The organism is Mesonia mobilis DSM 19841 (assembly GCF_000423405.1).
In the GTDB taxonomy this organism is placed as follows: domain Bacteria; phylum Bacteroidota; class Bacteroidia; order Flavobacteriales; family Flavobacteriaceae; genus Mesonia; species Mesonia mobilis.
Genome location: NZ_AUHX01000005.1, coordinates 288,357 through 338,206, shown reverse-complemented (window position 1 = coordinate 338,206; position 49,850 = coordinate 288,357). Strand labels below are relative to the sequence as shown.

At 35.4% G+C, this 49,850-nt stretch carries 42 protein-coding genes (1 of these 42 only partly in view); 25 read left to right on the top strand and 17 right to left on the bottom strand.

The genetic code is table 11. The features are described from left to right. The 13 genes from G551_RS0105925 to G551_RS15505 all read left to right on the top strand — a co-directional run. Positions 1-5,376, top strand: a 5,376-nt coding sequence (locus tag G551_RS0105925) for a T9SS type B sorting domain-containing protein (protein ID WP_027884415.1), incomplete at its 5' end; no start/stop codon positions are given. A 98-nt stretch (positions 5,377-5,474) separates the two neighbouring features. Beyond that, positions 5,475-6,092, top strand: coding sequence for a recombination mediator RecR (gene recR / locus G551_RS0105920; protein WP_027884685.1), 618 nt, complete (start codon positions 5,475-5,477; stop codon positions 6,090-6,092). 3 nt (positions 6,093-6,095) lie between these two features. Continuing rightward, positions 6,096-7,208 carry a glycosyltransferase family 2 protein gene (locus G551_RS0105915; RefSeq protein WP_229797316.1) on the top strand — a complete coding sequence of 371 codons (1,113 nt, stop codon included), beginning with the start codon at positions 6,096-6,098 and terminating at the stop codon, positions 7,206-7,208. Between the two features lie 82 nt (positions 7,209-7,290). Continuing rightward, positions 7,291-8,607: a dihydrolipoamide acetyltransferase family protein gene (locus tag G551_RS0105910; protein WP_027884683.1), complete on the top strand. Its 1,317-nt coding sequence runs from the start codon at positions 7,291-7,293 to the stop codon at positions 8,605-8,607. A gap of 133 nt (positions 8,608-8,740) precedes the next feature. Further along, complete coding sequence (locus G551_RS0105905) at positions 8,741-9,517, top strand: 3'-5' exonuclease (protein ID WP_027884682.1); 777 nt, start codon at positions 8,741-8,743, stop codon at positions 9,515-9,517. Next, complete coding sequence (locus tag G551_RS0105900) at positions 9,518-10,132, top strand: fumarylacetoacetate hydrolase family protein (protein WP_027884681.1); 615 nt, start codon at positions 9,518-9,520, stop codon at positions 10,130-10,132. After that, complete coding sequence (locus tag G551_RS0105895; protein ID WP_027884680.1) at positions 10,132-10,470, top strand: Hpt domain-containing protein; 339 nt, start codon at positions 10,132-10,134, stop codon at positions 10,468-10,470. The genes G551_RS0105900 and G551_RS0105895 overlap by 1 nt, the downstream gene beginning before the upstream one ends. Beyond that, on the top strand, positions 10,470-11,714 hold the full coding sequence (locus G551_RS0105890) for a competence/damage-inducible protein A (RefSeq protein WP_027884679.1): 1,245 nt from the start codon (positions 10,470-10,472) through the stop codon (positions 11,712-11,714). The genes G551_RS0105895 and G551_RS0105890 overlap by 1 nt, the downstream gene beginning before the upstream one ends. Positions 11,715-11,801: 87 nt before the next feature. Further along, on the top strand, positions 11,802-12,041 hold the full coding sequence (gene rpmB, locus G551_RS0105885) for a 50S ribosomal protein L28 (RefSeq protein ID WP_027884678.1): 240 nt from the start codon (positions 11,802-11,804) through the stop codon (positions 12,039-12,041). Positions 12,042-12,066: 25 nt separating this feature from the next. Continuing rightward, complete coding sequence (rpmG, locus tag G551_RS0105880) at positions 12,067-12,249, top strand: 50S ribosomal protein L33 (RefSeq protein WP_027884677.1); 183 nt, start codon at positions 12,067-12,069, stop codon at positions 12,247-12,249. 6 nt (positions 12,250-12,255) lie between these two features. Next, complete coding sequence (locus tag G551_RS16405) at positions 12,256-12,408, top strand: DUF4295 domain-containing protein (protein ID WP_084626386.1); 153 nt, start codon at positions 12,256-12,258, stop codon at positions 12,406-12,408. 209 nt (positions 12,409-12,617) lie between these two features. After that, positions 12,618-13,577, top strand: a complete 960-nt coding sequence (gene ftsY, locus G551_RS0105860) for a signal recognition particle-docking protein FtsY (RefSeq protein ID WP_027884676.1) — start codon at positions 12,618-12,620, stop codon at positions 13,575-13,577. Continuing rightward, positions 13,577-13,882 (top strand): hypothetical protein, encoded by a 306-nt coding sequence (locus G551_RS15505; RefSeq protein WP_051191297.1) that lies wholly within the window; start codon positions 13,577-13,579, stop codon positions 13,880-13,882. The genes ftsY and G551_RS15505 overlap by 1 nt, the downstream gene beginning before the upstream one ends. Here the strand turns inward: G551_RS15505 and G551_RS15500 are convergent. From G551_RS15500 to G551_RS0105830, 5 genes are read right to left on the bottom strand one after another with little or no spacing between them, the layout of a single operon-like run. After that, the gene (locus tag G551_RS15500) at positions 13,872-14,393 is read right to left on the bottom strand and encodes a DUF1573 domain-containing protein (protein ID WP_084626384.1); all 522 of its coding nucleotides are present in this window, start codon (positions 14,391-14,393) and stop codon (positions 13,872-13,874) included. The genes G551_RS15505 and G551_RS15500 overlap by 11 nt on opposite strands. A gap of 31 nt (positions 14,394-14,424) precedes the next feature. Then, complete coding sequence (locus G551_RS0105845) at positions 14,425-16,188, bottom strand: DUF4838 domain-containing protein (protein WP_027884675.1); 1,764 nt, start codon at positions 16,186-16,188, stop codon at positions 14,425-14,427. 5 nt (positions 16,189-16,193) lie between these two features. Beyond that, positions 16,194-19,046 (bottom strand): tetratricopeptide repeat protein, encoded by a 2,853-nt coding sequence (locus tag G551_RS0105840; RefSeq protein ID WP_027884674.1) that lies wholly within the window; start codon positions 19,044-19,046, stop codon positions 16,194-16,196. 21 nt (positions 19,047-19,067) lie between these two features. Beyond that, positions 19,068-20,477, bottom strand: a complete 1,410-nt coding sequence (locus G551_RS0105835) for a glycosyltransferase family 2 protein (RefSeq protein ID WP_027884673.1) — start codon at positions 20,475-20,477, stop codon at positions 19,068-19,070. Continuing rightward, complete coding sequence (locus tag G551_RS0105830) at positions 20,477-21,604, bottom strand: HEAT repeat domain-containing protein (RefSeq protein ID WP_027884672.1); 1,128 nt, start codon at positions 21,602-21,604, stop codon at positions 20,477-20,479. Before G551_RS0105830 ends, G551_RS0105835 begins: the two co-directional genes overlap by 1 nt. A 488-nt stretch (positions 21,605-22,092) precedes the next feature. On the opposite strand from G551_RS0105830, the gene rimO reads away from it, so the two are divergent. The 9 genes from rimO (at position 22,093) to G551_RS0105785 (ending at position 32,713) form a co-directional block, all read left to right on the top strand. Continuing rightward, on the top strand, positions 22,093-23,397 hold the full coding sequence (gene rimO / locus G551_RS0105825; protein ID WP_027884671.1) for a 30S ribosomal protein S12 methylthiotransferase RimO: 1,305 nt from the start codon (positions 22,093-22,095) through the stop codon (positions 23,395-23,397). A gap of 68 nt (positions 23,398-23,465) precedes the next feature. Beyond that, positions 23,466-24,764, top strand: a complete 1,299-nt coding sequence (locus G551_RS0105820; RefSeq protein WP_027884670.1) for a T9SS type A sorting domain-containing protein — start codon at positions 23,466-23,468, stop codon at positions 24,762-24,764. 81 nt (positions 24,765-24,845) lie between these two features. Then, positions 24,846-26,438 (top strand): bacillithiol biosynthesis cysteine-adding enzyme BshC, encoded by a 1,593-nt coding sequence (bshC, locus tag G551_RS0105815; RefSeq protein ID WP_027884669.1) that lies wholly within the window; start codon positions 24,846-24,848, stop codon positions 26,436-26,438. A 58-nt stretch (positions 26,439-26,496) separates the two neighbouring features. Then, positions 26,497-27,885: a pyridoxal phosphate-dependent decarboxylase family protein gene (locus G551_RS0105810; RefSeq protein ID WP_036243384.1), complete on the top strand. Its 1,389-nt coding sequence runs from the start codon at positions 26,497-26,499 to the stop codon at positions 27,883-27,885. 76 nt (positions 27,886-27,961) lie between these two features. Further along, on the top strand, positions 27,962-29,491 hold the full coding sequence (gene guaA, locus G551_RS0105805; RefSeq protein ID WP_027884667.1) for a glutamine-hydrolyzing GMP synthase: 1,530 nt from the start codon (positions 27,962-27,964) through the stop codon (positions 29,489-29,491). Positions 29,492-29,502: 11 nt separating this feature from the next. Beyond that, on the top strand, positions 29,503-31,422 hold the full coding sequence (locus tag G551_RS0105800) for a LysM peptidoglycan-binding domain-containing protein (RefSeq protein ID WP_027884666.1): 1,920 nt from the start codon (positions 29,503-29,505) through the stop codon (positions 31,420-31,422). A 1-nt stretch (position 31,423) separates the two neighbouring features. Next, entirely contained in the window at positions 31,424-31,831 is a 408-nt protein-coding gene (locus tag G551_RS0105795) for an OsmC family protein (RefSeq protein WP_027884665.1), read from the top strand. Further along, positions 31,824-32,366, top strand: a complete 543-nt coding sequence (locus G551_RS15495) for a DUF922 domain-containing protein (protein WP_051191293.1) — start codon at positions 31,824-31,826, stop codon at positions 32,364-32,366. The genes G551_RS0105795 and G551_RS15495 overlap by 8 nt, the downstream gene beginning before the upstream one ends. An 80-nt stretch (positions 32,367-32,446) precedes the next feature. Then, positions 32,447-32,713 (top strand): hypothetical protein, encoded by a 267-nt coding sequence (locus G551_RS0105785; RefSeq protein ID WP_027884664.1) that lies wholly within the window; start codon positions 32,447-32,449, stop codon positions 32,711-32,713. Positions 32,714-32,772: 59 nt separating this feature from the next. Here the strand turns inward: G551_RS0105785 and G551_RS0105780 are convergent, their stop codons facing one another. From G551_RS0105780 to G551_RS15490, 4 genes are read right to left on the bottom strand one after another with little or no spacing between them, the layout of a single operon-like run. After that, positions 32,773-33,717, bottom strand: coding sequence for an NAD(P)H-dependent flavin oxidoreductase (locus tag G551_RS0105780; protein ID WP_036243381.1), 945 nt, complete (start codon positions 33,715-33,717; stop codon positions 32,773-32,775). After that, complete coding sequence (locus G551_RS0105775) at positions 33,717-35,327, bottom strand: S8 family serine peptidase (protein WP_027884662.1); 1,611 nt, start codon at positions 35,325-35,327, stop codon at positions 33,717-33,719. The genes G551_RS0105780 and G551_RS0105775 overlap by 1 nt, the downstream gene beginning before the upstream one ends. Positions 35,328-35,349: 22 nt before the next feature. Continuing rightward, on the bottom strand, positions 35,350-36,543 hold the full coding sequence (gene mnmA, locus G551_RS0105770; protein ID WP_027884661.1) for a tRNA 2-thiouridine(34) synthase MnmA: 1,194 nt from the start codon (positions 36,541-36,543) through the stop codon (positions 35,350-35,352). Positions 36,544-36,587: 44 nt separating this feature from the next. Next, positions 36,588-37,301: a toxin-antitoxin system YwqK family antitoxin gene (locus tag G551_RS15490; protein ID WP_051191290.1), complete on the bottom strand. Its 714-nt coding sequence runs from the start codon at positions 37,299-37,301 to the stop codon at positions 36,588-36,590. Positions 37,302-37,358: 57 nt separating this feature from the next. Between G551_RS15490 and G551_RS0105760 the strand changes: the two genes are divergently transcribed. After that, entirely contained in the window at positions 37,359-38,771 is a 1,413-nt protein-coding gene (locus G551_RS0105760; protein ID WP_027884660.1) for a fasciclin domain-containing protein, read from the top strand. Between the two features lie 3 nt (positions 38,772-38,774). Here the strand turns inward: G551_RS0105760 and G551_RS0105755 are convergent, their stop codons facing one another. The 4 genes from G551_RS0105755 to G551_RS0105740 all read right to left on the bottom strand — a co-directional run bounded on the left by G551_RS0105755 (position 38,775) and on the right by G551_RS0105740 (position 43,851). Further along, on the bottom strand, positions 38,775-39,848 hold the full coding sequence (locus G551_RS0105755) for a glycoside hydrolase family 53 protein (RefSeq protein ID WP_027884659.1): 1,074 nt from the start codon (positions 39,846-39,848) through the stop codon (positions 38,775-38,777). A 59-nt stretch (positions 39,849-39,907) separates the two neighbouring features. Next, a complete protein-coding gene (yidC, locus tag G551_RS0105750; RefSeq protein ID WP_027884658.1) occupies positions 39,908-41,770 on the bottom strand; it encodes a membrane protein insertase YidC in 1,863 nt (620 codons plus the stop codon). Between the two features lie 139 nt (positions 41,771-41,909). Then, on the bottom strand, positions 41,910-43,529 hold the full coding sequence (locus G551_RS0105745; RefSeq protein WP_027884657.1) for a CTP synthase: 1,620 nt from the start codon (positions 43,527-43,529) through the stop codon (positions 41,910-41,912). Positions 43,530-43,614: 85 nt separating this feature from the next. Next, positions 43,615-43,851, bottom strand: coding sequence for a DUF3820 family protein (locus G551_RS0105740; protein WP_027884656.1), 237 nt, complete (start codon positions 43,849-43,851; stop codon positions 43,615-43,617). Between the two features lie 141 nt (positions 43,852-43,992). Between G551_RS0105740 and sucC the strand changes: the two genes are divergently transcribed. Further along, positions 43,993-45,186 carry an ADP-forming succinate--CoA ligase subunit beta gene (gene sucC / locus G551_RS0105735; protein WP_027884655.1) on the top strand — a complete coding sequence of 398 codons (1,194 nt, stop codon included), beginning with the start codon at positions 43,993-43,995 and terminating at the stop codon, positions 45,184-45,186. An 80-nt stretch (positions 45,187-45,266) separates the two neighbouring features. Here the strand turns inward: sucC and G551_RS0105730 are convergent, their stop codons facing one another. The 3 genes from G551_RS0105730 to G551_RS0105720 all read right to left on the bottom strand — a co-directional run bounded on the left by G551_RS0105730 (position 45,267) and on the right by G551_RS0105720 (position 47,613). Next, a complete protein-coding gene (locus tag G551_RS0105730) occupies positions 45,267-45,959 on the bottom strand; it encodes a phosphoadenylyl-sulfate reductase (RefSeq protein WP_027884654.1) in 693 nt (230 codons plus the stop codon). Positions 45,960-46,036: 77 nt separating this feature from the next. Further along, on the bottom strand, positions 46,037-46,279 hold the full coding sequence (locus tag G551_RS0105725; protein WP_027884653.1) for a DUF1456 family protein: 243 nt from the start codon (positions 46,277-46,279) through the stop codon (positions 46,037-46,039). Between the two features lie 44 nt (positions 46,280-46,323). After that, a complete protein-coding gene (locus G551_RS0105720) occupies positions 46,324-47,613 on the bottom strand; it encodes a DUF2254 domain-containing protein (protein WP_027884652.1) in 1,290 nt (429 codons plus the stop codon). A gap of 198 nt (positions 47,614-47,811) precedes the next feature. Between G551_RS0105720 and G551_RS0105710 the strand changes: the two genes are divergently transcribed. Next, positions 47,812-48,255, top strand: coding sequence for an Hsp20/alpha crystallin family protein (locus G551_RS0105710; RefSeq protein WP_027884651.1), 444 nt, complete (start codon positions 47,812-47,814; stop codon positions 48,253-48,255). A gap of 73 nt (positions 48,256-48,328) precedes the next feature. Here G551_RS0105710 and G551_RS0105705 read toward each other — a convergent pair whose 3' ends face one another. After that, positions 48,329-49,850 carry the 3' portion of a hypothetical protein gene (locus G551_RS0105705; RefSeq protein WP_027884650.1) on the bottom strand. 14 nt of this gene lie beyond the right edge of the window, so 1,522 of the gene's 1,536 nt are visible here — the last part of the coding sequence; its start codon lies beyond the right edge, outside the window; the stop codon is at positions 48,329-48,331.

The following is a 49,850-nucleotide window of genomic DNA, read 5'->3' as shown; positions in this document are numbered from 1 at the left end:
CAGGATGCTACCGCTTATACGGTAAGCTATTACGAAAGTCAGGCCGATGCCGATACCGGAATGGCAGCAGCGATTACAAATCCTAACGCTTATGTGAACCAATCAGCTAACCCACAAACGATCTTTGTACGTGTAGAAAACAATAACGACCCTTCTTGTTATGAGACGAGCAGCTTTTTAATTCAAAGCTTCCTAAGTGGAATCGCTAATACGCCAAACCCCCTTTACATCTGTGATAATGGTCAAAGCACCAATGTGATCGATCTAACCCAAAACACCCCGATCGTATTGGGAGCACAGTCCTTAGCTGATTTTAATATCACCTATTACGAAACCCAAGCAGCAGCCGATGCTAATGAAGTAGGTATTACAGACCCTTCCAACTATACCTATTTAGAAGAAGACCAGGAGATCTTCGTACGTATCGAAAATATAGAACGAGAAGAATGCTACAACCTAACAAGCTTTGAGTTGAATGTAACTACGGTGGTGATCGGAGCTGTTGATCTTCAACAAGAATGTGATAACGGAACCCCGGGTACGGCCTTTTTCGATCTAACGGAGAACAACATAGCCGCTTTAGCGGGTCAGAGTCCTTCTAATTATACGGTAGATTACTATGCGAGTCAGGATGATCTGGATAATGATGTGGTTATTGCTGATTATACGAACTATGAAAATACCAGTAATCCACAAACGGTTTATGTTAAGGTAAGCTCATACAATCCACAAGATTGCTTTTTAACCACGAGTTTTGATATCGAAGCGACCCCATCGGCAGCGATCTTCGATCCAAGTCCTTTAATGGCTTGTGATAGTGATAACGATGGCTTTTATACCTTGTTCGATCTAAGTTCAAAAGATCAAGAGATTACGGGAGGTAATGATGATGTAAGTGTGAGCTATCACTTAACCTTAAGTGATGCCGAAAATAATGTAGATGCACTCAATAGTCCTTATTCAAACATTTCTGCCTTTAACCAAACGGTTTATGTGCGCGCTTTAGATGAGCTTAACGGCTGTGTGCAGACCACTACTTTAGAACTTCAGGTATACGATCGTCCGATGATCGAGACCCCTGCCGATCTAGAGGCTTGTGATGATGCAACCGCTGATGGTCAGACGTATTTTGATCTTACTTCTGTTGAAGAAGAAGTTTTAGACGGCTTGAACCCTGCTGATTATGAGATCACTTACCATAACAATGAAGCCGATGCTATTGCAGGAGGAAATGCTATTAGCGGTCCGGGAGGTTACTTCAGCCAAGCGCCAACTCAACAAGTATGGATCCGAGTAGAAGACATCGTAACTCCGGCAGGATGTTATAGTGTAGAGCCGTTAACCTTGATCGTTCACCCATTACCGGAGCCGGTACAACCTACAGCGCTTGAGTCTTGCGATGATCTAACAAGTGGTAGTGATACCGACGAACTAGTGGTTTTTGATCTGACCGAGAAAGAAGGAGAGATCACCGGTGGAGATACTTCTCTTAGTGTTATTTGGTATGCTACTCCGGCAGATTTTAGTAATGGTGTATCTATAGCCGATCCTCAAAACTATACCAATGACCTAGATAATGCACAAACCATTATCGCCGAGGTTACCGATGAGCAAGGTTGTAGTGCAACGACGACCTTAACCTTGATCGTGAACCCATTACCATCACCAACTCCAACCGACGAGTTGGAGGCTTATGTGATCTGTGATGATGATAACGATGGTTTTGCAGAATTCGATCTAAGCACCTACGAGGAGGAGATCGCCAATGGCGAGGCCGATGTAGAGATCACGTTCTATGCCACGCAGGCTAATGCAGAAGGAGGAGATCCTGATGATGAGCTTCCTAACCTTTACACCAATATCCAGGTGAACACGCAAGTGATCTATGCGCGTTCGACCAATATCAATACCGGTTGTTACCGTTATGTAGAGCTCACCTTAAGTGTTACTGCTTTACCGGATTTTGTCGAGACCGAAGACGGAGCATTAGATCTGTTTATCTGTGATGGGGAAGATGGGAATAACACAGGGATATTTGACCTGACCCAAAACACTCCGTTGATCTATGGAACTCAATCAGCAGAAGACTTTAGCGTGAGCTATTACGAGAGTGAAGCCGATGCAGCCAATGCAGAAGATCCTATCGGCAACCCAAGTGCTTATTCCAATGCAGGAGTAAGTCCGCTTAGCGTATGGTTCCGTATCGAAGATGAAGATACCGGTTGTTACCGTATCGGTTCGTTTGGCTTGAACGTAGGTAGTGATCCTTCTATTAGTAATCCGAGTAAATTGAGCGTTTGTGATGATAGTGCATTGGCCGCTGATGATGAGATCGGGCTTTTCGATCTTACAGCAGCGATCCCGGAGATCACCAACAACGATACATCATTAAGCGTTTACTTCTATGAAAATGCAGCAGCTTTAGCCGCTGATAACCCGATCGCAGATCCGGAGAATTATCAGAATATTGCTAATGCACAGACTTTAGAAGTTCGTGTGATCGGCGAGAATACGTGTCCGGCTCATACCACCTTAACTTTAGAGGTCACTCCTAATCCGAGTTTAGCTTTAGAATTAGAAGCTATCGAAGAATGTGATGGTGATAATGATGGGTTTACCGAATTTGACTTAGAGGCAGAGATCGATAATATTTTAAATGGAGAGCCTAATGTGACCATTACGTTCCATATTAGTGAGAATGCCGCAAATTTAGGTACTAATCCGATCACCAATACAGATGTCTATAGTACCACCAATATCTATCAAACCATTTATGTACGTGCTGAGAATACCGGTCCTAATGGCAATGATGGTACCGGGTGTTATACGGTGCGTCCTTTAGAGTTGATTCAGATAGCTTCACCGGAGATCCAATTAGAGCTAGAAGATCTCTATGTATGTGATGATGAAAGCCCGAATGGATTTACCTCTTTCGACCTTACTCAGAATGAAGACAATATTTTAGGCGATGTAGACGCGAGTGATCTAGAGATCACTTACCACACTAATGAGCAGGAAGCCATTGATGGAGTCAACGCTATTGCGGTACCAACCAACTATACCAATACGAGCAATGGTCAAACTATTTATGTTCGTTTAGAGAACACCACTACCGGTTGTATCGATACCTTTGGTTTTGATGGGGACAATAGCTTTACCTTAAATGTAAATGAATTACCACCGTTAAGCTACCCAACCGATCTCAATGTCTGTGATGATGATTATGACAATGATCCTTATAGCAGCACCCTTTTTGATCTTACTGTAAAAGAAACCGAGATCTTTGGAGGAGTGCCGGCAGTACCATCTCAATACGAGTTTACCTATTATGCCAATGCAGAAGACCTTAATAACGGAATTGCGATCGATACTCCGGAAGGATATGAAAATATAGCCAACCCACAAACCATTTATGTGGTGGTTGAAGATACTTCGGGAACCACAGTACAATGTAGTGCAGAGGTTAGTTTCGATCTTCAGGTTTTACCATTACCAAGTCCATCGACAACCGATCCTGATGTATTACGTCAAACCGCTTGTGATGATGATAACGACGGAGTCGCTTTAGACCCTTTCGATCTTAGCTTAAGTGGTCAATTGATCAGTCAGGGAGAAAATGTAACGATCAGTTATTACAAAACACTTGAAGCGGCAGAAGATGAAGATGCAGCCGAACTTATTGGTACGCCAACCGCTTATCTCAATGAGCCGAGTTACAATGAAGTCGATCAAACCGGCGCACCTACCAATGTACAGGTGATCTATGCCCGTGTCGATAGCAATGCCACCGGGAACTTCTGTTATGTGGTGGTTCCTTTTGAATTGGTAGTGCAACCGGTACCGGTCTTGAATGAAGCTATCGACGACCTAGCCTTTGGATATACCGTATGTTCAGACGATGCCGGCGGACTTACCGGAGCTTTCTATCCGGAAGATGTAGCCGGGCAAGTGTACGATTATAACGGTGGGGACTTTGATACTTCACTTATCGTTCCATTATTAGATCAAAACACCCCTACTAACGGAGTGATCGAGGATTATACCTTAAGCTTCCACTTTAGCGTAGCAGATGCATTAGCCGGAGAGAATGCTGTACCTTTTGGCTATCAGGCCTCTAATGGCGAGCAGTTCTATATCCAGTTAACCCATACCTTAACCGGTTGTATGCTTACTGAAGAAAGTGACTTGGGTATTTTACATATCAATGTAGCGCCAAGACCAACTATCGCCGATGTAGACCTATCGAGAATGCTATGTTCTAATAATGAAGGAGAAGATACCGCTACGATCAACTTGCAAGATTTCGATACTAATATCGATAATAATGCCACTCCGCCTACCACCGAGGTGTATTATTACGCTAGTGAAGTAGATTATGACAACGGGGACCGAATCCCGGAAACAGCAGAATCAACTTACCTAGCGAGTGATGGCGATGTGATCTATGCTGAAGTGATCAATACCGATACCTTCTGTACCAGCACCAATGTAGTGATGATCCCGATCACGGTAGATGCACGTCCAAGTGTAGATATCAGTGATTATGATCAGTTGTATATCTGTGTAGACAGCGATCCAAGCACACCGGTAACCGATGGTGATTATAGTGCTATTATTATTGACACCGGACTTGATGCCACTGCTTATAGCTTTGAATGGACCTATGGCGGTACTGTACTTGCCGGAGAGACCGGCCCTAGCATCACCGTAGGAGGCGGAAGCAGCAATCCACTACAAGCAGGAGACTATAGTGTGCAGGTATTCGATCTAAATACCTTAGATGAGAACAACAATAACTGTGGAAGTGATATTGATACGGTCACGATCTTAGAGAGCAACCCACCGGAGTTTGAAGTAGCACCAACTTCTTTAGGCTTTGAAGGAGAGCATAGCTTACAGGTATTTAATGTAAGCGGAATCGGAGAGTATGAATTCAGTATCGATAATGGACCTTGGGTAGATCTTTCAGGTGTAACGATCGACTTTGACGGGCTATCAGCAGGAACGCATATTGTTTACGGAAGAGATAAAAACGGATGTGGGGTGACCGCCTCAGAGGTGATCTCGTTTATCGACTTCCCACCATTCTTTACCCCGAATGATGACGGGTATAATGATTACTGGAACATCATTGGTCTCGATACTCCGCTCAACCGAGGGGCTAAGATCTTTATCTTCGATCGCTACGGGAAACTCTTAAAACAGTTAAGCCCAAGCTCAAGAGGATGGGATGGCACCTATAACGGTAACCCATTACCTTCAGGAGATTACTGGTTCAGTGTAGAATACCAAGACCCGGGAATCCCTCAAGAAGACGGTAGCCTGGCAGAGCCTACCCCGAACACTTTTAAAAACCATTTTACTCTGAAAAGATAAAAGACGTTCAAGTTTGAATAAATAAAAAAGGAGGCAATTTGCCTCCTTTTTTGATTCTATATATTAATAAGTTTCAATAAAAACTTTAAATTCGTGCTATGGATTTTTCTTCTAAATTGTTGGAAAATGCCGTATTCGAAATGGCACAACTTCCCGGCGTAGGAAAACGTACGGCCTTACGATTGGTTTTACATTTATTAAAACAGCCCGAAGAGCAAACAACGCATTTGGCGAAAGCTTTGGTCGATTTAAAAACCGAAGTGAAGTTTTGTAAAAACTGTCATAATATTAGCGATCAAGAATTGTGTGAAATTTGCGCAAATCCTAATCGTGAAAAAAGTATTGTTTGTGTAGTTGAAGATATTCGCGACGTGATGGCTATCGAAAATACAAGTCAGTATAAAGGTTTGTATCATGTGTTGGGTGGTAAAATAAGTCCGATGGATGGTGTAGGACCAAACCAATTGAATATTTCAACTTTGATTGATAAAGTGAAAAGCGGAGAAGTTACCGAGATTATCTTTGCCTTAAGTAGCACGATGGAAGGTGATACCACCAATTTTTATATCTATAAACAACTAGAGAATTTCGAAGTAACAACATCGACTATAGCACGAGGTATTGGCGTTGGTGATGAACTTGAATATGCAGATGAAGTTACCTTAGGTAGAAGTATTCTGCATCGCGTACCTTTTGAAAATTCACTTAAAGGCTAACTTGTGATTCAACTTTCTGTCATTATTCTCAATTACAAAGTTCCTTTTTATTTGATGCAATGCCTTTCGAGTGTCGAGAAAGCATTGCAAAGTATTTCTTCAGAGATTATTGTGGTCGATAATCATTCACAAGATCAAAGTTGTGATTGGGTAAAACAATATTTTCCTAAAGTAAGACTACTTCAACAACAAGAAAATGGAGGTTTTAGCAAAGGAAACAATGCCGGAGTTAAAATCGCTAACGGAAAATACATTTGCTTACTCAATCCCGATACGGTAGTGAGTGAAACGGTATTTGAAAAGCTATTGAATTTTGCTGAAAGTAAAAGTGATCTGGGAGCTGTTGGACCTCAATTAATCGATGGTATCGGGAATTTTTTACCGGAATCTAAACGAAATTTACCGACACCAAAAGTAGCTTTACAGAAACTCATGAAACTTGAAAAAAACTATTATTCGAGTTTAAAACAAGAACAGACAGGTAAAGTAGCTGTTTTAGTTGGCGCTTTTATGCTGATGCAAAAAGACAGGTATGAAGCTATCGGCGGTTTAGATGAAGATTATTTTATGTATGGGGAAGATATCGACCTTTCGTATAAATTTTTAAAAGCCGGTTATCAAAATTACTATGTTGGTTCAGAAAAAGTATTGCATTATAAGGGTGAAAGTACTTTAAAAGATGAGAAATATAGGAAGCGTTTTTATGGGGCGATGAAGATTTTCTACAAAAAGCATTTCCAAAAAACTAATTTGTTAAACCCTGCGATCACGATGGCTCTTAATTTGGCTAAGTTTTTTCATCGCGTTAAGTCAGAACCAAGATCACTTCCAAAATATCAAAAAGTATACTGGGTAAGTGAGCTAGAAATTCCTAAAACGCTTCAGCAAAAAATTAATTCAGAAATCATTAAAATTTCGTCCGCAGAAATGAAGAATAAAATAGTAGAAAATTCAAAACTAATTTTAGATGCAGAAACTGTGGATTATCAAGATATTTTTAGTATCATGGAAAATCTTAAAATCAAGCAAAATTACTTTCGCATCAAAGCATTAAATTTTAATTTTATCGTCGGAAGTGATCAAAGTACAAGTCAAGGATCGATTCTTGAATTTTGATTATTGAAAAATAATTACTTTTTGATTGATTTTTTATTAAATTCGCAATCTTAACTAAAATTTACACCTTCGGGTTTAAGATATGGCAAAATTTGAACTGAAATTACCCAAAATGGGAGAAAGTGTTGCAGAAGCAACGATTACTAATTGGTTAAAAGAAGTTGGTGATACCATCGAAGAAGATGAAGCGGTATTAGAAATCGCAACCGATAAGGTTGATAGCGAAGTGCCGAGTGAAGTTGATGGTGTTTTGGTTGAAAAACTTTTTGGTCCCGATGATGTGGTTCAAGTAGGGCAAACCATTGCTATTATAGAAACAGAAGGCGAAATAGAAAATACTTCAGGAGCAACTTCAGCTTCAGAACAAACTACAGAAACTTCCGCAAACGTAGCTGCAGTTGAAGAAACCGTGAGTCAAGCAAAAGCAACAGCAAGTAACGAAGATTATAACGATAGTGATCGTTTTTATTCTCCGTTAGTTAAAAATATTGCTAAAGAAGAAAATATAAGTTTTGAAGAACTAGAAAGCGTTAAAGGAACCGGTAAAGATGGCCGTGTCACTAAAGACGATATTTTAGCTTACGTTAAAAATAGAGGAGAGCAGCAAGCAAAACCTGCAACTCAGTCACCAGCAAGCGCTTCACAAAAAGCTGCTCCAAAGCCGGCAGCAACTCCAATTAGTGTGAATGGTGAAGATGAAATTATTGAGATGTCTCGTATGGGCAAAATGATTTCTCATCATATGGTGAATAGTGTTCAAACTTCTGCACACGTACAATCTTTTATTGAGGTTGATGTTACCAAGATCTGGAATTGGAGGAATAAAGTGAAAAATGAATTTGCAAAGCGCGAAGGAGAAAAACTTACGTTTACACCAATTTTTATGGAAGCGGTTGCAAAAGCGATCAAAGACTTTCCGCTAATTAATATCTCTGTAGATGGCGATAAAATTATCAAACGTAAGAACATTAATTTAGGAATGGCAGCCGCGCTTCCTGATGGAAATTTAATCGTGCCGGTCATTAAAAATGCAGATCAATTAAATCTGGTTGGCTTAGCTAAAAAAGTAAACGATCTGGCAACTCGTGCAAGAGCGGGTAAATTAAAGCCAGACGATACGCAAGGCGGCACCTATACAGTAACCAATGTAGGGACATTTGGTAGCATTATGGGAACGCCAATTATCAACCAACCACAAGTAGGTATTTTAGCGTTAGGAGCCATTCGTAAAGTTCCTGCGGTAATAGAAACTCCAGACGGAGACTTTATTGGTATTCGTTATAAAATGTTCTTATCACATAGCTACGATCATCGTGTGGTAAACGGAGCTTTAGGAGGTCAATTTGTACAGCGCGTGGCTCAATATTTAGAAAGTTTTGATGTTGATCAGACGGTCTAAAATTTTATACAAAACAAAAAAAAGCCACGAATTAATTTCGTGGCTTTTTTTGTTTTCTTCAAATAGAAGCAACTTCCTAAGGTTTTATTTTTTTAAGAAAGCGCTCACTGTTATCTTTGCAACAAAAAATTTCATGAAACTCAATCTTACCAAGCCAATTTGTTTTTTTGATCTAGAAACAACAGGAACCAATATTGCCAAAGATAGAATTGTAGAAATTGCGATTTTAAAAGTATTTCCTAACGGAAATAAAGAAAGCGTGACTTGGCGAGTAAATCCTGAAATGAAAATTCCGGCAGAGACTACCAAGATTCATGGAATTTCAGATGAAGATGTAGCTAATGAGCCTACATTTAAGGAGTTGAGTAAGAAGATTTATGCGATGATCAAAGGTTGCGATCTAGGGGGTTATAATAGTAATCGCTTTGATATTCCGCTGTTGGCTGAAGAATTTTTAAGAGCAGAAGTAGATTTCGATATAAAAAATTCGGTAGCGGTCGATGTGCAAACCATTTTTCATAAAAAAGAAAAAAGAACCTTAGAGGCCGCTTATAAATTTTATTGTGATAAAGATTTAGAAAATGCACATAGTGCAGAAGCAGATACCTTGGCTACTTTCGAAGTGTTAGAGTCTCAATTAGATCGTTATCCAGATCTTGAGAATGATACCAAGTGGTTGGCAGAATTTAGTGCACATAAAAAACACGCCGATTTTGCCGGTTTTATCGCTTACAATAAAGATGGTAAAGAAGTATTTTCTTTCGGAAAAAATCGTGGCAAATTAGTAGAGAAAGTCTTAGAAGATGAGCCGGGATATTTCAATTGGATCCAGAATGCAGACTTTCCTTTATATACTAAAAAAGTATTAACTTCAATTAAAATGAGAATGTTAACCCAAAAACTCAATTAAATGAAGATTATTTGTATTGGGCGAAACTATACCAAACATATTGAAGAATTAGCGAGTGAAAAACCCGAAGAACCGGTTATTTTTCTAAAACCTGATACTTCAGTTTTACTAAAAAAGCAACCCTTTTTTATTCCGGATTTTTCTGATGATGTTCATTATGAAGTAGAAGTTCTGGTAAAAATTAAAAAAGTAGGAAAGTATATTCAGCAAAAATTTGCGCATAAATATTACGATGAAATTGGGTTGGGCATCGATTTTACCGCAAGAGACCTTCAGAATAAATTAAAAGATAAAGGTTTGCCTTGGGAAAAATCGAAGTGTTTTGACGGATCTGCTGTGATCGGTGAAAAATGGATTCCGAAGAAAGAATTAAATGATGTAAATACTATCGATTTCAGTTTATCACAAAACGGAAACATAGTTCAGCAAAGCAATACGCAATACATGCTTTGGAAAATAGATGAATTAATTGCTTATATTTCTCAGTTCTTCACCTTAAAAATTGGAGATGTGATTTTTACGGGAACACCAGAAGGAGTAGGCAAAGTAGCGATCAACGATAACTTAGTGGGTAAAATAGGAGATACTCAAATTTTTGATATAAATGTAAAGTGATGAAGTCTTATAATTTAGATGAACTTAAGATAATGGCCGATGGTGATGAGGAGTTTTTACAAGAAATGCTAAAAACTTTTATTCAAGAACTTCCTGAAGATATAAAAGCGATGAACGATGCTATCGAAAATGGTAACGCAACGCTTACGTATCAAATTGCGCATAAAATGAAGCCGAACTTACAGATCTTTGGTTTAAATCTAAGTGATCAGGTAAAAATGTTAGAACAATGGTCTAAATCTAATTTAAGCCAAGCAGAAATTTTACCTTATGCTAATCAAATTACCGAAACGGTAAATGTAGTCTGCCAAGAAATAAAGCAAGATTATAATTTATAATGAAAGCAGAAATTATAACCATTGGCGATGAAATTTTAATTGGCCAAATCGTAGATAGTAACTCTGCATTTATAGGTAAAGAACTTAATAAAATAGGAGTCGATGTTCTTCAGATCACCTCAATTCAAGATGATGAAGAGCATATTCTTACCAGTTTAAAAGAAGCTTCACAGCGTGCGCAAATTATAATCGTAACCGGAGGTTTAGGACCTACCAAAGACGATATTACCAAGAAAACATTTTGTAAATATTTTAATGATGAATTGGTGCTGAACGAGCAAGTGCTTCAAAATGTAGAAGAACTTTTTCGAAAATATGTGAAAGACCCAATTTCAGATTTAAATAGAGGTCAGGCATATATTCCTTCAAAAGCGCAGGCATTATTCAATCAATTTGGTACAGCTCCCGGAATGTGGATCGAGCAAGACGATGTCGTTTATATTTCTTTGCCCGGCGTTCCTTTCGAGATGAAAGCATTAATGCAAAATCAGGTACTCGGTAAGCTGCAAGAGCGTTTTAAAAGACCTTACATTATTCACAAAACCGTATTAACTTACGGCATGGGCGAAAGTACGATTGCAGAAAAAATTGAAGATTGGGAAGATCAACTCCCATCGTTTATCAAGTTGGCGTATTTACCTAGTTTAGGTCGTGTACGCTTACGATTATCAGCGCGAGGTGAAAATGAGCAGTTATTGTTAGATGAGCTCGAAAATCAGCTTGAAAAATTACACCAACTCATAGGTGATATTATAAAAGGTTACGAAGGCGAAGGAAGTTTAGAAGAGCAAATTGCCCAAAAATTTATCGAGAAAGGCTTAAGTTTAACCACGGCAGAAAGTTGTACGGGCGGCAGAATTGCTAGTCAATTAACAGCAGTTTCCGGAGCTTCAAAATTTTTTAAAGGCGGTTTAGTAACTTACGAAACGGCCACAAAAAATTATGTATTAGGTATTTCTCAAGAAATTATCGACACCTATTCTGTGGTGAGTGCAGAGATCACTAAAGAAATGGCGGTTAAGGCAAAAGCTTTATTTAGAACCGATTATGCAATTGCAACTACCGGTAACGCGGGACCAACAAAAGGCGATAGTGATGCCGAGATCGGAACGGTGTTTATTGCCATTGCCACACCTAGCGGAGTAGAAGTTTTTGAAAATCACTTAGGCAAGCAACGAGAAAAAGTTACCGAGAAAGCAGTTTATAAGGCTTTAGGCTTAATTTTAGATGAAGTAAATAAATAAATATTTTTTCTTTATTCACTTGTTTATAAGATAAAATTATTGTTAATTTGCAGCCTGTTTTGAAATAACGCGAAAAGATTAGAAAAAATGTCAAGAGTTTGTGAACTTACGGGAAAAAAAGCAATGGTAGGGAACAATGTTTCTCACGCAATGAATAAGACTAAGCGTAAATTTAACGCTAACTTAGTGAAAAAGCGTTTCTACATTCCTGAAGAAGATAAATGGATCACTTTAAAAGTATCTACTTCTGCTTTAAAAAATATTAACAAACGAGGAATCTCTGCTGTGATCAAAGAAGCTAGAGAAAAAGGTTTCTTAAACAAGTAATCTTTAACCTTTAATACGAAGAACAATGGCAAAGAAAGGAAATAGAGTACAAGTAATTTTAGAATGTACAGAGCACAAAACTTCTGGTAAACCAGGAACCTCAAGATACATTACTACAAAAAATAAAAAGAATACACCGGATAGAATGGAGTTAAAGAAATTTAACCCGATTCTTAATAAAATGACGGTTCACAAAGAAATAAAGTAATAAGTTATGGCAAAGAAATCAGTAGCATCGTTACAAACAGGATCTAAAAGGCTTACAAAAGCAATCAAGATGGTTAAATCTCCAAAATCTGGAGCTTACACTTTTGTAGAGCAGATTATGGCGCCAGATGAAGTAAACGATTATTTTAAAGAAAAATAAATCGAACTTAAAAATATATAAGCCGCTTTGATTTTTTTCAAGGCGGCTTTTTGTTTTTTGTATATTTGCATCAAAATTAATCTGGGCGTTCCCACCAAAAAAGGTGGTCGGGCTTTCGGCAGTCGCTTTTTAAAATTTTCAGCAAAAGCTTCAATTTTAAAAGAGCTTCAACAAATGCCTCAATCCCTAACGCAAACCAAAGTGAAACTATGAGTTTTTTTAAAAAGATTTTTTCAAAAGAAAAAAAAGAAACTTTAGATAAAGGATTAGAAAAGTCTAAAGAAAATTTCTTTGGTAAATTAAGTAAAGCCGTTGCCGGTAAATCTAAAGTAGACGACGAAGTTTTAGATAACTTAGAAGAAGTATTGGTAGCGAGTGATGTTGGGGTAAAAACTACGATTAAGATCATCGATCGTATAGAAGAACGCGTAGCTAAAGATAAATACTTAGGCACTTCAGAATTAGATCAAATCTTACGAGAAGAAATTGCCGGTCTTCTTAGTGAAACCGGTTCTGGTGAAGCAACCGAATTTGTCGTTCCAGAGAAGAAACCTTATGTAATTATGGTGGTAGGTGTTAACGGTGTTGGTAAAACCACCACTATTGGTAAACTTGCACATCAATTTAAACAACAAGGGAAGAAAGTAGTTTTAGGAGCTGCCGATACATTTAGAGCTGCAGCGATCGATCAATTACAAATTTGGGCAGATCGAGTAGATGTGCCGATCGTTAAGCAAAGTATGGGAAGTGATCCTGCTTCTGTAGCTTTCGACACCATACAAAGCGCTGTAAAGCAAGATGCCGATGTGGTTATTATCGATACTGCGGGACGTTTGCACAACAAAGTAAACTTAATGAACGAGCTTACCAAAGTGAAGCGCGTGATGAAAAAGGTAGTTGATAACGTACCAGATGAAGTTTTACTAGTATTAGATGGTTCTACCGGTCAAAATGCTTTTGAGCAAGCTAAACAATTCACTGCTGCCACAGAAGTAACTTCTCTAGCAGTTACTAAATTAGATGGTACAGCAAAAGGCGGAGTTGTAATTGGCATTAGCGATCAATTTCAAATACCTGTAAAATATATTGGAGTAGGAGAAGGGATTAATGATCTTCAAATCTTCAACAAAATGGAATTTGTAGATTCTTTCTTCAAAAAAACAATTTAATGTCAGATTTAGAAAATAGACCAAAACCTTTTTCTAAAGACCGTTTTAAAAACACCGTAAATAAGTTGATCTTTTTTTACAGTGTTTTTTTTGTGGTTATGAAAATTATGGCCGTCTTTAATGGTTATCCTGCAAAAGCCTCGTTAATTTTGAGTTTCCCTTTTGTATTGCTTTCCCTTTGGGGTTTACGCAATGTCAGAAAAGACAGCTATTCTTGGATTTACGCCGTTGTAGGCGTTTTGGTGGTTTCTTTAGTTCGTTATTACGAATTAAGATTGTTTGAATATATTCAGCTTAATTTTTAGGAATATAATATTTTAGTTTAGCATCACCTTCAACTAATCCTTCAGCAGCATTGGTATTTTGCTGTTCTTGATAGATTTGTTCGTAGTCTTTAATGTATAGCGGATCTGAAACTACATTTGTAGCAAACTTAACCTCGTTGCTAAAAGTATCTTCAATGTTAGCGACAATAAGTACATAATGTTCTACATAACCTATATTCTTGGTGCTATCATATTCAAATTCTAGGTAACCAAAATTGCCCGGTGCTATACTCCGCTTAAAATTATTAGTCGTTATACAGCCACAAGAAGCTTGCACATCTTCGATGAGTAAAGTATGTTCTCCGGCATTTTTAAACTTATAAGTTACTTTGAGTTTGTCACCACGTACCACCGGATAATAATGCCGAATAGGATCTTCAATTTCCATCGTGGTATTGGGTACTCGATCTTTTATATTATCGAAAAAGCCTTCACAAGATGTACATAGAAAGGCATAAACGAGTATGATAGATAACCTGATGATTTGCATTGAAGTGTTTTAATTTCTTTTACGAATGTATCTAATTTATTGAAATTTCGTCTGTTGCTATCTGACTTTTTACTGAAGAATTTTTTCGGCGTAAAATTTTAATAATTAGTTTTTTACCCGGTTTAAAATCTACAGGAAAGTCAACAGTCTTCTTTTCTTTGAGCGTTGATGATTTCAGCTTTAGTTTTTTGCGATGTTCATCACTAGAAATTATAATTTCTTCCGGTAAATATATGTGATGAGCGGGATCGTTTAAAAAGCCGAATTTAATGGTATTTATCTCTTCTAAATCTTCAGTATTAATTTCTATTTCTAGATCGTCTATAGAGTTAATTAACCAATTGGTATTGTAATCTAAAAAACCGATGCTTCCGTCGTTTAATACTTTAATAGCGGAATAACCTTCATCTAAATTTGAAAGTACGTTAATTTTTTTATTTAAGAAATAATTAGTCGATTGCGTTAGAATATCGCTTCTCCAAAACTTTATGTAATCACTTATTTTTGCGTTTTGCTCGTTATAAGTTGTAATCTTAGTAGATTTTGATGTTTGTTCAATAACTTTTAAAAGTTCGTGAACTTCTGGTTTTATAGTAATTTTATTAGCGTTTAAATTACCATAACCAAACTCATTTACTCCAAAATATCGCATTAATTCTAGTCGTAAAAAAGCCACAGAAAGCAACAAAGATTGTGTATTGAAATCTTGAGGTTCGCTCGCTAAAGGTTTTAATTTCTGATAAAAACTTTCTAAAGCTTCCGGATGTAAATACTTGCGATAAGCATCATTAATCCCAGAATAAATTCCCATTTTTTTAGTTGAGTTGCTAAATTCTTCAGTAATATTTCTGTAAAATTCTGAAGTAATTTTGGCAACTTCTTTTGGATAATGAGCGTTAAATTCTTCCGTTAGAACTTCATTCAGCTTTAGATCTGACTCCTTGAGTAAACGAGCAGTAGTAGCGCATTTAATATCTTGTAGTGCCGAATAACTTTCACTTCCGTTAATAAAAACGCCATCAACTCCGTAATCTTTAAGGAATTTTAAATTTTGCTGAAAGTCTTTTAGGTTGGGGTAAAAATCGAAGTAATTATCGTAATTGAGCGCATATTCCCAAACGAAAATATGTTCCAATTTATCTTTCCAAGCAGTTAATTCATCACTTAATTCTTGTTTGTTTTTTAATTCTTGATAAGCCTTACCTTCTTGAAATTGTATCGTGCTATAAAATACGCCTATGTTTTCCAGCTGTTTTTCTTTTGGTGGGTTTTTTACCGATAGGTAAGCGGTGGTAAAAAATTGCAAGTCTTGATGTTCTTCCGCTAAATATCGAAGTAAATTAAAAACTGCCGGAGCAGCATTAGTTACCGTATTTCCTGCTTCGATACATTTTTCGCACTGGCAAACCAACGTATTATCTTGCGGACTTACCATATAATAAGTGTAAGCGCTTTTGGTCTTTCTTATATTTTTCTGAATGATTTTTTTTAAAGCTGAACTTGAGAAACAAAATTGATCGCATTCTCTTTCATTATCAATAAAAGCATAAATTTCTTCATTTTCTGAATCTTCATCTTCTTCAACCCATTTGTAAAGATTATGTCCCCATAAACCCCAATAACGATCGAGTGGCATCGTATCGTATTTTAATTGAAATGCTTTTGAAGCGCTCACCAAAGGAAAATAACTTTCTCGGTAAGAAAAACTTTCTTTTTGAGCAAAAGAATTAAAAAACAAGCTCAAGAATACCATTAGCGTGAAAATTTGTTTTCGATGAAGTAAATGATCTTTCATATCTTTTAAAATCTAATTTCACAGAGTAAAGTAAGCTCGTACTGGTTTTGAAATTGCCCATCATCAAGTTTGTAATTATACCAATTACCATAAATGCCGAAACCTAAATGTTTACTAATTGGGTATTGATAACCTGCGCCAACCATTGTATGCACATAATCGAAAAAAGTATCGTTTTGGAACGATAACCGCTCATCGTAAGGAGCTGTACCAATTGATGCTATAAACTGAATAAATTTGCGATGATCTAAAATGTATTTTGACCTGACGGATAAGTTGCTGTAGTTGACGTCAAAATCGGTGAGGTAATTAAATTTAGCATTAAACCAAAACTGATTGTACACTTTAGAAACGCCAACAATACCGGTAATTAATTCTTGATCTGTATGTAAAATATCGTATCTCGCGCCCAATTCTAACTCCCAATCATTGCGATAAGATTTAAAGATATTTGCAGCTAATCGATGATTAGGAAAGTAATTATTACTAATGTAATAATTTGCGGTTCCATAAAGGGTTGGACTAAAAATATGTTGCCATTCTAAGTTTAATTGAACTCCGGCACCATTACCTCTTCCGGCATAATTAAAGCCAATTCCGTAGGCATTATTAGTTCTAAATTTAGTGTATTTAATACGAGCTAAACGATTTACAAATAAACTAGAGTCAGAATCAAATCTGCTATAACTTGCGTCCAACTGATTTTTATAAGAACGATTGGTTAGGTAGTCGATATGTCGATTCCATTCATCTGCTTCTTCAGGACCGGGTTTGTAAAATTTTTGATAATATAAAGCAGAGTCGAAGCCTTTCATATTTTCATAAACTTCACCTTTAGCTACTTTTAGATTATCTAACCAAGGATATTCTCTTATTTTCTTATTTAAATAATTAAGCGCTCGTAAATTTTCGTCTGCCTTATCGTAAGCTTCCACCAACTCATTAACGGCTCGGTTATCTTTTGGCATTAAATCTACAGAACTCACAAATTCACCGTAAGCATCACGGTATCTTTCCATGCTTTTACGGTACAAACCTTTTTTATAATACGCAATAGCTATACGCTGCTTGAGTTCTTGGTTATGCGGATATTTTTCAAGCATTGGTGTTAATGCTTCTATTGTCCAATCTGTTTTGTAGTCTAGCAAATAAGCATCGGCAAGCTTTAATGCAATATCAATATCGTTAGGATACGCTTGATATGCTTCTTCAGCAATTTGAATAGCTTTCTTTTTGTGCTGAATCGCTAAAGCAGCGTTAATACTATATAAATATAACTGCTTGGTAGGATTTTGCGCTAAAAGTTGATCTAAAGTTTCTGAAGCTTCTCGATATTCTTCATTTTTCATAAGTACACTTATGTACAATGAAAGCTGATTTTGGTAAATGTCTTTATATTTTTCAGATTCAGGATAAGTTTCATTTAAATTTCTAGAAATAGAAATCGCATCTTTATATTGCTGTGTTTTAAAAAATAGATCACTTTTTTGAAGCTTATACTCAGCATTATCCGGATAGTTGTCAATAAGATAATTAGTGTAGGTGAGTGCTTCATCATATTTTTGTTGTTGCATAGCAATATTGTAAAGCTGCTCGTTGGCTAAAACCTCCCATTCTGGCTTAGTTCGTAAAAGTAGGAATACAGATTTTGCTTCGTACAATTGACCTTGTTGAAGGTAATCTTTTCCTTTTTCAAATTGCTGAAGTTGATACGTATATTCAATATCTTCATCTTCAGGATAAAAAGCATATAAATGTTCTAAAGTTTTGTTGTATTTATTTTTGTCATCAATTTTTTTATAAACCGAAAGCTTTTTAAGCAACAACTCTTTGTTGTTTGGATCTCTTTCTAGGGCTTTGTTTAGAAAATATTCAGCATCGGTATAAAAACCTTTAGCAAGCGCGTTTCTTAAAATGTAATTAAGCGCTTGCTGGTTTGAAGGATCTTGTGCGTATATTTTTTTATTGATCACATACGGATCGGTATTTTCGTAATAATTTGCCGCTTGATTTTTTAAGTAAAGACTTAGCTGGTTGTATTCTTTTTTGTCTAAGAATTCTTTTTTGTCTTCCAATAAAATGCTTGCTTCTTGATATCTGTCAGACTCTTCTAAAAGTCCGATTTTCTTCCGGATGAGTTGTTTGTCTTCCGGAAGGGTTTTTAATGCTCTTGATGAATAATTTATCGCAGCTTCAATGTTTCCGCTGTTTTCTAATTCATTTTTAATCAGCATCAAATAAGCTTCTTTATTTTTAGGATCTTCTTGAATGATAGCCGTGTAGGTAGACTCAATTTCAGAATAATTTTCAAGTTCTCTACCTTTTTCTGTAAGCATATAAATGTAATTCTCCTGAATGTGCTCATCGTCGGGGAAGATCTGATGAATACGCTTCAACTCACGCATAGCTTCTACATCGTTGCCCATTTCTCGGTAAAGATTCATTTTCTTGATCCATAAACCCTTCTCGTAAGGAGTTTGTTCAAGCATTTCATTTACATAGCAAATAGCAGAAGAATACCTTTTGGTTTGGTGCTCTACATTTAATAGATAAATAAGCGCCGTATAGTTTTGTAGCCTGGCGTCTTTAGCTTTACGAAGCACGTATCTTGCTTTATCGTATTGTTTTAATTCTAATAAACATTTACCGTAATACTCTTGAATATCTACATTTTCCGGAGAAATTTCTAAAGCATGTTCGGTATACTCTAGTGCTTTTCTGTAATTACCTTTTTGTTGGCCCCATTCTTTGGCAATGGCATATAAGCTGTCTGAAGATTTACGTTGTGCCTTTACTTGTTGAGAACAACATAATATCGTAAAAACTACTCCAATAAGAGTGTAAATTAATTTCTTCATCTGTAATCGCTAATAAGATTATTAACTTGTTTCAACCCCTTTTCTTGTCATAGTTCCCCAAGCTAATTCTTTTGATGATAAGAATTTAAAATAACCTCGAATACCAAAGAACACGATTAAAGGGTGATAGATAAATGGTTCTAAAAAAGCGACCATTATTAGTTTTAATACTTCACTAAATTTTTGGTAATATTTAAAGGTGATATTATCCCAAATAACTACCAAAATAGAGATCATAACAGCAAAACAATAGGAGTATAAAAAGACTAGTATTGCTAAGTCCCAGTTAATTTTTCCGAAGAAAATAAGATAGAGAATAGAGAGTAAACCTATAAGTTCTATCATTGGAGCTAAAAATTCGAACAAAAAAGCATATGGGAAAACGATGAGTCCCATTTTCTTATACTTTGGGTTGAATAAAACCTTACGGTGAACTACAAATAACTGTAATAAACCTGCTGCCCAACGGGTGCGTTGTCTCGATAAAATATTAACATCGGGAGGTCCTTCTGTCCAACAACAAGAAAGCGGTATGTATTCAATTTTATATTTTCGTCTGTGATTGATCATGTAAGAAACCATCCGGGTAATCAAATCCATATCTTCGGCGTGAGATTTACCATCGTAACCGCCGGCTCTTACAGCAATATCTTTATCGAAAAGACCAAGCCCTCCAGAAACATTAGGTACACAATTAATAAGCGACCAGCCCATCTTACTCAATAAATAAGCTCGAATATATTCTAATTCTTGAAATCTAGGAATAAAATCTTTTGGTGGTTTTACTTTTACAATTTCACCATCTTTTACTTCGCAACTATTTACCATACGTAATGTAGCACCAACCGCAATAACCTTTTTCTTATTAATAAGAATAGGCTTGATCATTTTTAATAAGGTATTTCTTGCTAAAATACAATCTACGTCTGTGCATAAAAAATACGGGAAAACCGATGCGTTAATCCCCGCGTTGGAGGCATCTGCTTTAGTACCACCATTCTCTTTGTCTACAACGGTAAGCTTATCGTATAACGGATTGGTAGATTTTAAAATCTTTTTTACCGGTTGTGTTTTAATACGTTCAATATAGGCGTAAGGCACTTCAACCAGATCAAACTCATTGATGAGTTTTTCTAAAGTACTGTCTTTACTACCATCATTTACAATAACTACTTCGAATAAAGGATATTCGAGAGTAAGTAATGAGTGAACATTGGTAATAATGGTTTTCTCTTCATTATAGGCGGGAGCAACAACAGATATCCCCGGAGCGATATCTGAATTATATAAAGTCTCGTCGTCTAAATTTGAGTTGTAGTTTTTATATCTAATGATAGTAATCATAGAAAAGATTGCTAGCATAAGATAGCTGGCAATCAATGATGTACTGTAAAAAAAAATAAAGTATTCGAAAAAATCTTCTCCAAACATTATTTAAATTTGATCAACTGAGTCTCGATATGGTTAAAAATTGTTCTATCGAAACCGTTTTGCGTAGCCTTTAAATCTTCAAACAAATTGTAATTAGATTTATAGGTGAAAGATACTAAAGCAATTTCTTTCTTTAAAGAGATTGATTTAGCTTCTAAGTAAGCTTTCTTTAGAAAAGAAACAGCATTACCGGTATTCATTAAACCTATACTATTAACAATAGCAAGTTGGCATTCTTCTTTTTCTGAAAAAAATCTTTCGATTAACTTCGGTTCAAATTCAGAGGCTTTTAATTTTCCTAAGGTTTTATAAGCTTCAGTTCTAACGGCTATATTTTTACTTTTTGTCTTTTTGTTGATGATTTCTTTTGTGTCTATTTGCTCGAAAAGTCCTGCAGCTTTGATTAAAAAAACAGTTAATGAGTCGTTTTCAGAATAGTTAATCCACTTTCCTAAGTTACTTAATTCATTTTTTTCGTTATGAATTTTAAGGAACTTTAAAAGGTTAATTTCATCCCAATAGGTTAACTCCCCTTTAATTTCATCTAAAAAACGGTAAGGATCGTTTTCGCTCAGTTGCAAGTGAGAATAACGAGCTTCTCTTCTTAATTCTTTATTCTTGCTGTAAGCATAATTTAAAACTTTAGAGTCTAAACTTTTTAAGTCTAATTGCTGAAGTTTTTGAAGCGTTTTCATTTTTGTAGATCCTCTAGAGAAATCTAATTTCTTTTCTAAATAAGTTTCAAATCTTAAAGCATCTACGATCGATTGATATCTTCTAGACTTTTCTGGGGAATTAAACTTAAGTTCTAAAAGTACATCGATCGCTAATTTAATTTTACGAGCAGATAACTTACCTACAATTTTAGTGTATTCGGTATAAATCTCATCTTCGTGATAAATTGTGTCGCCGAATAAAATATCTTTAAAAAGCTTCTCGATTTGAGGTCTGATCTGGTTTTTCTTATTGATATTTTTTTGATGTTTATATCTGATAACAGACAAATAAATAAACATCGATATGGTAATAATCACACTGAAAATAATAGAAGCTACCGCAACTTGGATAATTGGTGCATAAGTTCCTATTTCGTAATAAATTTCAATCAAAAAATCTAAAATCCCCATTTTTAATATTTTAATGTTAAAATTCTGTCAGTTAATGTTTTAAGTTGGCTTTATCTGATTGTTTTATCAGTATTTCGTCAACTGCGCTGCAAATATGTGTAAAGAAAGAGTTAACCTAAAATAAATTCGATGATAGAATTTAATATTCGATAAAGTGCAAAAATTAATAAATGAAAGGTGTTTGTAATTCTTAATTAAGGTATATTTCATCAAAATGTCAAATTTAAGTAATTGTCTTTAAGATTTTTGAGGTGTTATTTAGTATGATTGTAAATTTGAAATTCTAGAAGAATTAATCGTGATGAATTTTCGCGAAATATGATTATTATTAATTTTTATGTTAATTAATGCTTAAATTTTAAAATTAAAGCATTTTGGTTGTAACTGTTTTGTATAAAAATTAATTTTAAGGTGATAAATCTAATTAAAAGATAAAGTTTCTATTTCTTTACAACTTCTTATCTTTGCGCACATTTTTAAATGGAAATATGAGAACAAAGTCGTTAAAGAAGAACAAGATCAATGTAGTTACTTTAGGTTGTAGTAAGAATATTTATGATTCTGAAGTCTTGATGGGTCAACTTAAAGCAAACAACAAAGAAGTTGTTCATGAGCAAGAAGGTAATGTCGTGGTGATTAACACTTGTGGTTTTATCGATAACGCTAAAGAGCAATCGGTAAATACCATTTTAGATTTTGTTCAGAGAAAGCAAGAAGGTTTGGTAGATAAGGTTTTTGTGACCGGTTGTTTATCTGAGCGTTACAAACCCGATTTGCAGACAGAAATTCCAGATGTAGATCAATATTTTGGTACAACAGAGCTTCCGTCTTTATTAAAAGCTTTGGGTGCCGATTATAAACACGAGTTAATAGGAGAGCGTTTAACGACAACTCCAAAAAACTATGTTTTTTTAAAAATTGCTGAAGGTTGCGATCGTCCGTGTTCTTTTTGTGCGATCCCGTTAATGCGTGGTGGTCATAAATCTACACCGATCGAAAACCTGAAAACTGAAGCTGAAAATTTAGCGAAAGAAGGCGTTAAAGAACTTATTCTGATCGCGCAAGATCTAACCTATTACGGTCTCGATCTTTATAAAAAACGTGCTTTAGCAGATTTGCTGAAAGAATTAGTGAAAGTAGAAGGTATCGAATGGATTCGTCTTCATTATGCATTTCCAACAGGATTTCCGTTAGATGTTCTAGAAGTGATTAAAAACGAACCAAAGGTTTGTAATTATTTAGACATTCCTTTGCAACATATTTCAGACGATTTATTAAAATCGATGCGTCGCGGTACGACTCATAAAAAGACGACCGATCTTATTTATAAGTTTAGAGAAATCGTGCCGGAAATGGCAATTAGAACAACCTTAATTGTAGGTTATCCCGGAGAAACTGAAGCTCATTTCCAAGAATTAAAAGAATGGGTTAAAGAAATGCGTTTCGAACGTTTGGGTTGTTTTACCTATTCTCACGAAGAAAATACGCACGCCTATAATCTTGAAGACGACGTTCCGGAAGAAGTGAAACAAGAACGTGCCAACGAGATTATGGAAATTCAATCGCAAATTTCTTGGGAATTGAATCAGCAAAAAATAGGGAAGACTTTTAAATGTGTGATCGATCGTAAAGAAGGAAATTATTTTGTAGGAAGAACAGAATTTGATTCTCCAGATGTCGATAATGAAGTTTTGATCGATGCTGAAAAATTCTATCTTAAAACCGGAGAGTTCGCTAATATTAAAATTAACGAAGCGGCAGATTTCGATCTGTATGGCGAACCGGTAAACTAAAATAGTATAGGTGAAAACGTTATTATTTAGAAATTATTCATAGTTTTAAAAGACTAATTCTTAGCACTATGAAATCTAAATTACTTTTCGTTTTTTCTCTTTTTGTGATAGGAAGTCTTTCTGCTCAAAACTCAACAGATTGGGGCGTATTGCCATATGATTTTAGCTTAGGTTCTTACGGAGCAGTTTTTGCACTTTCTGAAAATGCTGTTTTCGTTGCCAAAAACGGACATGTTTATTCTTCCGTAGATGGTGGGCAAAATTGGGCAGATTATACCACGAATGTTCAAGAGAATTTTTATGATATAGATTTTGAAGATCTCAATACCGGTTATATTGTTGGAGATAACGGTACACTAATTAAAACGAATAACGGAGGTGTTACTTGGTTTTCAATAACATTAAATACCTCGTTAGATTTATATTCGGTAACAGTCACGCCTAATGGTAATGTTTGGATCGTTGGTGAGAATGGGATAACATTTTCTTCCTCAGATAATGGTGTTACTTGGCAAGAAAACACAACATTGACTACAGAAGTATTGAATGCGGTTGCTTTTAGAAATAATACAGAAGGTTTTATTGCAGGTAACAATGGTTTGCTCTTACATACTCAAGATGCAGGGCAAACTTGGCAAACCATAAGTATAAATAGTACAGAAGATCTTTATAGCCTAGAAGTTGATAATAATAGCATTTATTTTATTTCTGGTGAGAGTGGTTACTTTGGTCAAAATTTTGAATTCCATGTAAGTAGAAGTGGTTATTTGATATATCATTCAAACGATTTGTTAAATTGGGATACTACAGATTTTACAAATAATTTTGGTTTACCGGTTTCAGAAATTGAAGTATATAATAGTCAGGTCTATGCTTTTGCAAGTAGTTTTGGATTGTGTGATTGTTGTAGTTTTCTGGTTGGAACTTACGATTTTTCTACAAACAACATGACAAGTTCTTATTCAGATGAGCTAACAGGTTCAGATTGTGATCATATTAATATGAATTATTCAGATTTTCATATGTTCAATGAAAATGCAGCTTATGTTTTAGTGGGTGATCGTGTGTTGAAAATGGGAGAAACCGGCGATTTTAATTATTTTTCAACTGAAAATTTTCAAAATCCTGTGATTAATTTCTACCCAAACCCAGTTTCTCAAGATAAGCTATATGTAAGTTCTGAGCATGTAAATACGAGAGATCTAGCCTTTGATTTGTACAATATCAACGGAAAATTGATTAAAAGTTTTTCTAACATTACAGAAAACGAGCCTATCTCTATAGAAAATGTTCCAAAAGGAGTGTATTTTTTAAAAGTGAAAAATCACGGTTCTGGAAGCTCGACTAAAAAGATATTAGTCGATTAAAACCTAAAAGTCTTTAACTAAAATTTAGTAGAAAAACCAAGCACTTAACGTATCTTTGCAGTTTTTTAAGAGACTTAATTTATGGCCGACTGTATCGCTTACCGAAACACAAATTATTTTTCAGACTTAATGCTAGATTATCTTGAAGAGAAAGAAAATCTACGCAAATTTTACGGTCAGTTTCCTAAGCTAGAGAATTTTAAAACACAGATCGAACAGAAAAAAAGTTCCTTTTCTACAGAACAACGAAAGGTTTTGGTTCAGGCACTTCAGCAACAATATCAAAGCGTTGAAGCTTCAGCATTAACACAAGAGAATATTACTGCTTTAGCTGAACAGAATACGTTTACTGTAACTACCGGGCATCAATTAAATTTATTTACCGGACCTTTATATTTCCTTTATAAAATTATTTCAGCCATAAATTTAGCTGAAGAATTAAAAGCCAATAATCCCGATCATCATTTTGTTCCCGTGTATTGGATGGCTTCAGAAGATCACGATTTTGAAGAGATCAATTACTTCAACTTTAAAGATCAAAAAGTGCAATGGTCAAGTGATCAAACCGGAGCGGTTGGTATGTTTAATACCGATGGTTTAGCTGAAGTTTTAAAAGAATTTAAGCCACATTTAAACGATTCTGATGCTGCGGAAGAGTTAGTACATCTTTTTGAAAAAGCTTACGTTAAACACGACACTTTAACTGAAGCTACTAGATATATTGCTAATCAACTTTTTGCTGAATATGGTTTAGTAATTGTCGATGGTGACGATCAAGACTTAAAAACCTTATTTAAACCTTTTGTAAAAGAAGAATTGTTGCAACAAACTTCTTCAGAAAAAGTAGCGTCTTCAGCAGAACAATTAGCAGCAGAAGGTTATAAAGTTCAGGTAAACCCAAGAGAAATTAATCTGTTTTATTTAGCTGAAGGGATTCGTGAACGTATCATTAAAGAAGAAGATTTTTATATTGTTCACGAGACAGATTTACGCTTTACAGAAGCCGAAATTCTCGAAGAATTAGAAAATCACCCGGAGCGTTTTTCTCCCAATGTAATTATGCGTCCGTTGTATCAAGAAGTTATTCTTCCTAATTTATGCTACATCGGTGGTGGCGGAGAAATGGCGTATTGGTTTGAGTTGAAAGATTATTTTAAAAGTCAGCAAATACCATTTCCTATATTATTACTGCGTAATTCAGCCTTATTAGTTTCAGCAAAACAAAAAAAGAAAGTCGAAAATCTTGAGGTTAATGTAGAAGATTTATTCTTAAAACAATCAGATTTAAGAACTAAACGAACGCAAGAAATTTCAGAGATCGATATCGATTTTAGTCCGCAAAAACAATATTTAGAGCAACAGTTTAAAGATTTATATCAATTAGCAGAAAAAACCGATAAATCTTTTGTGGGAGCAGTTGCAGCGCAAGAGCAAAAGCAAATTAACGGACTTCAGCATTTAGAAAAACGCCTGTTAAAAGCACAAAAACGTAAGTTGAAAGATGAGTTAGAACGTATAACAAATCTGCAAGATCAATTATTTCCAAAGCAAAGTTTACAAGAACGTAACCGAAATTTCAGTGAGTTTTACGAAATTTACGGGAAAGAACTTATTCAGCAATTAAAACAAGAGCTGAAACCACTTCAACAAGAATTTTCAATCATCTATTTATAAAATTAAAATGTCACCTCGAGCGGAGTCGAGAGGTCTCATCTTTATTAAACGAAATAAAATGAAAAGCATGCACTCCATAGATATCGATACGGTCGAAATGACCTTAGATATCATGAAATACGCCATTAACAGAATTTCAAATACTTCTCCAGAAATGGGTTCACCAAAACAAGAGCAAGATCTAATGGATTTGGTGGGAGAAACGGTAACCAAAGAAGGAATTGGTGGCGAAAAAGCATTTAATCTTTTTAAAGATGTATTGGTAAAAGCAACCGTTCCGGTAGATCATCCCAGACATTTAGCATTTGTACCGGCAGCGCCAACAAGAGCAGCAATTTTATTCGATTTGGTAACCTCTGCAGCAAGTATTCACGGAGCTTATTGGATGACCGGTGGCGGCGGAATTTTCTGTGAAAATCAAGCCATGAAATGGTTGGTAGAATTAACGGGACTTCCTCAGGGAGCTTTTGGGGTTTTTACTAGTGGCGGGACTTCGGCTAACCTTTCTGCCATGATTGCAGCGAGAGAAGCTTGGCGTGATAAAAATGAAGAAAATAAAGCTTACAAAGCCTTGTTAATTACCTCTAACGGAGCGCATTCTTCTGTAAAATCGATGGCAAAAGTGATCGATGCCGATATTATTTTGGTAGATGATGATGAAGACGATCGTTTAACAGGAAAGTGGTTACAGCAAAAAATAGAGGGTTTAAGTGAAATAGATCGTAAACGTCTTTTTGCCGTAGTAGCTACCGGCGGAACCACAAATGCAGGAATTATCGACGATTTAGAAAGCGTTGCCAACGTTTGTGAAAAAGAAGATCTTTGGTTTCACGTCGACGCGGCTTATGGTGGTGGAGCGCTAGCTGCGCCATCGGTTCGTCATTTATTTAATGGTATCGAAAGAGCAGATAGTATCACTATCGATCCGCATAAATGGATGTTTTCTCCTTACGATTGTGGAGCCGTGATTTATAAAAATATGGAGTTGGCTAGAAATGCACATTCGCAAAAAGGTGCCTACCTCGATATTTTTAAAGACAAAGGAGCGCAAGGTTTTAATCCGGCAGATTATCAAATTCAGCTTACTAGAAGATTAAGAGGTTTGCCACTTTGGTTTTCATTGGCAATGCACGGAACAGAAAAATATACCGAAGCCATCGAACGCGGACTTTCTTTAGCCTTAAATGCTGCGGAACAAATACAAAAAGCACCACATTTAGAGTTGGTGAGAGAACCAAGTTTATCGTGTGTGTTATTTAAAAGAATTGGTTGGGATGCTGAAGATTACCGCGATTGGACCTATAAAAATCATCAAGCTGGTTTTGCGCTGGTTACCCCAACAAAATGGTCTAAAAACGGAGAGATAGAAACCATTTCTCGTTTCTGCTTTATAAATCCCGATACCACAGAAGAAGATATCGAAGATATTTTAGCTTCGATGGAATAATTCTAAATGTTAAAATTTCTTCAAAAATTAATCTTAGAATCAATTTGAATTTTACCTCAAATTCTTACTTTTGCCTATGCAAAATAACGTACTTATATTAGATTTCGGTTCACAGTACACGCAGCTTATCGCGCGTAGAGTTAGAGAATTAAATATCTACTGTGAAATCCATCCGTTTAACAAATTACCGGAAAATTTAGAAGAGTTTAAAGCCGTAATACTTTCGGGAAGTCCTTTTTCTGTGCGAGCAGAAGATGCACCGCATCCAGACTTATCGAATATTAGAGGTAAAGTGCCTATGCTGGCAGTTTGCTATGGCGCACAATATTTAGCGCATTTTCACGGCGGTAAAGTAGAACCTTCAGAAACGCGTGAATATGGTCGTGCTAATCTTTCTGTAATTAAAGATCAAGAATTACTTTTTGATGAAATTACTGAAAATTCTCAGGTTTGGATGTCGCATAGCGATACCATTAAAGAATTACCGGAGAATGGAGTACGATTAGCAAGTACGCACGATGTACTTAACGCCGCTTATCGTATTGATGGGGAAGAAACTTTTGCGATTCAATTTCATCCGGAAGTTTATCATTCTACCGACGGTAAACAATTACTAGAAAACTTTTTAGTGAAGATTTGTGGAGTTGAGCAAGAATGGACGCCGGAAGCTTTTGTAGATATGACGGTTGAAGATCTTAAAAAGCAAATTGGCGACGATAAAGTAGTCCTTGGTTTAAGTGGTGGTGTAGATAGTACGGTTGCAGCAGTTTTGTTAAATAAAGCGATTGGCGATAATCTTTATTGTATATTCGTCAACAATGGTCTTTTACGTAAAAATGAATTTGAAAGCGTTTTAGATCAATATAAAAATATGGGGCTAAATGTGAAAGGTGTTGACTCTTCGGCACGTTTCTTGGATGCCCTTGCAGGAATAAGCGACCCGGAAGAAAAAAGAAAAACCATAGGTCGCGTGTTCATTGAAGTATTTGATGATGAAGCTCATTTGCTAACCGATGTGAAGTTTTTAGCACAAGGAACCATTTATCCTGATGTGATTGAATCTATTTCGGTAAACGGTCCTTCAGCAACGATTAAATCTCACCATAACGTAGGTGGTTTGCCAGATTTTATGAAATTGAAAGTGGTTGAGCCTTTACGTATGTTATTTAAAGATGAAGTACGTCGCGTAGGAGCAGAAATGGGAATCGATCCTGAGTTATTAGGAAGACATCCTTTCCCGGGACCAGGTCTTGCGATTAGAATTTTAGGTGATATCACTGCAGAAAAAGTAAGAATCTTACAAGAAGTAGATCACGTATTTATTCAAGGTTTAAAAGACTGGAAACTTTACGATAAAGTTTGGCAAGCCGGCGCAATATTATTACCGGTAAGCTCTGTAGGAGTAATGGGTGATGAGCGTACTTACGAAAAAGTAGTGGCACTTCGCGCAGTAGAATCTACCGATGGGATGACCGCAGATTGGGTAAATTTACCTTACGATTTCTTACAAAAAACATCAAATACGATAATAAATCGAGTAAAAGGCGTTAATAGAGTAGTATACGATATTAGCTCAAAACCACCCGCTACAATTGAGTGGGAATAATTAAATTTTGAATGAAAAAGAATTGCTTATTTTTTTTGCTGATTTTATTAGTTAGTCTTCAAACTTTTGCACAAAGTTTTGAAACCCATAAAGTAAAATCGGGAGAAAACATTTCTTCCATCGCAAAGAAATATAACGTTTCAGAACAGAGCATTTACAAATACAATCCAGATGCTAAAAAAGGAAATTTAACAGGAGTCGTTTTAGTGATTCCTGTTTCTTCTTCTTCCGATAATAGAAATTACGAAAAGCAAAGCGTTTTAAATTTCAAGGAATATAAAGTTAAACGGAAAGAAACTTTATACAGCATAGCAAAAGCGAACGATATTTCTGTTGGTGATCTAAAAAAATACAACACCTATCTTTATGATGAAGAATTAGGGAAAGGTGATGTAATTAGAATCCCGGTGTTTAGTAAAAACGACACGATAAATATCAATAATTCTGTTCAAAATTCTTCATTCGAAAATTTAAAACATATCGTGATGCCTCAAGAAGGTAAAATGGCAATTGCTAGAAAATACGGTATGACGATGGCGCAATTAAATGCCTTGAATCCCGGGGTGACAGATTTAAAACCGGGTCAGGTTTTAAACGTGATCAATCCGCAAAATAAAGATTCTAAAGCAGCGCAAAATGCCGGTGAAAATTTTATTAGTTATACGGTAAAACCAAAAGAAAATTATTACCGCTTAACCAAGCAATTCAATACTACTAAAGATACTTTAATAAAGTACAATCCTATTTTAGCTGAAGAAGGTTTAGAAGCAGGGATGACCATAAAAATCCCTAAACCTCAAACTATGTTGAATGATACTTTATCGGTTTCAGCATCTAAAAAAATCAAGCTAGAAGAGTTAATTACCAATAGAAGAAGAAAGAAAATAGCGGTGATGCTTCCGTTTTCATTAAGACAATTTGAAGGCGATAGTATCGATAAGGAAGCTTTACTTAAAGACGATCGCGTACTTCGTGTTTCGTTAGATTTTTATAGCGGAGTGGTAACTGCCATCGATTCTGTAGAGAAATTAAGGATTCCTATAAGCGCTAAAGTTTTTGATACTGAAAAAAGTGGTGCTAAAGTAGATGAAATTTTACGACAGTTAGAGTACGATAATTTTGATGCGGTGATCGGGCCTGTGTTGAGTAAAAATGTTGAAAAAGCTTCAAGATTATTCAACAGAAATAATATTCCGGTACTTTCACCATTAATTGATGCAGAATTAAATGGAGAAGCAAATCTATTGCAAACCAGACCTTCTAAATTAATGATGGAAAAAGCATTAATTACCTACATCGATAGTCTAAAAGAAGGTAAAAACTTACTGATCTTAGCCGATGAGAAGCACGACTATTTAAAAAGTAAGTTAGTTTATACTTTTCCTGAAGCTACCGTGGTTCAGCAAGCAAAAGAAGAATATATGCAGACTTCAGATCTAGTAAAAGTGCTTTCTAAAGAAAAAGAGAACTGGCTAATTCTTGAGTCTGAAGATTTAGAGTTAATTAGTAACGCTACTTCTTATTTAAATGCAATGGTTCCTGAGTATAAAATTAGAATTTTTACTTCCGATAAAAGTAAACCTTACGAAGATGAAATTTCTAACGAGTATTTAAGCAACCTTCAGTTCACTTACGCTTCCGTAGCAAAAGAATGTGAAGATTTTGAAAATAACGCGTTTGTAAAAAATTACAAAAGTGATTACGGTATTTTACCAAATAAATTTGCAACTCGTGGTTTTGATCTTACTTATGATTTATTGTTGAGGTTAGCCGCTGCTGAAAATCTTTACAAAGCCTTAGAATTAGAAGGAATGACTGAGCAAGTGGAGAATAAATTCAGTTATCACAAAAAGATGATCGGTGGGTATTATAACGATGCTGTTTATCTTATTAAATACGATGAAGGTTTAACTTTAAAAGTTATAAATTAAGATGACCTCTAGAGTAGTTTATCAAGGAAATTTAAGAACGGAATCTGAGCATCTAAAAAGTGGCAATACTTTTATAACCGACGCTCCCACAGATAATAACGGGAAAGGTGAAGCATTTTCGCCAACAGATACCGTTGCAACTGCATTGGCAAGTTGTATGTTAACCATTATTGGGATTAAAGCAGAAAATTCAGATTTTTCTATTGAAAATACGGTTGCTGAAGTCACTAAAACAATGGCAAGTGAACCTCGAAGAATTTCTAAGATTGAAATTAATTTTACTTTTCCAGAAGTTTATAGCGATAAGCAAAAGAAAATCATCGAACACGCAGCAAAAACTTGCCCGGTTTGGTATAGTCTTCATCCCGATATCGAAAAGATAATCACTTTTAATTATAAAGATGCGTAATCAAATTTTTCTTTTTTCATTCTTGTTATTAAGCTTATTTCAATTACAAGCTCAAGAGAAATTAGAATGGACAGAAGAAAAACTTACGTGGAAAGATTTTGAGGCGAAACCCAATCGTCAAAGTCATTTTTTAGCTAATACCAATTCCGGGTTTTCTTATACTTGGGGTTTTGGTATGCAAGCAAGCAAACCTATATTTACTTATGAAGTTCACGCTTATTTTTATCCTGAGCAGTCTTGGGTAAAGAAAGGCAAAGAAACTCCGACACTTTTAGCTCACGAGCAATTACATTTTGATATTTCTGAATTGTATGCGCGTAAGATGCGAAAATGGTTAAGTAATTTTAGTCCTAAATCTTTAAATGAAGCTAAAGCTAAGCTTAAAAAAATGCATAAGCAGGTTGAAAGTGAACGTATAAAAATGCAAAAAGCCTACGATAAAGAAACCAATCATGGGATGCTACTAGAAGAGCAAAAACGTTGGCAGAAAGAGGTAAATCAAGCTTTAGAATTACTAGCCGAGTTTAGTTCTTAAAATTTAAAGTTGAAATTATCTTCCTTTATTTGTTAATTTTAGTTAAATTTATTTTACTAATCTAACTAACAATTTACAATATGGAAACTCAACCAGTGCAACCAGCACCTTCTCACATTACTCCGGGTAAATGGGCTTTATACATTTTTGTAGCCGGTTTACCATTAATTGGTTTAATAATGTTACTCGTTTGGGCGTTTAGTAGCGATACGAACACCACACGTCAAAATTGGGCAAAAGGAATGCTTTTGTTATACGTTATAGTTATTGCTTTAGCGATATTGATGAGTATATTTTTTGGCGGCTTGGCGGCAATGTTCGGATCAATGGCCGGATCGGGTTATTAGAATAATAAAAAAGCTCCGATAATTAGTCGGAGCTTTTTTATTCAATAAATTATTAATATCTAAAATGTCGGCAATTCTTCTTTTGCTTTTTGAAAATCACTGATGATCTCTTCTACAATTTCAGCAGCAGGTTTTATTTCATTTATAAGTCCGCTAATTTGACCAATCTCTAATTCACCTTCTTCTAGATCACCTTCAAACATTCCTTTTTTAGCACGTGCTCTTCCCAGTAATTCAATGAGTTCATCTTTACTAGGATTCTTCGTGTAAAGCTCAGTAACATCATTAAAAAACTTATTTTTTAGCAAACGAACAGGAGCTAATTCTTTAAGCGTAAGTTGTGTATGACCTTCTTCTGCATCGACTACCATTTGCTTAAAGTTTTGGTGAGAAGACGCTTCAGGGCTTGCAACAAAACGACTCCCGATCTGTACAGCATCTGCACCCAAAATCATTGCAGCGAGCATCCCTTTTCCGGTGGCAATTCCTCCGGCGGCGATCAATGGTATTTGTAGTTTTTCTTTAACCATTGGGATTAAGGTAAACGTTGTAGTTTCTTCTCGGCCATTGTGACCACCGGCTTCAAAACCTTCAGCAACTACAGCGTCAACTCCGGCGGCTTCAGATTTCAAAGCAAATTTTACACTACTTACGACGTGAACAACCCTAATTCCTTTTTCTTTTAAAGTAGGAGTCCAAGTTTTTGGGTTTCCGGCAGAAGTAAATACAATCTCAACGCTTTCTTCGATAATGATCTCCATAATTTCTTCCAAATTCGGGTAGAGCATCGGCACGTTGACTGCAAAAGGTTTATCGGTAGCTTTTTTACATTTTTGTATATGTTCTCGAAGTACATTAGGATACATCGATCCTGCACCAATAATCCCTAAACCGCCGGCGTTACTTACGGCGCTGGCAAGTTTCCAGCCGCTAGCCCAGATCATACCGGCTTGAATAAGCGGATATTTGATGTTGAATAAAGAGGTTATTCTGTTTGTAGCCATTATTGTTTGATGATTTTTAATGATTTCTGAAAATTTTCGGTTTCAAATTTAGCGATATAAACTCCGCTTGAAAGTGAAGCTAAATTAATTTCTTCGGAAACTTTTTCGGCTTTAAAAACTAGTTTTCCTAAGAGGTTATAAATTTTAAGATCTAAATGATCTAGGTTATTCTTCTGGATATGCAATAATTCACTCACCGGATTAGGATAAACTTTTACAGTTTGCTCTTCATAAGAAACCGTATTTAATAAATCATCTAAAGCCGTTTGAAAGTTAGGAATCCCGTAGCCCATTTGGTTAGTCGGGTTGTTGTAAAGGTGTGAAGATTCTCTCACCATTTGCATAATTTCGAGGTTAGTTCGCTGCGGATTTGCCTGCCAAAAACTCGTGATTGCACCCGCCATAATAGGAGAGGAGAACGAAGTTCCGTTAGAGAGAGCTGTATTTCCGTTAGTGTTGATAATAACAGCTAAAGCACCTTGCGCCATTCCGTCGGGTTTAATTCTTCCGTCGGCAGAAGGTCCGATAGAACTAAAAGAAGCATAGATTTCATCTTGATTTACCGCGCCTACTGCATAAACGTTGCCATCAGCCGGAGCTCCAATTACCGGAAAATTTGAATTATTTCCTGAATTTCCTGCAGAAGTAACCACGAGAATACCTTTTTCAACAGCAATATTTCCTCCGCGACTTATAAAAGCGGTATTTCCGTCCATATCAGAAGGTGTATAACTGTAATTTGGATTGTCGTAGGTTTGGTAACCCAGAGAAGTGTTGATCACATCGACACCGAGACTATCGGCGCGTTCTGCAGCTTCTACCCAATAACTTTCTTCAACAGGAGTTTCAGAATTTACATCTTCCGTTCTAAATAAATAGTAACTGGCATCGGGAGCGGTACCTACAAATTCATCTTGTAAAAAACCTGCCATATCAGAAAATACAGAAGTTCCGTGAGAACTTCCTGTAAAAGCATCATAATCGTCGGTACGATCTACAAAATTGTAACCACCAACCAAATCGTTATTGTTGCGAACACGATCGAAAGCTGTAAGCGTATTTACTTGCGGAAAACCAGAATCCATAATCGCAACCAGCATTCCTTCTCCGGTAAAATCGTTTTCATGAAGGTAATCGACGTGAAGCATTTCTACTTGATTGGCGCTATCACCGTAAGTGAAATCTACTTGAGTATCTAAATTTTTGTCTACAAACTGTTGCTGATCTGTAGTGGCTATTCTAGTATTTAAATTGGTATCGGCAAAATCGATATGATCGACAAATGTAAAGCCTGAAAGCGCATTAATATCTTGTATGCTCCCAATAACGTGTACGCAATTAAACCATTTAGATTTTGCTTTAACCTCTATGCCAGATTGGTTTTTAACCGTAGTAATGTAGGTTTCGTTTACAGGAACATCGCGCGTATCGATAGGTATGTTATGCGCATTTTTTCTATCGATGGCGCGTTGCGTTAAAATAGTTGTGGGATTAGCAATCGAAATTGCAACATCTGCCTTATCGGTAAAATAGACCCATGCGTGTTCTTGACTTTGGGCAACCAGCGGAACGCTAAAAACCGTAAATAGAAAGAGTAAAATATTTTTCATAGCTGAATTTTTCAGCTACAAGTTACGAAATTACTCCCGATCCTAATAATTCTTCTTCGTGATACCAAGCTACAAATTGACCTTCTGTGATGGCGGTTTGCGCATTTTCAAAAATTACATATAAACCATTTTCGGTTTGATACAATTTCGCTTTTTCTAAAGGTTGTCGGTAACGAATTCTGGCTAAAACTTCTAATTCTTCTCCTGCTTTTAAGGCAAGATCTTCACGAACCCAATGTGTTTCGTCCGGATTTACAAATAAACCTTTTCGCAATAAACCGGGATGGTTTTTACCTTGACCGGTGTAAATAATATTTTCTTCTACATCTGTTTCAATTACAAAAAGCGGTTCCGGAGTACCGCCAACAGCAAGACCTTTTCGTTGACCTTTCGTAAAATAATGAGCGCCATTATGTTTACCAACTTCTTTGCCTAATTCTTTTTGGTAACTAAATTTTTTACTGAAATAATCTAACTCTTCTTCTTTTGAAGTAAAAGCAGGAGTTTCATTTTGGTAAATATTTTCTTCCGCAGGAATTTCTACAATTACACCGTCTTTAGGTTGTAATTTTTGCTGAAGAAAATCTGGCAGTCTTACTTTACCAATGAAGCATAAACCTTGAGAATCTTTTTTGCCGGCGGTTACTAATTCTTGTTGCGCGGCAATTTCTCGAACTTCACTTTTTTGCAATTCGCCAATTGGAAAAAGTGTTTTTGCTAGTTGTTCTTGCGAAAGCTGACAAAGAAAATACGATTGATCTTTGTTTTTATCTTTCCCGGCTAGTAATTGATATACAGTTTCACCGTTAACCTGCGTTTCACCTTTTCTACAATAATGACCGGTGGCTACATAATCTGCTCCGAGTGAAAGTGCAATTTTCATGAATACGTCGAACTTTATTTCTCGATTACAAAGTACATCGGGATTTGGAGTTCTTCCACGTTCATATTCGTTAAACATATAGTCTACAATACGTTCTTTGTATTGCTCGCTTAAATCGATAGTTTGAAAAGGAATTCCTAATTTTTCTGCAACCAACATGGCATCATTACTGTCGTCTAACCAAGGACATTCGTCGCTAATGGTTACCGAGTCGTCGTGCCAGTTTTTCATAAATAGGCCAATTACCTCATAACCTTGTTCTTTTAACAAATATGCGGTTACACTAGAATCTACACCACCACTAAGGCCTACAACTACTTTTTCTTTTTTCACGATTTAAAAACTATATTTTCTACAAAATTAGTGATTTTGTCGTGTTATTTCTTTTTTCTTACAGAAGGTTTTTCTTTCGGGAATTTCTCGGTGTGATCTAATTTTCCGTTTTCATAAAACTTCCAAATGCCGTCTCGAAGTCCGTTTTTGTAGTTTCCTTCGGTATAAAGTTCACCATTGGGATTATAGATTTTAGTAGGACCGTGCATCGTACCATTTACGTAAGTGTAGTGTTGAAGCAAATTACCGTTTGCGCCATAAACTAAATTTTTTCCGTGCATTACTCCATTTACATAGTTTTGCTTTTCGGCGATCTTTCCGTTTTCAAAAAAGATAGATTTTAGTCCGTTTAGTTTATCGTTCACATAGTTTTCTCTCATCATTATGATGTCTTTACCTTTGTGATAGTAAATCCATTCGCCGGTTCTTTTTTTGTTTTTAAATTGGCCTTCGGTAAGTAGTTTGCCTTTTTTAGTGAAAAATTTCACTTCTACTAAATCGCTATTCCGCGTATAAGTTTTGGTGGCTTGTGGGTGATCTTCGTTTCCTTGTTTATAGAATTTAAATGTACCGATCTCTTGCCCGTGATCAAATTCACCCGTATATCTTATTTGCTCGGTTCCTTCAAAATATTTAGTCCATTTTCCGTGTCTTTTTCCGTTAGCATCAACTTGATTCAGTTTTTCTTGCTGAGCAAAAAGCAACGTTGAGCTTAAAATAAAAAAGAATAAAAAAGCGTTTTTAATATTGATGAACATAAGCTATGGTTTTTTGTATATTGTGGCTTTTACTTGAGTATTTTTTAAAACGCAATGATGAATAAATTTATTTTAAAAGTAACAAAATTACTGTTTTTATTAAGTATAACTCTTACGGTTTTTAGTTGTGTAGATGATGATGATAATGGCAATGTAATTGAAGGAAATAATTCAATTATAAATTATATGGAAAAGACTCCGAGGTTTAGTCTTTTTTACGATCTGGTCGTACAAGCAGAGTTAGATGCGGCATTAGATGGGAATTCTGGTACATATACTTTATTAGCTCCAAATAATACGGCTGTTGAAGTCTATTTAAGTGAAAATTCTTTAAGCGGAATTAACGACATATCACAGGAGCTTGCTTTCGATCTCGTGTATTACCATTTGCTAGAAACCATTAATACAGAACAAAGTTTTACGACAGGCTATTTAAAAACTTTAGCAGAAACTCCTTTAACGGACAGTACTGCTACTAATTTAAGTTTATTGGTAAATACGGCGAGTGAAGTAGAATTTAATGGAGATGTACATTTTGTTAATGCAGATATTGAAGTTGATAATGGGATAATGCACGAAATCGATAAAATGATGGCGTTGCCAAGCGTTGAAACTTTTATGATCGCAGATAGCAATTTAACTCCGTTTTATACAGAAGCGATCTCTACAAGTTCACTTTTTCAATCACAAATTACTTCCGCAGAAAAGTTCACGTATTTAATTCCTTCAGCAGATACGTTTACTACGTTTTGGGAAAATACAGATTATACTTCCGAAGAAAAAGAACAACTAATTAATTATCACGTACAAGATAGTTTAAAACTAAATTCAGATCTAGAGGCTGGCTACCAAACTACGAATGCGACTACAAACATTAATGGTGAGGATAAATTTTTAAGCATTTATTTAAATAAAGATGTTGGTTTGCTTTATAACGGCATCAGTTCAATTACTGTTCAAGATATCGTAGGGACAAATGGAGTGATACATACTTTAGACGAAGTAATTACTTTACCAACCTTAGCAGATTTTATTACAGCAGATCTAAAACTAACTACTTTGGTGGAAGCAATTTCGCGTGACGATATTTCTGCTGAAAATTACCTTGAAAAATTAAATAATACCAATACGGCTAATGCACCATATACAATTTTTGCACCGACCGATACAGCTTTTGAAGACGTTTTATTAGAATTATACCCTAATGACCTGTCTACTTTAGAAGATATCGAAACACAAGATTTGATAGATATTTTAAATCTTCATTTTGCAGAAAACCTAAATTTAGAATTAGACAATTATAATGCTTCTAGCGTAAATACTTTGGGCGGTACCATCGAAATAGATGTTACTGTACCAAGTTTAGCAGATATAAATAATCGTGAAGCTTTAATACTTTCTTCTGAAGAAATACAAGCTGTAAACGGAGTTTTCTATAAGATCGATACAGTGTTACTTCCGCAGCAATAAAATTTAATTTTCAGTAAAAATTTTTATAGCAGGTAAAACCTTATTTTGAAAATCGAATAAAGCTTGATTTTCCCAACTAGAAGCATCAACAGCATCTTGGCCTTTCCAAGCAACGAGCTCTGCACCCCAATAACATAGACCTACGCCATTTGGAGTTTGTTGAATAATAGATTTTATTTCTGCTAAAAAATTATATTGTCCTAAGGGTGTTGCCGGAAAATCAGGTAAAATTAATTGTTGATTTTCACCTACGATATTGTTGGTATGATCATTCCAATCTAAAGTAAAGGGATAGGCAGTTTCTGCGATCAATATTTTTTTATTGAAATTATTTTCTAATTGATTGAGATGTTCTTTTAAATTGAGTAAGTTTTTATCGTGCCAAATAGGGTAATATGATAACCCGATTATATCATAGTCAAGGTTTTCTATTTGCTGAAAAAACCATAAACTATTATTTACTCCTGCAAAATGAATTATAATTTGAGTTGAAGTAGAATTTTCTCTTACGGTATCTATTGCAAGCGCTAATAGATCTTTAAATTGTTGTGGTTGGTTATGGATATTTCCTAAAGGATGAAGAAAACCATTATTTATTTCGTTACCTATCTGTATATAATCGGGATTAATCTCTAAAATTACATTTTTGGTATATTCTTTAACTTTAATAGAAAGCTCAGTAAAGTTTAAATTCTGCCACGATATTGGAGTAATTTGTTGAGCAGGATCTGCCCAAGTATCAGAATAATGTAAACTTATCCAAATTTTAAATCCCATACTTTTAAGTTGATCCGAAAAAGTTTTAACTTCTTCGAATCCAGAATGAAGATCGCTAGGGTTTACCCAAAGTCTTAATCTAATAGTGTTAACTCCATTATTCTTTAGTTGCTGAATAAAATTTTCTTCAACACCACTCTCATTGTAAAATTTCGGATTTGATAGAGAAATCTCCGGATATGAAGAGATATCTACTGCATTAACAAATTCATTTTCTAATTGAGAATTTTCTTGCTTTTCAATATTATCTTCAGAACAAGCAAGCAATAAAAAAAGTAAAGTAAATAGTAGCGCTTTCATACTTTATATAAAAAAATCCCCGAGATCGGGGATTGTAAATATATCAATTTTTAAATGATTTATTTTCTGTTATTTCTTTGCTGCTGTTCTGCTTGCTCCATCATATCTTGAAACTTCTGAGCAAACTTTCCTTTTTTCTTAGGTTTCTTTTTATTCTCCTGAATTTTAGCGTGAATCTTTTCATCATCGATAATAAAATTCTTGATCACTAACATAATACCAATGGTAATTAAGTTGGATGTGAAATAGTATAACGATAACCCACTGGCGTAGTTGTTGAAGAAAACTAACATAAATAGCGGCGACAGATACATAATAAACTTCATATTCGGCATTCCCGGTTGTTGTGCTTGTTGCATACTTTGCCCGGTCGTCATCGTCATATAAATAAAGATAGCGATAGAAGCCAAGATCGGGAATAAACTAATATGGTCACCATAAAACGGAATGGTAAACGGTAATTCTGCAATCACATCGTAGCTCGAAAGATCTTCTGCCCATAAGAACGATTTTTGTCTTAGATCGAAAGCACTTGGGAAAAAGTTAAACAAAGCGTAGAAAACAGGAATCTGCATTAATGCTGGTAAACAACCACTCATCGGGCTGGCGCCCGCTTTGCTGTACAGCTTCATGGTTTCTTGCTGTTTCTTCATAGCATTGTCTTTGTACTTCTCGTTAATCTCATTAATTTCCGGTCTTAAAACCTTCATTTTTGCTTGAGAGACATACTGTTTGTATTGAACAGGAGAAAGTAAAAGTTTAACGGTAATCGTTAAGAAAATAATCGCAATACCTGCCGGTAAGAATCCGCTTAAAAGATTGAAAAACGGAATTACTAAATACTTATTGATAAAACCGAAAATACCCCAACCTAACGGAACTACTTCATCTAAATTACGATCATAATCATTTAAGATTTTGTAGTCTGTTGGTCCGTAATACCAATTCATCGATTCGTTAAGTTCGCCGCCATTCATTTTCAATGGAATGGTCGCCGCAAAACTCTTCGTGTAAAGCGTATCTACTTCATCGTCTTGTACTAAGTTTTTAGAAACAAATTTAGCACTGTCAAAAGATGAATTTGATAATAGAATAGAAGAGAAGAAGTGTTGTCTAAAAGCGATCCAAGTAATGTCTTCATCTTCATCTTCATCTAGATCACCTTGCCCGGTATAGTCGTCGCTATCACCATCGTATTCCCATTTAATTTCGGTATATCTATTTTCGTAAGTAATACTTTTAGAAGTTCTAAAGGCTTTTAGTTGCCAATCTAAAAGCACATCATTGCTGCTATTAATTACGTTACTTAAACCTTGAGATCGAATAGAGAAATCCATCATATGATCGTTGGGTTTTAGCGTGTAAACGTACTCTAAATATTCATTCGCAGAAACTTTAAGCTTCATCGAGAGCATATTGTTTTCACCACTTTTACTAAGTTTTGGTTCAAAAAATAGATCTTTCGTATTTAAAGTTCTATTATCGGTAGTAGTGAATTGTAAGTTGAAGGAAGCGTTGTTATCTTTTACAATGTAAACCGGTTCACCATCGTAATTAGTTTCATTTTTAAGTTTAGCCTCAATAATTTGCCCACCTTTATTACTAACTTTTAGTTGAAGAACATCATTTTCTACCGTCGTTACCTTATTTGTTGCTGAAGGTAAGGTTGCAGAATAAGCAAAAGCTCCTAAACTACTTTTGGCTTGTTCTAAAGCTAAAGAATCTGTTGCCGGTGTATTATTTTCTGTAGAAGCTGAAGTTTCATTTACTTCGTTAGTGGTCACTACTTCTTGGTTTTCTGGTGTACCAACTTCAGCAGTTTTGGTCTCATTATCTTGATTGGTGTATAACATCCAAACTAAAATGGCACCAATAAGGACAAAACCGATTAATGAATTAACATCAAATTTTTTATTTTCCATAAATAGAGGAACAAGAAATTTCTAATTTATTTTAAAGGACGGCAAAAGTCTATAATTAGACTTAAAAAGCCATACCAAATCATTTTAAATTTTTTTAGTCAAAAAAGTATCCAAGAGTTAAAATAATGTCAAGATGACACTATTTTTTTTTCTTTTTCGCATAATCTTTGGCAGCTTTTACGAATCCGATAAATAATGGATGCGGTGTTTTTACCGTACTTTTATATTCCGGGTGATATTGAACTCCTATAAACCAAGGATGTTCAGGTAGCTCTACAACTTCAACTAAACCGGTTTGTTGGTTAATACCAGAACTAAGCATACCGGCTTCTTCTAATTGTTCTTTGTATTTATTGTTGTATTCGTAACGATGACGGTGTCTCTCACTAATACTTGTTTTACCGTAAGTTTTATGAATTAAACTTCCTTCTGCTAGCTCACAACCCCAAGCGCCTAAACGCATTGTACCGCCCATTTGAGTGATATTTTTCTGGCTCTCCATAATATCGATCACCGGATTTTTGGTCTGGTCGTCCATCTCGGTAGAGTTGGCATCGCTAATATTCAATACATTTCTGGCGTATTCGATCACCGCCATTTGCATGCCTAAGCAAATTCCGAAGAAAGGTAAATTGTTTTCTCTGGCATATTTAACCGCTTCAATTTTACCTTCAATGCCACGTTCTCCAAAACCTGGCGCAACTAAAATCCCATCAAGATCGGTAATTTTATTGCTTTCGTCGGTATTAATAAATTCAGAATGAATACTTTTAATATTCACTTTTACCTCATTTTCGGCTCCGGCGTGAATAAAAGCTTCTAGAATCGATTTGTAAGAATCTTGCAATTCAACATATTTACCAATTAAACCAATGGTAACTTCAGCTTTTGGATTTTTATGTCGGCTTAAAAATTTATTCCAACTCACTAAATCGGGTTCAGATCTTTCTTCTAAAGCCAATTTTTGAAGCGTAATTTTATCTAAACCTTCTTCTAACATTAAATTAGGAACATCGTAAATCGTAGAAGCATCGATCGATTGGATCACGGCTTCTTTCTTCACATTACAGAATTGAGCTAACTTTTGGCGTAGATCGTCGCTTAATTCGTGCTCGGTTCTACACACTAAAATGTCGGCGCTAATTCCGCTTTCCATCAAGGTTTTTACGCTGTGTTGGGTAGGTTTTGTTTTTAATTCTTTGGCAGCAGATAAATAAGGAACCAAGGTTAAATGAATCACTAATGAATTGTGATCTCCTAATTCCCATTTTAATTGTCTTACCGATTCAATATAAGGTAGCGATTCGATATCACCCACAGTTCCGCCAATTTCGGTAATTACAATATCGTAATCGCCATTTTGACCAAGCAACTGTATTCTACGTTTAATTTCGTTAGTAATATGAGGTACTACTTGTACGGTTTTCCCCAGAAATTCACCACGACGCTCTTTTTCGATGACACTTTGGTAAATTCTACCGGTAGTAACGTTGTTGGCTTGAGAAGTATTTACATTTAAAAAACGCTCGTAATGGCCAAGATCTAAATCTGTTTCTGCACCATCTTCAGTTACAAAACATTCACCGTGTTCGTAAGGGTTTAACGTACCCGGATCTACATTAATATAAGGGTCTAATTTCTGAATGGTGGTCTTGTAACCACGCGCTTGAAGAAGTTTTGCTAAAGAAGCTGCGATAATTCCTTTCCCGAGAGACGAAGAAACACCACCGGTAACAAAAATATACTTGGTATCGGCCATTTTGGGTTATTTAAATGTTGTCTATACGGAGCGCAAAATTACAAATAACAATTTATTTTATAACTATAAACCGCGTTTTTGTAAACTAAATTTTCTTCGGGTTAGGGTACTTTTGCCTAATTTCTTTCAGCAAGTATTCTAATCCGTTAATTTTGAGTTCAAAAACGGCGCGCATTTGTTCTCCGGTTTTTCCGGGAGGGAAGCCTTTTTTATTAAACCAAACAAAATAAGGTTCTGGGACATCAGATAAATACCAATCTTTGTACTTTCCAAAATACATTTTGGCGTAAGCAAGTTCTATTAATTGCTCGTTATTTTGCATGTTTCAATGTAAATTCTGAATTAAATCTTCAAAAAAAGACAAATAAATCAAATAAAGCTTCTTTTAAAGTGAAAAAGTATTGCTACAAAATATTACATTTGTTACTTTTGTGAACCAAAATAGAACTAGAAAAACCTGATTATGAATTTACACGAATATCAAGGAAAAGAAATACTAAATAGCTTTGGTGTAAGAATACAACGTGGTATTGTTGCAGACACTCCAGAAGCTGCAGTAGATGCTGCAAAAAAACTAACTGAAGAAACCGGAACCGGTTGGCACGTAATTAAAGCACAGGTTCACGCGGGAGGTCGCGGAAAAGGTGGCGGAGTTAAATTGGCGAAGAATCTTCAGGAAGTTGAAAAAATTTCAGGAGAAATTATCGGAATGCAATTGGTAACTCCACAAACTTCTGCCGAAGGTAAAAAAGTAAATCAGGTTTTAGTTGCTGAAGATGTTTATTATCCTGGAGATAATGAGCCGGAAGAATACTATATGTCTGTTTTATTAAACCGTGGTACCGGTAAGAACATGATCATGTATTCTACTGAAGGAGGTATGGATATTGAAACGGTTGCTGAAGAAACTCCGCACTTAATTTTTACGGAAGAAATTGATCCTGCTACAGGAATTTTACCTTTCCAAGCTAGAAAAGTTGCTTTTAACTTAGGTTTATCTGGAGCAGCTTTTAAAGAAATGACAAAATTTGTTACTGCACTTTACACTGCTTACGACAAGTCTGATTCTTCATTATTTGAAATTAACCCGGTGTTAAAAACAAGTGATGATAAAATTATGGCAGTAGATGCTAAAGTAACTTTAGACGATAACGCACTTTACCGCCACAAAGATTACGCAGAGATGCGTGATGAGCGTGAAGAAAACCCAACTGAAGTTGAAGCTAAAAAAGCAGGTCTTAACTATGTAGATCTAGATGGTAACGTAGGTTGTATGGTAAACGGTGCCGGTCTAGCGATGGCAACGATGGATTTAATTAAGCAAGCAGGTGGTGAGCCGGCTAACTTCTTAGATGTTGGTGGTACAGCAGATGCTAAACGTGTAGAAGAAGCTTTCCGCTTAATTTTAAAAGACGATAAAGTAGAAGCTATTTTAGTAAATATTTTTGGAGGTATTGTACGTTGTGACCGTGTAGCTCAAGGTATTGTAGATGCTTATAAAAATATGGGAGACGCGATCAATGTACCGATTATTGTACGTTTACAAGGTACCAACGCAGATGTAGCTAAAGAATTAATTGATAGTAGTGGTCTTAATGTAGAGAGCGCTGTACAATTTCAAGAAGCTGCAGATAAAGTACAGAAAGTATTGGCTTAAGCAATTAAGCTTTTTAGATATTAAAAATCCCGTTCAATTTGAACGGGATTTTTTTTATGCTGAATTTTTTTAAAGTTTTTCTACAAATGTAAACCACATTCGGTTTTAGGGTTGTTGTTCCAGCGGCCGGAGCGATCTTCACCGGGAACGGTACAATGCGTACAGCCAATAGAATTATAACCTTTTGCAACTAAAGGATGAAATGGTAATTGGTGTTTTTCTATAAACTCATCTCTTTCTTCTTTAGTAACATCTAAAAGTGGGTAGAATTTTAAAATCTCGCCACGTTCTTCAAAAATGTTCAAGCTAGAACGGTGGTCGCTTTGCCATTCCATTAAACCGCTTACCCAAACTGAATAATGTTTTTTAATGGTCTCTAAAGGTCTTACTTTATTAATCGAACAACAAAAATCTGGGTTTTTACGCCAAGTTTCATCTTTTGTAGTAAACTCGTGTTCTTCTTTAATGGCACTAATCGATTTAACGTTTAAGCCATATTTTTCAGTAAGCTTTCTTTTATATTGTAAAGTTTCATCAAAATGGTAACCGGTATCGATAAAAAATACTTTTTGCTCTTTATTTACATCAGAAAAAAGCTTCAATAGAAAAGCAGAAGTAGCTGCAAAAGAACTCGTTAACATAACTTCAGCTACATCAAAATCTTTATATAATTCTTCAATTCTTTCTTGAATAGAAAGTGGTTTATATTTCTTATTTAAGGCTTGTATTTCTTCTTCGGTAAAAACTCGTTTCTTAACAGTTGTATCGCTCATAAACCAAATTTGGGTTCTCTAGTAAGACGTAAAAATGACGTTAGATTTACAAAATAAACAATATACGTAAATATTATTTATTTTTTTTCTTTCTTAGGCATCGGACCTCGTAAATGAATAATAAGCGCATTTAAAAAATTTCTTAGAAATTGATCACCGCATTCTTGGTATTTAGGATGTCCTTCTTTTCTAAAGATAGCTCCCAATTCACTTTTAGAAACTTTGAAGTCTACCAATTTAAAGATTTCAATAATATCGTCGTCCCTTAATTTGTGGGCTACACGTAATTTTTTAAATATATCGTTATTGCTTAATGCCATAAGTTATTTGTGATTGGCTGCAAATTTAAAAAATATAAGCACATTTATGCTATTTGTTGGTACATTGCTTCTAATCTTTCTAAATCTCTTTCATTTTTAAGGCTGTGTTTTACGTCTTCATAGAGATTATTTGCTTCTTTTTTGATGCTTTCGTGATATTTTTGACTAACTGTTTTTTGCTGAAGTAAAAACGAAAACATCAATAATAATTTTTGAACACAACTAAAATCGTTCTTGCAATACGTACGGTAAGGAAGAATAATTTGATAAAGTAATTCTTCAAAATAAATAGTTGAAAGCCAAATACAAGGTTGATGATCTTCTAAACTTACAATTTCATCTTCTTTCTTTAATAAACGCAAAGCCAATAGATCTGTTAGGTAGTCGATGGTGTTAATAGTGGTTGATGGATCGTTAACCGCAGGCGAAATAGCGCGTATTCCAATTTCTGTGATATGTTTAAAACCAAGTAGGTAATTATCTTCTACAAATTCGCCTTCAGCAAAATTAAAATTGCTCAGAATTTTTAAAACCAACTCATCTTCTATCGATTTACTTACTTTAATGATGGTAGAATTTTCTGCTATAAAACTCCCTTTTATCGGTAAAATGGAAATCTGAATATCATTTTCTTTACAAATCTCTTTTAGATTATCGATCGATATATTTTGAAAATAGCCTGTTTTTTTACTTTGATAACTTGACCAGTTTTCGGTATCAGGAAAATCGAGTTCTTTTTCGTTTTTCTGAATTTCAATAATGTTTTTTAATCGAGTTTTAGCTTTTTTGTATTCATTAGTAAGAATATTATTTACCTGAATTGATTGTGAAATAGAATGAATGAAATAGATAAATGCTCCTAAACATAAAACTGTTAGTAAGACGGTAATAAAAATCGAAAAACTAGGAATTCTCATTTCATTATTTTCTGAAGCCTTAATAGCAATCGTAATAAATACATTGTAAATAATTGTCCCGAGGTAAATCCCAAGAACATATTGATGATTTTTATTCGAGATAAGTCCCGGCAAAACTCGAGGAGAATAATTAGAAGAAGCTTGGTTGAGTAAAACCATCACCATCGAGAAGCTAAAGACCATTAAAGAAATGAGTCCGCCGGTTAAATAACTTAAAATAGTTCTAGCTGTATCGCTGCTGTCGATTATAAAACCGTCGTAAATCGAGGTGAACCATTCTGATATTCCGGTATTTTCTAAGGAGAGTGAAATGAGCGAAAGTATAAGTCCGCCAATCGCTAAAAGAGTAGGGTAGAAAGCAATTTTCCCTTCAATCGTATTAATAAAACTGTAGAGCTTATTAAATAAATATTTCATTTAAGTTGAATTAATTCAGCTAAAATAGAACTCTTATTTAGCTTCAACTGTCGTTTTAACCATACTTTAACCGTTATAATTGTCATTTTGACATAGTTTTAAGCTCTGTTTGTGTCAAAAAGTCATTAAATATGCGTTGGTATTCAAATTGCTATTTGTTGAGTGTAAAATTGATATAAACAACAAAAAATAAAAGTTATGAGTTTAGTAAAAAGAACAACAGCAGACAATTGGTTACCATCTATGTTAGATGATATGTTTAAAACAGATTGGTTAGGAGGTACTTCAAACGTGAATAATATTGGCGTAAGTATTCCGGCAGTAAATATTCAAGAGACTGAAGATAATTTCTTGGTTGAAGTTGCCGCACCGGGTAAAACCAAAGAAGATTTTAATATCGAATTAGATAACGATGTGCTTACAATTTCTTCTGAAAGTAAAAAAGAAAACACTGAAGAAGAAAAAGGAAAATTTACCAGAAGAGAATTTAGTTACAGCACTTTTAAAAGAGCATTTAGCCTACCGGAAACAGTAGATAGTGCTAAAATAAATGCTTCTTACGAAAATGGAGTTTTGTTGATCAACCTTCCAAAGAAAGAAGAAGCAAAAGTGCAGGCTAAACGAATGATTGAAATTTCATAATAAGTAGTTTGATTAGTTAGTTTTGAGAAGGCTCGGGTTTTTTGAACTCGAGCCTTTTCTTATGAAATCAATATTAATCTTCCTCCGGAAAAATAATACTCTCATAAGCACCACTATCGGGTGAAGAGCCTCTAGGAGTACCTAAAATGTCTTGATTCGTTGCTGTTGAAGGGTTTGCTAAATTGTTAGCTCCGGATTCTTCATCGATCATAAATTCATTTTCTTGCGGATTGTAAAAATTAGGAATTACATTAATAATGGTTCCCGGAAAAAGAGTTTCATCATCAAAATCGTAGCCTTGACTTCCGAAACCAAAATCGTTATATCGAATTAAACAATTTTCAAAACGAGCATTAAAATCGGCTTCACTTCTTTCATTTAAGACTAATTCGCGATTTTCATTTCCGTAGATAATGCAATTATTAAAATTGGCTTCAATTAAATCTGAAACAAAAATTTGTTCCGGTGTTTCTAGGTAATTTTGAACAAGTACGGTCGGTAGCGATCGGTAACTGCCTGTCCAGTAATTGGCGAAAGTGCAGTTCGTAAAATTGTATTGGCCGCCAAGCGATAAACTTAAAGAAGATTGCCCGGCACTTCCTATTACTAGATTATTCCCTTTAACGTGGCCGGTTCTAGCGAGTAAGCCGGCGTTTGAAGAATTGTAGATTTTAGAATTATTAATGGTTAAAGTAGGGTTGCTCGTGCCATCATTCGATTCGGTTAAAATACCGACTGTCGCATTTTTGATGGTCGCATAATTAATGAGGTTGTTGGTGCTACCGGCTGTTAACCAAATGGCTCCCCATTGACCGGGAATTTCACTAAAATCGGGTTCGAGACGATCGCTTTCAAAAATCACTTCATTCTCTAAAGTTTCTTGATCGTTACTAAGCATTCCGTTTACGTGAAGTGAACCGTCTTGCGCTACAATAATTCCGCTAGCCTCGTGAAAGTGAACTCTGGCTCCAGCTTCGATATTTAAGGTTCGATTGCCGGGAACTGCGGCATAACCATAAATGACGTAAGGTTTTTCGTTGGTAAAGGTTAATTCAGTTTCATCTAAAAAGAAACCTTCGATTAAAATTTCATTTCCTTCTTCATCAAAACCAAATGACAGGCTTTCTGTAGTACCATCGTCAAATTTTTCAGGATATAGAAAAACCGCATCTTGAATTAGGGTAACCAATTCTACCTTTTGTTGATTAGCTCCGGTATCAAACTCGATCGCATCGGTGAGTAAAAATTGATTTTCGTTAGAAAAATTTTCAATATTAGCAGTGGTTTCAATAAAAACAAAAATACTATCCTTAGCAAGAATATCTATATTTTCAAACGATTTGCCCGGTAAACCGTCTACATTTAAGCGATAATTAGAACTTTCTCCACCGGCTAACTGAATTGTCGGAATGGTGATATCGTCGTCACTTCTATTGTAGACTTTTAAATTGTAAGTACTCGAACCAATATTCGAAAATACGGTGTCTAAATAAACCGTATCTCTAGAAAACTGTAAATTTCCTGTGCTGGGTTCGGTTTCGAAATCGTTACGACAAGAACTCCATAAAACAATAGAGCAGAGAAGAAGTAAGGAA

Bases quoted from the DNA above. Each gene is read 5' to 3' on its own strand.
- recR (WP_027884685.1), top strand. From the start codon at position 5,475: ATGGATTTTTCTTCTAAATTGTTGGAAAATGCCGTATTCGAAATGGCA.
- G551_RS0105910 (WP_027884683.1), top strand. From the start codon at position 7,291: ATGGCAAAATTTGAACTGAAATTACCCAAAATGGGAGAAAGTGTTGCA.
- G551_RS0105905 (WP_027884682.1), top strand. From the start codon at position 8,741: ATGAAACTCAATCTTACCAAGCCAATTTGTTTTTTTGATCTAGAAACA.
- G551_RS0105900 (WP_027884681.1), top strand. From the start codon at position 9,518: ATGAAGATTATTTGTATTGGGCGAAACTATACCAAACATATTGAAGAA.
- G551_RS0105895 (WP_027884680.1), top strand. From the start codon at position 10,132: ATGAAGTCTTATAATTTAGATGAACTTAAGATAATGGCCGATGGTGAT.
- G551_RS0105890 (WP_027884679.1), top strand. From the start codon at position 10,470: ATGAAAGCAGAAATTATAACCATTGGCGATGAAATTTTAATTGGCCAA.
- rpmB (WP_027884678.1), top strand. From the start codon at position 11,802: ATGTCAAGAGTTTGTGAACTTACGGGAAAAAAAGCAATGGTAGGGAAC.
- rpmG (WP_027884677.1), top strand. From the start codon at position 12,067: ATGGCAAAGAAAGGAAATAGAGTACAAGTAATTTTAGAATGTACAGAG.
- G551_RS16405 (WP_084626386.1), top strand. From the start codon at position 12,256: ATGGCAAAGAAATCAGTAGCATCGTTACAAACAGGATCTAAAAGGCTT.
- ftsY (WP_027884676.1), top strand. From the start codon at position 12,618: ATGAGTTTTTTTAAAAAGATTTTTTCAAAAGAAAAAAAAGAAACTTTA.
- G551_RS15505 (WP_051191297.1), top strand. From the start codon at position 13,577: ATGTCAGATTTAGAAAATAGACCAAAACCTTTTTCTAAAGACCGTTTT.
- G551_RS15500 (WP_084626384.1), bottom strand. From the start codon at position 14,393: ATGCAAATCATCAGGTTATCTATCATACTCGTTTATGCCTTTCTATGT.
- G551_RS0105845 (WP_027884675.1), bottom strand. From the start codon at position 16,188: ATGAAAGATCATTTACTTCATCGAAAACAAATTTTCACGCTAATGGTA.
- G551_RS0105840 (WP_027884674.1), bottom strand. From the start codon at position 19,046: ATGAAGAAATTAATTTACACTCTTATTGGAGTAGTTTTTACGATATTA.
- G551_RS0105835 (WP_027884673.1), bottom strand. From the start codon at position 20,477: ATGTTTGGAGAAGATTTTTTCGAATACTTTATTTTTTTTTACAGTACA.
- G551_RS0105830 (WP_027884672.1), bottom strand. From the start codon at position 21,604: ATGGGGATTTTAGATTTTTTGATTGAAATTTATTACGAAATAGGAACT.
- rimO (WP_027884671.1), top strand. From the start codon at position 22,093: ATGAGAACAAAGTCGTTAAAGAAGAACAAGATCAATGTAGTTACTTTA.
- G551_RS0105820 (WP_027884670.1), top strand. From the start codon at position 23,466: ATGAAATCTAAATTACTTTTCGTTTTTTCTCTTTTTGTGATAGGAAGT.
- bshC (WP_027884669.1), top strand. From the start codon at position 24,846: ATGGCCGACTGTATCGCTTACCGAAACACAAATTATTTTTCAGACTTA.
- G551_RS0105810 (WP_036243384.1), top strand. From the start codon at position 26,497: ATGAAAAGCATGCACTCCATAGATATCGATACGGTCGAAATGACCTTA.
- guaA (WP_027884667.1), top strand. From the start codon at position 27,962: ATGCAAAATAACGTACTTATATTAGATTTCGGTTCACAGTACACGCAG.
- G551_RS0105800 (WP_027884666.1), top strand. From the start codon at position 29,503: ATGAAAAAGAATTGCTTATTTTTTTTGCTGATTTTATTAGTTAGTCTT.
- G551_RS0105795 (WP_027884665.1), top strand. From the start codon at position 31,424: ATGACCTCTAGAGTAGTTTATCAAGGAAATTTAAGAACGGAATCTGAG.
- G551_RS15495 (WP_051191293.1), top strand. From the start codon at position 31,824: ATGCGTAATCAAATTTTTCTTTTTTCATTCTTGTTATTAAGCTTATTT.
- G551_RS0105785 (WP_027884664.1), top strand. From the start codon at position 32,447: ATGGAAACTCAACCAGTGCAACCAGCACCTTCTCACATTACTCCGGGT.
- G551_RS0105780 (WP_036243381.1), bottom strand. From the start codon at position 33,717: ATGGCTACAAACAGAATAACCTCTTTATTCAACATCAAATATCCGCTT.
- G551_RS0105775 (WP_027884662.1), bottom strand. From the start codon at position 35,327: ATGAAAAATATTTTACTCTTTCTATTTACGGTTTTTAGCGTTCCGCTG.
- G551_RS15490 (WP_051191290.1), bottom strand. From the start codon at position 37,301: ATGTTCATCAATATTAAAAACGCTTTTTTATTCTTTTTTATTTTAAGC.
- G551_RS0105760 (WP_027884660.1), top strand. From the start codon at position 37,359: ATGAATAAATTTATTTTAAAAGTAACAAAATTACTGTTTTTATTAAGT.
- G551_RS0105755 (WP_027884659.1), bottom strand. From the start codon at position 39,848: ATGAAAGCGCTACTATTTACTTTACTTTTTTTATTGCTTGCTTGTTCT.
- yidC (WP_027884658.1), bottom strand. From the start codon at position 41,770: ATGGAAAATAAAAAATTTGATGTTAATTCATTAATCGGTTTTGTCCTT.
- G551_RS0105745 (WP_027884657.1), bottom strand. From the start codon at position 43,529: ATGGCCGATACCAAGTATATTTTTGTTACCGGTGGTGTTTCTTCGTCT.
- G551_RS0105740 (WP_027884656.1), bottom strand. From the start codon at position 43,851: ATGCAAAATAACGAGCAATTAATAGAACTTGCTTACGCCAAAATGTAT.
- sucC (WP_027884655.1), top strand. From the start codon at position 43,993: ATGAATTTACACGAATATCAAGGAAAAGAAATACTAAATAGCTTTGGT.
- G551_RS0105730 (WP_027884654.1), bottom strand. From the start codon at position 45,959: ATGAGCGATACAACTGTTAAGAAACGAGTTTTTACCGAAGAAGAAATA.
- G551_RS0105725 (WP_027884653.1), bottom strand. From the start codon at position 46,279: ATGGCATTAAGCAATAACGATATATTTAAAAAATTACGTGTAGCCCAC.
- G551_RS0105720 (WP_027884652.1), bottom strand. From the start codon at position 47,613: ATGAAATATTTATTTAATAAGCTCTACAGTTTTATTAATACGATTGAA.
- G551_RS0105710 (WP_027884651.1), top strand. From the start codon at position 47,812: ATGAGTTTAGTAAAAAGAACAACAGCAGACAATTGGTTACCATCTATG.